The sequence below is a fragment of the Vreelandella olivaria genome (assembly GCF_023507745.1).
Lineage (GTDB): Bacteria > Pseudomonadota > Gammaproteobacteria > Pseudomonadales > Halomonadaceae > Vreelandella > Vreelandella olivaria_A.
Map to the genome: position 1 here is coordinate 1 of NZ_JALPZO010000122.1, position 46096 is coordinate 46096.

46 protein-coding genes and 1 rRNA gene are annotated in these 46096 nt (G+C 53.1%); 21 read left to right on the forward strand and 26 right to left on the reverse strand.

What is annotated here, in order from left to right:
• The first annotated feature begins 461 nt into the window (after nucleotides 1-461).
• From HP566_RS12860 to putA, 3 genes are all read left to right on the forward strand, one after another.
• The gene (locus tag HP566_RS12860; RefSeq protein WP_249977664.1) at nucleotides 462-836 is read left to right on the forward strand and encodes a hypothetical protein; all 375 of its coding nucleotides are present in this window, start codon (nucleotides 462-464) and stop codon (nucleotides 834-836) included.
• 48 nt (nucleotides 837-884) lie between these two features.
• Nucleotides 885-1697, forward strand: a complete 813-nt coding sequence (locus HP566_RS12865) for an AraC family transcriptional regulator (RefSeq protein ID WP_249977665.1) — start codon at nucleotides 885-887, stop codon at nucleotides 1695-1697.
• A gap of 210 nt (nucleotides 1698-1907) precedes the next feature.
• Complete coding sequence (putA, locus tag HP566_RS12870) at nucleotides 1908-5099, forward strand: bifunctional proline dehydrogenase/L-glutamate gamma-semialdehyde dehydrogenase PutA (protein WP_249977666.1); 3192 nt, start codon at nucleotides 1908-1910, stop codon at nucleotides 5097-5099.
• 68 nt (nucleotides 5100-5167) lie between these two features.
• On the opposite strand, the gene HP566_RS12875 is transcribed toward putA, so the two are convergent.
• On the reverse strand, nucleotides 5168-5413 hold the full coding sequence (locus tag HP566_RS12875) for a hypothetical protein (RefSeq protein ID WP_249977667.1): 246 nt from the start codon (nucleotides 5411-5413) through the stop codon (nucleotides 5168-5170).
• A 35-nt stretch (nucleotides 5414-5448) separates the two neighbouring features.
• On the opposite strand from HP566_RS12875, the gene putP reads away from it, so the two are divergent.
• Together putP and HP566_RS12885 are read left to right on the forward strand one after the other, a co-directional pair.
• Nucleotides 5449-6939, forward strand: a complete 1491-nt coding sequence (gene putP, locus HP566_RS12880; RefSeq protein WP_249977668.1) for a sodium/proline symporter PutP — start codon at nucleotides 5449-5451, stop codon at nucleotides 6937-6939.
• A 200-nt stretch (nucleotides 6940-7139) separates the two neighbouring features.
• Nucleotides 7140-7790 (forward strand): OmpW/AlkL family protein, encoded by a 651-nt coding sequence (locus HP566_RS12885; RefSeq protein WP_249977669.1) that lies wholly within the window; start codon nucleotides 7140-7142, stop codon nucleotides 7788-7790.
• A 122-nt stretch (nucleotides 7791-7912) separates the two neighbouring features.
• Here HP566_RS12885 and HP566_RS12890 read toward each other — a convergent pair whose 3' ends face one another.
• Nucleotides 7913-8245: a YqcC family protein gene (locus tag HP566_RS12890; RefSeq protein ID WP_249977670.1), complete on the reverse strand. Its 333-nt coding sequence runs from the start codon at nucleotides 8243-8245 to the stop codon at nucleotides 7913-7915.
• A 285-nt stretch (nucleotides 8246-8530) separates the two neighbouring features.
• Between HP566_RS12890 and HP566_RS12895 the strand changes: the two genes are divergently transcribed.
• The 4 genes from HP566_RS12895 to HP566_RS12910 all read left to right on the forward strand — a co-directional run bounded on the left by HP566_RS12895 (nucleotide 8531) and on the right by HP566_RS12910 (nucleotide 11547).
• Nucleotides 8531-9577 (forward strand): DUF3549 family protein, encoded by a 1047-nt coding sequence (locus tag HP566_RS12895; RefSeq protein WP_249977671.1) that lies wholly within the window; start codon nucleotides 8531-8533, stop codon nucleotides 9575-9577.
• 43 nt (nucleotides 9578-9620) lie between these two features.
• Nucleotides 9621-10061 carry an ATP-dependent zinc protease family protein gene (locus HP566_RS12900; protein ID WP_249977672.1) on the forward strand — a complete coding sequence of 147 codons (441 nt, stop codon included), beginning with the start codon at nucleotides 9621-9623 and terminating at the stop codon, nucleotides 10059-10061.
• A gap of 42 nt (nucleotides 10062-10103) precedes the next feature.
• On the forward strand, nucleotides 10104-11012 hold the full coding sequence (gene rimK, locus HP566_RS12905; protein WP_249977673.1) for a 30S ribosomal protein S6--L-glutamate ligase: 909 nt from the start codon (nucleotides 10104-10106) through the stop codon (nucleotides 11010-11012).
• 88 nt (nucleotides 11013-11100) lie between these two features.
• The gene (locus HP566_RS12910; RefSeq protein WP_249977674.1) at nucleotides 11101-11547 is read left to right on the forward strand and encodes a hypothetical protein; all 447 of its coding nucleotides are present in this window, start codon (nucleotides 11101-11103) and stop codon (nucleotides 11545-11547) included.
• A 4-nt stretch (nucleotides 11548-11551) separates the two neighbouring features.
• Here the strand turns inward: HP566_RS12910 and HP566_RS12915 are convergent, their stop codons facing one another.
• The 11 genes from HP566_RS12915 to HP566_RS12965 form a co-directional block, all read right to left on the reverse strand.
• Complete coding sequence (locus HP566_RS12915) at nucleotides 11552-12325, reverse strand: SanA/YdcF family protein (protein ID WP_249977675.1); 774 nt, start codon at nucleotides 12323-12325, stop codon at nucleotides 11552-11554.
• A gap of 18 nt (nucleotides 12326-12343) precedes the next feature.
• A complete protein-coding gene (gene sufT / locus HP566_RS12920; RefSeq protein ID WP_249977676.1) occupies nucleotides 12344-12913 on the reverse strand; it encodes a putative Fe-S cluster assembly protein SufT in 570 nt (189 codons plus the stop codon).
• An 8-nt stretch (nucleotides 12914-12921) separates the two neighbouring features.
• Nucleotides 12922-14187, reverse strand: a complete 1266-nt coding sequence (locus HP566_RS12925) for a cysteine desulfurase (protein ID WP_249977677.1) — start codon at nucleotides 14185-14187, stop codon at nucleotides 12922-12924.
• A gap of 14 nt (nucleotides 14188-14201) precedes the next feature.
• Entirely contained in the window at nucleotides 14202-15542 is a 1341-nt protein-coding gene (gene sufD / locus HP566_RS12930) for a Fe-S cluster assembly protein SufD (RefSeq protein ID WP_249977678.1), read from the reverse strand.
• Nucleotides 15539-16288, reverse strand: a complete 750-nt coding sequence (sufC, locus tag HP566_RS12935; RefSeq protein WP_249977679.1) for a Fe-S cluster assembly ATPase SufC — start codon at nucleotides 16286-16288, stop codon at nucleotides 15539-15541. The genes sufD and sufC overlap by 4 nt, the downstream gene beginning before the upstream one ends.
• A gap of 74 nt (nucleotides 16289-16362) precedes the next feature.
• Complete coding sequence (sufB, locus tag HP566_RS12940; protein ID WP_249977680.1) at nucleotides 16363-17805, reverse strand: Fe-S cluster assembly protein SufB; 1443 nt, start codon at nucleotides 17803-17805, stop codon at nucleotides 16363-16365.
• A 76-nt stretch (nucleotides 17806-17881) separates the two neighbouring features.
• Nucleotides 17882-18346 carry an SUF system Fe-S cluster assembly regulator gene (locus HP566_RS12945; protein ID WP_249977681.1) on the reverse strand — a complete coding sequence of 155 codons (465 nt, stop codon included), beginning with the start codon at nucleotides 18344-18346 and terminating at the stop codon, nucleotides 17882-17884.
• A 233-nt stretch (nucleotides 18347-18579) separates the two neighbouring features.
• On the reverse strand, nucleotides 18580-18918 hold the full coding sequence (locus tag HP566_RS12950; protein ID WP_249977682.1) for a zinc ribbon domain-containing protein YjdM: 339 nt from the start codon (nucleotides 18916-18918) through the stop codon (nucleotides 18580-18582).
• A 75-nt stretch (nucleotides 18919-18993) separates the two neighbouring features.
• Nucleotides 18994-19470: a YbhB/YbcL family Raf kinase inhibitor-like protein gene (locus HP566_RS12955; protein ID WP_249977683.1), complete on the reverse strand. Its 477-nt coding sequence runs from the start codon at nucleotides 19468-19470 to the stop codon at nucleotides 18994-18996.
• Between the two features lie 82 nt (nucleotides 19471-19552).
• A complete protein-coding gene (locus tag HP566_RS12960) occupies nucleotides 19553-20113 on the reverse strand; it encodes a hypothetical protein (RefSeq protein WP_249977684.1) in 561 nt (186 codons plus the stop codon).
• 31 nt (nucleotides 20114-20144) lie between these two features.
• On the reverse strand, nucleotides 20145-20519 hold the full coding sequence (locus tag HP566_RS12965; protein WP_249977685.1) for a thiol-disulfide oxidoreductase DCC family protein: 375 nt from the start codon (nucleotides 20517-20519) through the stop codon (nucleotides 20145-20147).
• A gap of 80 nt (nucleotides 20520-20599) precedes the next feature.
• Between HP566_RS12965 and HP566_RS12970 the strand changes: the two genes are divergently transcribed.
• Nucleotides 20600-21061 (forward strand): flavodoxin family protein, encoded by a 462-nt coding sequence (locus HP566_RS12970; RefSeq protein ID WP_249977686.1) that lies wholly within the window; start codon nucleotides 20600-20602, stop codon nucleotides 21059-21061.
• Between the two features lie 282 nt (nucleotides 21062-21343).
• Here the strand turns inward: HP566_RS12970 and fadA are convergent, their stop codons facing one another.
• Nucleotides 21344-22522, reverse strand: coding sequence for an acetyl-CoA C-acyltransferase FadA (gene fadA, locus HP566_RS12975; protein WP_249977687.1), 1179 nt, complete (start codon nucleotides 22520-22522; stop codon nucleotides 21344-21346).
• Nucleotides 22523-22546: 24 nt separating this feature from the next.
• The gene (fadB, locus tag HP566_RS12980; protein ID WP_249977688.1) at nucleotides 22547-24733 is read right to left on the reverse strand and encodes a fatty acid oxidation complex subunit alpha FadB; all 2187 of its coding nucleotides are present in this window, start codon (nucleotides 24731-24733) and stop codon (nucleotides 22547-22549) included.
• A 263-nt stretch (nucleotides 24734-24996) separates the two neighbouring features.
• Between fadB and HP566_RS12985 the strand changes: the two genes are divergently transcribed.
• Together HP566_RS12985 and slyA are read left to right on the forward strand one after the other, a co-directional pair.
• A complete protein-coding gene (locus HP566_RS12985) occupies nucleotides 24997-26154 on the forward strand; it encodes a DUF5924 family protein (RefSeq protein ID WP_249977689.1) in 1158 nt (385 codons plus the stop codon).
• A 72-nt stretch (nucleotides 26155-26226) separates the two neighbouring features.
• Nucleotides 26227-26679 carry a transcriptional regulator SlyA gene (gene slyA / locus HP566_RS12990; RefSeq protein WP_249977690.1) on the forward strand — a complete coding sequence of 151 codons (453 nt, stop codon included), beginning with the start codon at nucleotides 26227-26229 and terminating at the stop codon, nucleotides 26677-26679.
• Between the two features lie 5 nt (nucleotides 26680-26684).
• Here slyA and HP566_RS12995 read toward each other — a convergent pair whose 3' ends face one another.
• Nucleotides 26685-27224: a preprotein translocase subunit YajC gene (locus HP566_RS12995; RefSeq protein WP_249977691.1), complete on the reverse strand. Its 540-nt coding sequence runs from the start codon at nucleotides 27222-27224 to the stop codon at nucleotides 26685-26687.
• A gap of 146 nt (nucleotides 27225-27370) precedes the next feature.
• On the opposite strand from HP566_RS12995, the gene HP566_RS13000 reads away from it, so the two are divergent.
• Entirely contained in the window at nucleotides 27371-27823 is a 453-nt protein-coding gene (locus HP566_RS13000) for a universal stress protein (RefSeq protein WP_249977692.1), read from the forward strand.
• An 83-nt stretch (nucleotides 27824-27906) separates the two neighbouring features.
• Here HP566_RS13000 and HP566_RS13005 read toward each other — a convergent pair whose 3' ends face one another.
• A complete protein-coding gene (locus HP566_RS13005; protein ID WP_249977693.1) occupies nucleotides 27907-29826 on the reverse strand; it encodes an ATP-binding cassette domain-containing protein in 1920 nt (639 codons plus the stop codon).
• A 144-nt stretch (nucleotides 29827-29970) separates the two neighbouring features.
• On the opposite strand from HP566_RS13005, the gene HP566_RS13010 reads away from it, so the two are divergent.
• Nucleotides 29971-30984 (forward strand): AraC family transcriptional regulator, encoded by a 1014-nt coding sequence (locus HP566_RS13010; RefSeq protein ID WP_249977694.1) that lies wholly within the window; start codon nucleotides 29971-29973, stop codon nucleotides 30982-30984.
• A gap of 3 nt (nucleotides 30985-30987) precedes the next feature.
• Here HP566_RS13010 and HP566_RS13015 read toward each other — a convergent pair whose 3' ends face one another.
• From HP566_RS13015 to HP566_RS13035, 5 genes are read right to left on the reverse strand one after another with little or no spacing between them, the layout of a single operon-like run.
• Complete coding sequence (locus HP566_RS13015; RefSeq protein WP_249977695.1) at nucleotides 30988-32640, reverse strand: fatty acid--CoA ligase; 1653 nt, start codon at nucleotides 32638-32640, stop codon at nucleotides 30988-30990.
• Between the two features lie 39 nt (nucleotides 32641-32679).
• Nucleotides 32680-33867: a beta-ketothiolase BktB gene (bktB, locus tag HP566_RS13020; RefSeq protein WP_249977696.1), complete on the reverse strand. Its 1188-nt coding sequence runs from the start codon at nucleotides 33865-33867 to the stop codon at nucleotides 32680-32682.
• 39 nt (nucleotides 33868-33906) lie between these two features.
• Nucleotides 33907-35049: an acyl-CoA dehydrogenase family protein gene (locus HP566_RS13025; RefSeq protein WP_249977697.1), complete on the reverse strand. Its 1143-nt coding sequence runs from the start codon at nucleotides 35047-35049 to the stop codon at nucleotides 33907-33909.
• Between the two features lie 2 nt (nucleotides 35050-35051).
• A complete protein-coding gene (locus HP566_RS13030) occupies nucleotides 35052-36611 on the reverse strand; it encodes a fatty acyl-CoA synthetase (RefSeq protein WP_249977698.1) in 1560 nt (519 codons plus the stop codon).
• 39 nt (nucleotides 36612-36650) lie between these two features.
• On the reverse strand, nucleotides 36651-37880 hold the full coding sequence (locus HP566_RS13035; RefSeq protein ID WP_249977699.1) for an ABC transporter substrate-binding protein: 1230 nt from the start codon (nucleotides 37878-37880) through the stop codon (nucleotides 36651-36653).
• A 239-nt stretch (nucleotides 37881-38119) separates the two neighbouring features.
• Between HP566_RS13035 and HP566_RS13040 the strand changes: the two genes are divergently transcribed.
• Together HP566_RS13040 and HP566_RS13045 are read left to right on the forward strand one after the other, a co-directional pair.
• A complete protein-coding gene (locus HP566_RS13040; RefSeq protein ID WP_249977700.1) occupies nucleotides 38120-38971 on the forward strand; it encodes a TatD family hydrolase in 852 nt (283 codons plus the stop codon).
• 13 nt (nucleotides 38972-38984) lie between these two features.
• Nucleotides 38985-39464 (forward strand): hypothetical protein, encoded by a 480-nt coding sequence (locus tag HP566_RS13045; protein WP_249977701.1) that lies wholly within the window; start codon nucleotides 38985-38987, stop codon nucleotides 39462-39464.
• Here HP566_RS13045 and HP566_RS13050 read toward each other — a convergent pair.
• The gene (locus HP566_RS13050) at nucleotides 39461-40045 is read right to left on the reverse strand and encodes an elongation factor P hydroxylase (RefSeq protein WP_249977702.1); all 585 of its coding nucleotides are present in this window, start codon (nucleotides 40043-40045) and stop codon (nucleotides 39461-39463) included. The genes HP566_RS13045 and HP566_RS13050 overlap by 4 nt on opposite strands.
• Nucleotides 40046-40181: 136 nt before the next feature.
• Here HP566_RS13050 and HP566_RS13055 point away from each other — a divergent pair, with 136 nt between their 5' ends.
• From HP566_RS13055 to HP566_RS13065, 3 genes are all read left to right on the forward strand, one after another.
• The gene (locus tag HP566_RS13055) at nucleotides 40182-41600 is read left to right on the forward strand and encodes an MATE family efflux transporter (protein ID WP_249977703.1); all 1419 of its coding nucleotides are present in this window, start codon (nucleotides 40182-40184) and stop codon (nucleotides 41598-41600) included.
• Nucleotides 41601-41606: 6 nt separating this feature from the next.
• Nucleotides 41607-42605 (forward strand): DUF3080 family protein, encoded by a 999-nt coding sequence (locus HP566_RS13060; protein ID WP_249977704.1) that lies wholly within the window; start codon nucleotides 41607-41609, stop codon nucleotides 42603-42605.
• Between the two features lie 112 nt (nucleotides 42606-42717).
• The gene (locus tag HP566_RS13065) at nucleotides 42718-43425 is read left to right on the forward strand and encodes a hypothetical protein (RefSeq protein WP_249977705.1); all 708 of its coding nucleotides are present in this window, start codon (nucleotides 42718-42720) and stop codon (nucleotides 43423-43425) included.
• 62 nt (nucleotides 43426-43487) lie between these two features.
• Here HP566_RS13065 and tusA read toward each other — a convergent pair whose 3' ends face one another.
• Complete coding sequence (gene tusA / locus HP566_RS13070; RefSeq protein ID WP_249977706.1) at nucleotides 43488-43739, reverse strand: sulfurtransferase TusA; 252 nt, start codon at nucleotides 43737-43739, stop codon at nucleotides 43488-43490.
• 27 nt (nucleotides 43740-43766) lie between these two features.
• Here tusA and HP566_RS13075 point away from each other — a divergent pair, with 27 nt between their 5' ends.
• On the forward strand, nucleotides 43767-44054 hold the full coding sequence (locus tag HP566_RS13075) for an antibiotic biosynthesis monooxygenase family protein (protein WP_249977707.1): 288 nt from the start codon (nucleotides 43767-43769) through the stop codon (nucleotides 44052-44054).
• 22 nt (nucleotides 44055-44076) lie between these two features.
• Here HP566_RS13075 and rlmM read toward each other — a convergent pair whose 3' ends face one another.
• Nucleotides 44077-45144 carry a 23S rRNA (cytidine(2498)-2'-O)-methyltransferase RlmM gene (gene rlmM, locus HP566_RS13080; protein WP_249977708.1) on the reverse strand — a complete coding sequence of 356 codons (1068 nt, stop codon included), beginning with the start codon at nucleotides 45142-45144 and terminating at the stop codon, nucleotides 44077-44079.
• A gap of 297 nt (nucleotides 45145-45441) precedes the next feature.
• On the opposite strand from rlmM, the gene rnk reads away from it, so the two are divergent.
• The gene (gene rnk / locus HP566_RS13085) at nucleotides 45442-45855 is read left to right on the forward strand and encodes a nucleoside diphosphate kinase regulator (protein WP_249977709.1); all 414 of its coding nucleotides are present in this window, start codon (nucleotides 45442-45444) and stop codon (nucleotides 45853-45855) included.
• 163 nt (nucleotides 45856-46018) lie between these two features.
• On the opposite strand, the gene rrf is transcribed toward rnk, so the two are convergent.
• Nucleotides 46019-46096, reverse strand: a 5S ribosomal RNA gene (gene rrf / locus HP566_RS21885); the annotation flags it as partial.

The following is a 46096-nucleotide window of genomic DNA, read 5'->3' on the forward strand; positions in this document are numbered from 1 at the left end:
CAATCCGGTGCGGCCCTCCCTTGCATTGACAGACAACCCTGTCACCCACTTTTACCAGATCCATGAGACTTCTCGCTAATATCCATGTGGCATGTCATCTGGTACCCGAGAATAGCGGTGATTTTTCGGGATGAAAACCCCTACAGAACAGAAGCGTATGGTGGCAGCTGCCATAAGCCCCAGTCTTTCTTACGTGCTTGTCTATACCCTTAACGCCAATCTTTGACGAATCATCGACATAGGGGCGCACCAAAAAAAACCGCTGCTTATAGAAGCAGCGGAAGCAAGGGATCGAAAACAATAGCCAGAACAACACTATTAGCGACTGCTATCGCGATGTTGCCTGTACACTCTCAGACACTCCGTTCAGGAAAAGTTCGCCAAACGGCAAAATTTTCGTCTTCTCTGGTACAGGCGTATACTAAAATCTTCATCATATCCGAGTTTTCAGGGAGCCAAGTATGGCACTCTATTTACTGGTACTGGGTGTCTGTCTACTGGTGATTGGCGCTGTTTTTCTGGCCCTAATAACAGCAAGGACACCCCGCTACCGTACCGAAGCGAATGATCTGGTTGCCCTATTTGACAAGGCTCTGGGCAGTAACGTCAGTGAAACGGAATGGAACACCATTATAGGCTACCCCATTCGTCATGATGAATATCTGGACAGCATACGCCGCCGGGCCTCGCATTTAATGGATCTTCACGGGCGGCGCTGGCAAATCGCCCATGGCAAGCCTTTGCTTAACCAGGAAGGCCATGCGGAACTAAAAATATTACGCGATCATTTAGCGGCACATACGGCACTAAGACAGCATAAGCAGGGTCAGCGCTAACCGTGGCTCGCGCTGTTAACAGCCTGCAACGCTGACGAGGAGACCATCATGCCCAGCAGCACTATTCGTCAAATACCCCTGGAAAGTGCCACGAAGCACCACTCCCATGACTTTCATCAAATAGTGATTACGCTCTGCGGCTCCTCTGAATTTGAAATTGAAGGGCTGGGTGGCCGGGTCAATGCCTTCTCAGGCTGCATTGTACCGGCCAATCATGAGCACTATTACTCGGGCAATGGACATAACCGCCAGTTGATCCTCGACTTACCTGAAGATGCACCTGCACTAACCGGTGAGCACCGGGAACTCGTTGCGCTGTTCGATGCACCGCGTTTTTTTGCGTTGGATAATCCGTTACGCCACTATTTGGCTTTCGTCGAAAGCGAGCTGAACCAAGGATTTGACACCTCAACGTCATCCTTTCAGCAGGACCGACTTGCAGCCACACTGCTTGGTTCCTTAAAAGCTCGTTTAGGCACCGTTTCCGTCTCCCCGCGCCGCCTTGATCTCGACCAGATTGACCGTTTTATCCGCCACCATCTGGCCGAAGAACTTCGCGTGGCTGACCTCGCCAAACTTGCCTGCCTTAGCGTCGCTCACTTTTCAGAACGCTTTCGCGCCCAGACAGGTCTTTCTCCATGGCAGTACGTCAAGCGCCAACGATTGAATGCCGCCAGACAGCTCATCTTACAAAGCCGACTTCCGTTAACCGATATCGCCATTCAAACGGGGTTTGCCAACCAAAGTGCTCTCTCTCACGCTTTTCGCCGCAGTTATGGTCTGTCGCCCCGCAAATTGCGCCAAGGGGTTAACACACCAATGGTTTCACAGAATATGCCACTTCGCTCTCCACACCGCTAACAGCACCCGCTCCACGCTAGGCAAGTAGCCGCTGGCGAGCCTTAATAAACTCTACTAAAGTCGTAAGACTTTCCATCTTGCCGTGAAATTGACACGTTTTGCCATGAAAACGACATACACCTAAGGGCGGAGCGTTCTACATTCGAGCGTTAGCTCGGGCACCACACGCCCTGCCATCTACTGTTCCAGTTCAGACTCACGGGGGCCTCAATGCTCAACGCCAAAAAAATGCGTGACCCTGCCACTTGGCAAACCGATCTTGATACGCTAATGCAGCGTGTTAGCGACCACTACATCGTGGATGAAAATGCCTACGTGGGCGAACTTATCAAGTTACTGGATGCCGACCAGGAAGCGTTCGCTCGCATTGAGGCCAGCACGGCAGCGCTGGTACGTGATGTTCGTGAAATGGATACCGCGGTCGATACCATTGATGAGTTATTGCAACAGTACAGCCTGGATACCCACGAAGGTCTGATGCTGATGTGTCTGGCGGAAGCCATGCTGCGGATACCCGACAAAGCCACCGCCGATGCATTGATTGAAGACAAACTCGGCCCGGCAGATTGGCAGTCCCATGTAGGTAAAAGCGAGTCATGGCTGGTTAACGCCTCTACCTGGGGTCTGCTGATGACTGGTCGCGTACTGAAGCTCGACCATCCCAAAGAGGGTCAACCTGCCCACTTCATTAACCGCATGGTTAATCGTATGGGCGAGCCGGTGATTCGTCGCGCCATGGTGGAAGCGATGAAAATCATGGGCAAACAGTTTGTCCTTGGGCGTGATATTAATGAAGCACTTAAACGCTCCAAGCCGCTATTTAATAAAGGCTATACCTACTCTTATGACATGCTGGGTGAAGCCGCCCGCACACGGGCGGATGCCAAGCGCTATTTTGATGATTATGCCAGGGCGATTGAACAAGTCGGCAAGGCCCGCAAAACGCTTGGCGACAAGACCCCTGCTCCTTCGATCTCCATTAAGCTTTCCGCACTACACCCACGCTATGAATTTGGCCGCCGTGAACAGGTGTTAGCAGAGTTGGTGGATACGGTTATCAAGTTGGTGACCACAGCTCGCGAACTGGATGTCGCTGTCACTATTGATGCTGAAGAAGTGGATCGTCTGGAGCTATCCCTGGAGGTGTTCCGGGCCATTTACTCAAGCAGTGCTGCCAAAGGATGGGGCCACTTTGGCCTGGTCGTGCAAGCGTACTCCAAGCGCGCTTTACCGGTATTGCACTACCTCAACCGTTTGGCAGAGCAGCAAGGCGATGAGATTCCATTGCGCCTGGTAAAAGGCGCCTACTGGGATAGCGAAATCAAAGAGTCGCAACAACTTGGTGTCGATGGCTACCCGGTCTATACCCGCAAAGCGTGTACTGATGTAGCGTATCTGGCCTGTGCCCACTTCCTGCTTTCCAATGACACTAAAGGGCGTATCTTTCCGCAATTTGCAACGCATAACGCCCATACGGTCACCACGATTCTTGAACTGGCACATCACGACAGCCGCCCCTTTGAGTTCCAGCGCCTGCACGGAATGGGTGAAGCGCTGTACGAAGCCGCCCTCGAACGTGCGCCGCAAGGAACCTACTGCCGTATTTATGCCCCGGTAGGTGCCCATAAAGACCTGCTGCCCTACCTGGTACGCCGCCTGCTGGAAAATGGAGCCAACTCATCCTTTGTCCACCAACTGGTGGACCCAGCAGTGCCCGTTGAGTGGCTATGCCAGCACCCTATCGAAATCCTGAGTCAGCAGAAGTCTTTCGCCAACACACGTATTCCGTTACCTAAAGATATCTATGGACCGAAACGCCGTAACTCACGTGGGGTAAACCTCAACATCCGTAGCCACTACGACCCATTGATGGAGAAAATGGCGGCGTTTATGGACACATCATATCAAGCCAGGCCCTTGCTGGCTTTTGACGTTGTCGAGGATGCAACCAATACTCACCCTGTCACTTCTCCCTATGATCGCCGCCAAACGGTGGGCAGCATTCAGTGGACCAGCAAGGAACAGGCCGCCCAAGCCCTTGATGCTGCCTGGGAGGCCTTTCCCCGTTGGGACGCCACCCCCGTTGCCGAGCGCGCCGCCATACTGCGCCGTCTGGCGGACCTGATGGAAGAGAATATGCCGGAGCTGATGACTCTCTGCTCCCGCGAAGGCGGTAAATTACTGACCGACGGTGTGGACGAAATTAAAGAGGCCGTTGATTTCTGCCGCTACTATGCCATGCGTGCCGAGGAGTCGTTCGGCGAGCCTATCGAGCTGCCTGGCCCCACGGGTGAATCCAATCGTTTAACCATGGGCGGAAAAGGTGTCTTTGCCGCTATCAGCCCATGGAACTTCCCGGTAGCCATCTTCTGCGGCCAAATTGTTGCCGCAGCTGTCGCAGGCAATACCGTACTCGCCAAACCCGCAGAACAAACGTCCATCGTTGCTCATCGCGTCATTGAGCTGCTTTACGAGGCGGGGATGCCACGGGACGTGGTTCAGCTACTGCCCGGCGACGGGCCGACCGTTGGCAGTGTACTGACCTCCGACCCACGCATTACAGGTGTCGTTTTCACCGGCGGCACAGACACTGCGCAAATTATTAACCGCGCCCTGGCCGCGCGGGAGAATGCACCACTGCCCACACTTATCGCCGAAACAGGTGGCATGAATGCCATGATCGTGGATTCTACCGCCCTGCCCGAGCAGGTAGTGGTGGATGTGATTCAATCAGCATTCCAGAGCGCTGGCCAACGCTGTTCCGCACTGCGGGTACTTTACCTGCAGGAAGACGTTGCCGACCGCGTGATTGAGATTCTTAAAGGTGCTATGAATGAGCTGCGTATCGGTGATCCACGCGATTTAGGTACCGACGTGGGCCCTGTCATTGACAAAGAGGCCCGCCAGGGGCTGCTGGCCCATATCAAGAAGCTGAAAGAAGAAAACCGCCTGGTGGCTGAAACCCCTATGGCAGCAGAACATACCCAACATGGCACCTTTGTGGCGCCCACCGCGTTTACCATCGACAGCATTGATGCCCTGACACGTGAGCAGTTTGGCCCGGTACTGCATATTGTCCGCTACAAAGCCAGCAAGCTTGATCAGGTCATCAATGATATCAACAACCGTGGTTATGGCCTGACGTTTGGGGTACATAGCCGTAACGAATCCTTTGCCGCTGAAATAGCGCAGAAAATTCGCGTTGGCAATGTGTATATCAACCGCAATATCATCGGTGCAGTTGTTGGTGTGCAGCCATTTGGCGGTCAAGGTCTGTCCGGCACTGGCCCTAAAGCAGGTGGACCACACTACCTACAGCGCTTTGTTACCGAAAAAACGATCACGAACAACACCGCCGCCCTGGGCGGCAATGCGTCGCTACTAGCACTAGGCGATGAGTGAACGCTCATCAACATAAACTAACCTGAACTCCTGATAAGGGATACGTCTCATGGTTGAAAATAATAGCGTCACTGCCTACGCAGCCACGGCTTCCCCAGGCCGTGCTCCAGGCACAGGGAACTCGACACCAATGTACCGCCATTATCTTTCCCGCCTCCTATGTGGTGCCTTACCCAGCGGTCAGCCGCTGGGGCGGGCATCGCACCAAGGGAGTTAACAAGAGTATCGCCGCGCCTTTGCCAGGTAAAGGCGCCAACGCTGTCGGAGCCAGGGGTGTACGAAAGATTGGCCACCATTCGCTCTCTTTCATACATGACCTGACTCCGTTCTGACGAACTGGAGAAGTATTATGGCTACTGGTGTTTGGATTAGTTTGATTGGATATTTTGCGCTCATGATCGCCATTGGCATTTATGCGATGCGCAAAGCAACGTCCTCCTCGGAGGATTATATGCTGGGGGGACGGACCCTTAGCCCCCAGGTCGCAGCGCTTTCTGCGGGTGCCTCGGACATGAGCGGCTGGCTACTACTGGGTTTGCCGGGTGCCATGTTTGTGTCCGGCCTTGGCTCTGCCTGGATCGGGATTGGTCTGTTGGTAGGTGCACTGCTCAACTGGATTTTGGTCGCGCCCCGCCTGCGCGAGCAGACAATCCACTACGGCAACGCCATTACCATCCCGGCCTTTCTGGCCAACCGATTCCCCACCCGCGCGCTCGCCCTGCGTACCGTGTCGGCCATTGTGATCGTGATCTTTTTCGCCGTGTATACCGCCTCAGGCCTGGTGGCGGGCGGCAAGCTGTTTGAGACGGCATTCACGGGTGTGTACAACTTCGGCGACATGAGCAACTACGCCATGGGCGTGGTGATCACCCTCGGCGTGGTTCTGATCTACACCGTGGTAGGCGGCTTCCTCGCCGTGAGCATGACCGACTTTGTGCAGGGCTGTATCATGATGCTGGCCCTGATCATCATGCCCGCCGTGGTGCTGTTCGGTGAAGGCGGTGGCGGCTTCTCCCAGGCTTCCGAAACGCTCAATAGCGTCGACCCCGCCCTGCTCTCCTGGACGACGGGGCTGACCTTTATCGGCTGGCTATCGGCGGTGACCTGGGGCCTTGGCTACTTTGGTCAGCCGCATATCATTGTGCGCTTCATGGCCATTCGCTCTCAGAAGGATGTCCCCATTGCGCGCAACATCGGCATGGGTTGGATGCTGGTCTCGCTGATTGGTGCTGTCTCCCTGGGCCTGGCAGGCCGCGCCTTCGCGGTACGCAATGGTCTTGATGTCCAGGACCCGGAAACCATCTTTATCATGCTGGCCAACCTGCTCTTCCACCCATTGATCACTGGCTTCCTTTATGCAGCGCTGCTGGCAGCCATTATGAGCACCATCTCCAGCCAGCTGCTGGTATCCTCCTCTTCACTGACCGAAGACTTCTATCGCCTGTTTCTACACAAGAACGCCACCGAACAGCAGTGTGTCGCAGTGGGTCGCGTCTGTGTGGTGCTGGTAGGTATCGTGGCAGCGATTATCGCTTCCGACGAAAACTCTCAGGTGCTGGGGCTGGTCAGTAACGCCTGGGCAGGCTTTGGCGCAGCCTTCGGCCCGTTGATCATTCTTTCGCTAATGTGGCCGCGCACCAACGGGGCAGGCGCACTGGCAGGCATGATTGTGGGTGCCGCCACCGTCATGATCTGGATTTCGCTGGGCTGGAACGGCGCCTTCATGGGCGGCCCCGGCGTCTACGAGATCATTCCAGGCTTCATTGCTTCCTTCATCGCTATCCTGGTGGTTAGCAGCATGACCGCCGATGCCAGTGAGTATCGACATATCGAGCGCTAATCGGCTCACCCTTCGGCCATCACAAGCTCTAAGAGGCTAACCATTTAAACCTGTAAAGGTTCAGTTTATTGGCCACCTTCAGGTGGCCTTTTTAATGGCTATTTGCCCTGGGTCAATAATTGTTCCCAAGCAACTCTATAAACTTTACCTCATGATTCACAATCACTTAATAAGTTACTTCCATCGCTAGGAGCAACGCTATGCGCCGCCATCAAACTGTCACGACCTTAATTGCCACCGGGGTGGCAGCTGTCACGCTGGGCGCCAGCAGCCAAGCCTTCGCCTATGGTGCTGGCGATTTCTTCACTCGTATTGGTGTGGCGCAGGTTAGTCCTACAAGCAGCAACGGAACCCTGAATACAGTCCTGGGGGATCTGGCTGTCGATGTTCAGGATAAAACCGATTTCGCCTTCACATTGGGGTATCGCTTCCATGACAAGGTGGGCATTGAGCTGCTCGCAGCCCTGCCGTTCAAGCACGATATTCACCTGAACGGTGACAACATCGCCTCCACCAAGCACCTGCCACCCACCCTGACACTGCAGTACTACCCATTAGGTGGCACAGAAGCACGTGTACAGCCCTATATCGGTGCGGGCATTAACTACACCCGCTTCTCAGATGAAAGTGTCAATGTTCCCGGCGTGGGAGAGGTTGACCTGGATCTGGATGACTCCTGGGGCTTTGCCGGGCAGTTAGGCATTGATCTGTTAATAGATGATAACTGGGCGCTTAACGCTGCTGCCTGGTATATCGATATCGATACTGATGCCACGGTTGCTGGCACCCCAGCAGGCACCGTAGAGATTGACCCCATCGTGGTCATGGCGGGTATCAGTTACCGCTTCTAGAGACAGCGGCTGCTGGTTTAAACCCTGCAATGTATTAAAAAGCGCCCAGCGACACTCGTCATAGAGAGCTGGGCGTTTTGCTGATAAGTGTTTGCCACCCAAACGTTTCTACAGACACTGATTCAATTATCGGTCACTAACTGGTCGACCTTTTCAACAGCGCGCACTACCAGAACCTGATCACTGGCACGCACTTTCTCCTGCTGCAGATAGGCCGCCATCGCTGGCGCTACATCGCATTTAGCTGGCAGGGGAGCCTTAGCATCAATCAACGCCTTCAAACGCGCAATAAAAACAAAGCGAACCCACTGGGGTAGCGACATGGTATCAATGCAGAACGGCTGCTGACTGGCAAATGCCTCAACCTCAGGAGTAGGCATACGCCATAAATTAGCGGCTTTCATAGAGGCTTCCAGCTCAAGCAGTGCAGTTTGAAGCTGTTGATGGACGCTCATAGTCACCTTAAAAGTCGATCGTGAATGCACCCGTATTATCCCTACTCTGTGGGTAAGTTACCACTCAGGTTCAGGTGCAATCAGTTTATTCACAGATTCACAGAAAACCTGCAAGAGACTGTGGATAAACTATGGAAAGATGCCCCAACCGCTACTCCCATGTGGCTTACGCAAAGTTGCTCAATTTTTAACCACTTACGAATAAAACCGTGATTTATCAGCCGTTACGGCTGACAGTGCCACAACAGCAAGGTAGAGTGCAGGCTTGTAATGCGGAAGGATGCCATGCAACCGATTCAGACCCTTGATGAGTTTTTTACACGCAGCGGTGCCGAGGTTTCCCTATACCATATGGGGAGACGCGTTACCCCATGCCGCCGCGAGACGTTACGTGCGTTTGAAAACGGAGAACTGGCCTGGCCAGAGCCCTGGCAAGGCCATGCGAAAGTGGCTATCGTATTTCGTTTAGGTGATATGCCGGAACCTGCCATTTGGTTTTTAGCACTACCCCTGGATGAACTCGGAATGCTGTCACCTGCCCAGCGGGACGGTTTTATCAATCGTCTGCTTGAAACCCTGGGCCGTAACGTCGCTAACCTGGGAACTAACGAACTGGGGCGTCAAGAAACCACAGACGTGGATCATCTAATGAAAGATAATCCCCTCGCGTTCACCCCGGACATCACCTTTCAGGCTATGCTAAACGCCCAGGCCACCCACGCGTTAGGCTTACCTGCCAGCCAGCACCTGGAACCGGTGGAAGCGTATCTGAGTGGTCAGCAGGTGATCGACTGGCAAGCGCTGGGACTGCAGGGTATCGCCGATTATACAGTGCGCCTTGATCAATCCGTGGCTGACACTCTTGCCCCGAGGATAAGCACCCTCCCCACTAGCGTTATTCACTCACTGTGCTACTGCCTGGAGCATCAGCCACTGGCTGAGCCCGTACTAAGTGCTATCCGTGAACGCGGTGAGCAGGCGGCAAGCGCTGGTGATTTGGAAACGTTATGTGCCTGTATTCGCGCCGTTGGGAGCACGCTAACGCCAGAGGTGGGTGACTGGTACACCAGCCTGCTAAAGGATAGTGCCGCCTGTGGCCCTGATGTCCTGGCAGCCATCGCTGGCCGTGGCTGGTCACTGTTGGAAGATGCGGAGCGCTTACCACTTTTTCTGCAACGCCTGGCAGAAGATAAACGCACCCAATTCACTGCCGTCATACGAGATATCGCCTTAATACCTCGTTTACGCTTACCTGTCATGATAGCTCTGCGCGATGCGCCAGCTGGGTCGGCCATTCAACAACGTATGGCCAACGTAATGGCCCATCGTTAACCGGTGGGCAAGTGTTTATTGCATTATGAGCAAGGAGTGAGCCGTGAAGGAATTACCCTATCAGGCCAAAGCAGTCATCGGCCGCCGCGAGATGGTGACGTTACCTGAACTGAGACTTCACCTCTGCTGCAAGGCCGATACCGGTGCTCGTACGTCTGCGCTGCATGCTGAAGAGATTGAGACCCATGAAGATGACCAAGGCCAATTATGGGTAAGCTTTATTACTCACAGTGGGGGGCCTGATACGCCTGCACACCGTTACAGGCTTCATTTACACGACCGGCGCAGGGTCACAAGTTCCAATGGCCACAGCGAATGGCGTTATGTGATCCGCACACACATGCAACTGGGCGCTTTAAACTTTCCGGTTGAACTAACGCTGACAGACCGTAGCAATATGCGCCACCCCATGCTGCTGGGCAGGCGGGCCATGCGCCGCTTACTCGTTGCCCCTGGCGCTGCATTTTTACACGGCGAACCTTAAAACTAATGATCAACGGCTTACCCTTTTGGCCCGGAGTCCTGCATGCATATTGCCCTGCTTTCGCGTAATCGCAACCTGTACTCTACCCAACGCCTGATCGAGGCTGCCGAGCAACGAGGACACACTGCTCGCGTTGTGGATACGCTGCGCTGCTATATGAGCATCACGTCGCACCACCCTTCCATTCACTATAAGGGTGCTGAGATTGAACCATTTGATGCGGTGATTCCCCGTATCGGTGCCTCCATTACCTTTTACGGTTGTGCAGTACTGCGCCAGTTCGAAATGATGGGTACCTATGTCATCAATGACTCAGTAGCCATCACCCGCTCTCGGGATAAGCTGCGCTCACTTCAGTTGCTTTCCCGTAAAGGGCTTGGCTTGCCGATTACTGGTTTTGCCCACTCTCCAGACGATATCCCCGACCTGATCACCATGGTGAAAGGGGCGCCTTTGGTGATTAAACTGCTTGAAGGCACCCAGGGGATAGGGGTAGTACTGGCTGAAACCAACCAGGCGGCTGAATCGGTTGTTCAAGCTTTTATGGGCATGAAAGCTAATATTATGGTTCAGGAATATATAAAAGAGGCGCGCGGCGCCGATATTCGCTGCTTTGTGATTGGCGACAAAGTTGTCGCCTCCATGAAGCGCCAGGCGGCCGAGGGTGAGTTCCGCTCAAACCTGCACCGTGGTGGTACGGCCAGCGTCATTCGCATTACCCCGGAGGAGCGTTCAACCGCCATTCGTGCGGCCAAGGCAATGGGATTACGTGTAGCAGGTGTGGATTTGCTACGCTCAAACCACGGCCCGGTGATTATGGAGGTTAACTCGTCGCCAGGTTTGCATGGCATTGAGAGCGCCACAGGCAAAGATATTGCGGGCATGATCATTGAGCATATTGAAAAAAACGCAACCCCTGTACGTAAAACACCACCCAAGCCTAAAGGCTAAGGGATAAATGCAAAAATAATCCGCATTAGGGGTGGCAAATCAGTGCTGCCACCCCCACAATCTGCGTCACCGAAGGAGGTAGACGCTCATGTTTCTCGACAATCGCCAAGTGGCGATGGACAGTGTGCTGGAAGCGCTGGCCGATAGTATTGATTATTTCCAGGATAATATTGAACGCCTGCGCCCCTCGCTGCGCGATGCACTGAAGCCACACTATACCGAACGGCTGAAGCAGATGCGCATGTTGCAGGAACTGGCCCGGACGCATCTGAAAATGCTGCCACGGGATGCAGACGTTGAGCGTGATGACTTTTTGTGGTTATGGAGCCGTTTGAAAAGCTTTGTCGGCAATGATAGCCAGGTATTACTCAATGAGCTGTTGGAGCAAGAGCGTGTCTTGATGCAAGCACTATCGACGCTCTTCACTCATCCGCTGCCTGATCCCATTGAGCCAGTGGTAGACGAGTGCATGCAGGGGTGCCGCAAGCTGATTCGCGAGCTTTACAGCTTACAAAAACGCAAAACGCGCCGCTAACTCTCTACTGCGCTTCCTCATCGACGACGGGTTGCACCAACTGCGCAGCCCGATAGTCTACCTTGACGCCCAGGGCTGATATGCTCGGCGCTTCAGTTTCATCGGCTGTACTGCCGTCCAGGTCTATAGGCTCTGCCGGACCTAAAAAGTAAGGCTCCCTACCCCATACATAAAGATCCCCCAAAGTGGCTATACGCGCCGCCCACTCACGCATTCTCAAACGCCACTCCCCAGCTGCGGGTTCCTCTTCGGCAACACAACCAGTCACATCCATCCCCAGGGCACGGCCTATAAAAATTGCCCGAGGCAAGTGCCAGCTTTGAGTAACCAGCAGCGCCTCTTCAAGCTGAAACACATCCCGGGCACGGGCAAGCGTGTCATAGGTGCTAAAACCCGCAAAGTCCATGGTCATCTGCTGGGAGGGAACGCCACGCCGATAAAGATCACGCCACATGGCTCGTGGCTCATTGTAGGCTTGGGTACGATTGTCGCCTGAGAGCAGTAAATGGCTAACGCGCTGGTCAGCGATCAGGCGTGCTGACGTGCGCATGCGGGCGTGGAAATGCGGATTGCGTAAGCCACTGCGTGTCCAGTGCGAAGTACCAAACACAATCGCCACATCATGCGGGCGACACTCATTCAAATGAGTGTCAATGTAGCGCGCAGTGCTGGCAAGTACCCAAAAATTACCGGCCATAAACAGCAATGCCGCCAGCAGCAGCAAGGCTCCTAGCGACATTAGCAAACGTTTAATGAAACTTAATAGAACGCTGTGCATCCAGCTCCCCAGCCGGGGTTAGAACATGCCGAGCTCAAGCTTGGCCTCGTCGCTCATCATGTCACGGCTCCAGGGCGGACTAAAGACAATCTCGGTGTGCACCTTATTGATTTGCGGCGCGCCTAAAATCTTATTGCGTGCATCAGCAGCAATCACATCCCCCATACCGCAACCTGGCGCAGTGAGCGTCATCCGAATGGTGACTATTCGCTCGCCGCTGATCAAGCGCTCAATACGGCATCCATATACCAGCCCAAGATCCACAATATTAACCGGTATCTCCGGATCGAAACAGGTGCGCAGCTGATCCCATACAAACTGCTCGATCTCTTCATCGCTGGCACTTTCCGGCAGCGTAGGACGCGGTAAAGGTTCAAGCCCCAGGGCATCCAGGTTGCGGCCCTCAATAAGGTAGAGACGCCCTTCAAAGCCAACACTTACCGAGCTGCCCTTGGCCTGCATGACACTCACTACACTATCTTCTGCCAAGGTTTCCGTTTTACCAAACGGAATGGCAATCGCCTCTACATCGCGCTGGAGCGGCAACTTCTGACCTCGCTCGAGGCTCGCGACTTGCTCGATATCCATAAGCTTCCTTAACGCACCATACCAATCACACGATTGAGCGCTGCGACAAACGCATCCACTTCTTCGAGGGTATTATACGCGGCAAACGAGGCACGGCACGTGGCATCCACACCAAAATGATGTAACAGCGGCTGTGCACAGTGATGTCCGGTACGGATAGCAACGCCCAGTTGGTCAATTAACAGGCCGATGTCCTGGGAGTGCGCCCCATCCACGATAAAGGAGAGCACACCCGCTTTATGCGGGGCAGTACCGAGAATACGCAGCCCTTCCACCTGGCTAACTGCCTGTGTGGCGTGCTCAAGCAATCGATGCTCCCAGGCACCGATGGACTCAACGCCGATACTTTCTACCCACTCAAGCGCCCTACCCAATGCGATCACTTCCGCGATGGCAGGCGTACCCGCCTCAAACTTATGCGGAATGTCAGCGAAGGTCGTGCCTGAATCAAAGGAAACGGCTTTAATCATCTCGCCGCCCCCCTGCCAGGGCGGCATCGCCTCTAACAAGGCTTGTTTTCCATACAGCACACCAACACCGGTAGGCCCATAAACTTTATGTCCAGAGAAGGCATAAAAATCGGCATCGATAGCCTGCACATCAACCAACTGATGAGGAGCTGCCTGAGCGCCATCCACCAGCATTAACGCGCCATGCTGATGGGCAAGTGCTGCCATCTCTTTCACCGGGTTGATGGTGCCGAAGGCATTGGACACATGGTTAACCGCCACCAGCCTGGTTCGCTCACCAAGCAGCTCACGATAGGCCACCATATCCAGAGCCCCCTGCTCATCGACAGGAATTACCTTGATGGTAAATCCGCGCTCAGCCGCCAGCAGCTGCCAGGGAACAATATTGGAGTGGTGCTCCAACATGGAAATCAAGACTTCATCGCCAGCCGCTAATTGACTCCTCCCCCAGCTCTGAACCACCAGATTGATGGCTTCCGTGGTGCCACGGGTAAAGATGACTTGACGTGCATCTTCCGCATTGAGAAACGCCTTAACCCGATGCCGTGTCCCTTCAAAAGCTGCCGTGGCTTCATCAGCCAGCGTATGCAGCCCACGGTGTATATTAGCGTTATAGCGAGAATAGTAGTCGCTAAATACCTCGATTACCTGGCGAGGCGTTTGGCTCGTCGCTGCATTATCCAGATAAATTAGCGGCTTACCATGCACTTCACGGCGCAACACCGGGAAGTCTTCGCGCACAGCGGCCACATCATAAGGGGCGCTGCTACGCGCCAAAGGCTTCTCAATCACGGTATGTGGCATTGATGACTCCTGAATTAATCGTTGAGCGCAACGGCTGCTTCCACCAATCCTGCCAGATTGAAGCGCTCAGGCAGTTTACCCGCCACCGCCAGTTCGACCCGCTCGGCAATCGCGTCAAGCGCCACTTGCTCCAGCACTTCCCCAGCAAACGCCAGGGTTAATAACCCGCGGGCGGTAGCCTCATCAATGCCACGGGTACGCAGCGCGTAGATGGCTTCTTCATCCAGTTGCCCCGTTGTAGTGCCGTGGGAACACTTAACATCGTCGGCGTAGATCTCAAGCTCTGGCTTGGCGTCAATGTGAGCACGGTCCGACAGGAGCAGGTTCTGATTACTCTGGAAACCTTCAATTTTCTGGCTGTCGCGCTTCACGTACACCTTGCCATTAAATACGCCGTGGGCGCGGTCATCCAGAATGCCCTTGTAGTTCTCGTTGGAGAACGTCAGCGGCGCATTGTGGTTTACCTTGGTGTGGTTATCCACATGCTGGCGCCCCTGTCCGAAGAACAATCCATAGAAATTGGTTTCGGCACCCTGCCCATTCAGGTCGCTGATCAGGTCGTTACGCACCAATGCCCCACCAAGATTCAGGTTATAGGAGCTATAGCGGCTGTCGCGACTCTGCTCGACATGGATGCTGGCCACGTGCATATCACCCAGTGGCGCTTCCTGAAGTTTGTAGTGATTCAGAATCGCACCACGATCCAACATCAACTCCGCCACAACATTGGTGAAATTAGCCGCATCGGCTTGCCCGGCGTAGTGCTCTATCAAGGTAGCTTCGCTGCGGCCGGCCACTTCCACCAAAATACGCGGATGACTCATCACCGGCGCACCTTCCCGAGAGAGAAACTGCAGCAGAATCGGTTTGTCCACCACAGTGCCCGGCGCGATACGAACCACTGCGCCCTCTTCCATAAACGCTGTGTTTAGGGCCGCAAACGTAGAGAAATCCACACCTGTCAAGCGGCCCAGTGGTCCGCCAACAGCTTCATGATTATCGGTAAGCGCCTTGGAGAGCGGCATTACCTGAACGCTATCGGGCAGGCCATCCAGGTTAGACAAAGCTGCCGAATAGACGCCATTCACAAAGGTCAGGCGATAGGCATCAAGGGGCAATGTCAGCGCTGCTGCGGACGCTTGCGAAAACTCCGCGTTATCAGCCAGAGCAAAGTTACCCTGGGCAATACTGCGCACGTCCGTATATTTCCACTCTTCATCACGACGTGTTGGAAAGCCCATTGCTTCAAAACGGGCGGCACCCGCCTGACGGCGCGCGGCAATCCAGGTAGGCTCAGCGCCGCGCTGTTGGCTACGCGCTTTCAGCGTGTCCAAAAACGTTTGCGTATCGCTCATGCCACGGACTCCTCGATACCTTCGTAACCGTTGGCTTCCAACTCTTTGGCAAGTTCGGCGTCACCGGTTTTCACGATGCGACCATCCACCAGAACATGGACTTTATCTGGCACGATGTAATCAAGCAGACGCTGGTAGTGAGTCACCAACAGGATGGCGCGTTCTTCAGCACGCAGGCTATTGACACCATCGGCGACCACCTTCATGGCGTCGATATCCAGCCCGGAATCGATTTCGTCGAGCATTGCCAGCTTCGGTTGAAGTACTAGCATTTGCAGGATTTCGTTACGCTTCTTTTCACCACCGGAGAAGCCTTCGTTCACCGCACGCTGCAGGAAACTGGCATCCATTTTCATAAAGCCAAGCTTCTCTTTCACCAGTTTCATAAACTCCGGCGCAGGCATTTCACCTTCACCACGAGCAGCGCGCTGGGCATTAAGTGCTGATTTCAGCAGGTAAATATTCTTTACCCCCGGAATCTCGACCGGATACTGAAAGCCAAGTAGCAAGCCCGCCTGGGCGCGCTCTTCGATTTCCATTTCCAGCACATTCTGACCTTCAAAAGTAATACTGCCCTGGGTGACTTCGTAACCATCTTTACCCGCAATAACTGCCGATAAGGTGGATTTACCCGCGCCGTTAGGACCCATGATGGCATGCACTTCACCTGCATTAATGGTGAGTGTCAGGCCTTTCAGAATCTCTTTGCCTTCGACGGTGACGTGTAAATCGTTAACTTGCAACATAGTGATAGCCTTTTAAATGCTTCGGGTCGCTGTCGCGACGCGCGTATAAAGTTGTCTGATAATTAAAGACTTTGTTAGCCTACGGCGCCTTCCAGCGTGACGTTCAGCAGCGCTTCGGCTTCAACAGCGAACTCCATCGGCAGCTCCTGGAACACATCCTTACAGAAACCATTAACAATCATGCTGACCGCATCCTCTTCAGAAATACCGCGGCTCTGGCAATAAAACAGCTGATCTTCGCCAATTTTGGATGTAGTGGCTTCGTGCTCGATGGTGGCCGTGCTATTGCCAATTTCCTGGTAGGGGAACGTATGGGCTCCGCACTTATCACCAATCAGCAGTGAATCGCATTGGGTGAAGTTACGTGCACCTTTGGCGCGAGGGCCAATTTTCACCAGGCCACGATAGGATTGGTCGCTTTTGCCCGCCGAAATACCTTTGGCAACGATATAGGAGCGTGTGCCTTCACCGATATGGATCATTTTGGTACCGGTATCGGCCTGCTGACGGCCATTCGTCACTGCCACGGAGTAGAACTCACCAATACTGTCTTTGCCGCGCAGTATGCAGGAGGGGTACTTCCAGGTAATGGCGGAGCCGGTTTCCACCTGGGTCCAGCTTATGCGTGCGCGCTCACCACGGCACTCACCCCGCTTGGTAACAAAGTTGTAGATACCGCCTTTGCCATCCTCATCCCCTGGGTACCAGTTCTGTACGGTGGAGTACTTGATATACGCATCATCCAACGCCACAAGTTCCACTACCGCTGCGTGAAGTTGGTTTTCATCACGCATCGGGGCAGTACAGCCTTCCAGATAAGAGACCTGAGCGCGGCTCTCACAGATAATCAGGGTACGCTCAAACTGACCGGTATTGGCGGCATTAATACGGAAATAGGTGGACAACTCCATGGGGCACGTCACGCCTTCGGGCACGAAAACGAACGAGCCATCGGTAAACACGGCGGAGTTGAGGGCAGCGAAATAGTTGTCAGCCACAGGGACCACGGTACCCAGGTACTGCTTGATCAGGTCGGGGTAGTCGCGGATCGCCTCTGAAATAGAGCAGAAAATGACGCCCGCTTCCGCAAGCTGCTTCTTAAACGTGGTGGCGACAGATACAGAGTCAAATACGGCATCCACTGCAACCCCTGCCAGAGCAGCACGTTCATGCAGTGGGATCCCCAGCTTTTCATAGGTTTCCAGCAGCTTGGGGTCCACTTCATCCAGGCTTTGCGGGCGGTCCTCTGGACGTTTGGGAGCGCTGAAGTAAGAGATTGCCTGATAATCAATCGGCGGGTAATCCAGGTGCGCCCAGGAAGGCTCCTGCATTTTCAGCCACTGACGGTAAGCGTCCAAACGCCACTCCAGCATCCATTCCGGCTCGCCTTTCTTGTTCGAAATAAAGGCAATGGTGTTTTCATCCAGGCCAGGTGGCAAGGTGTCGCTCTCGATATCTGTTACAAAGCCTTCTTTGTAATCGCGACGAACCAACTGTTCCATTTCTTCGCTTGCCATGGTGATACCCTCCGGGCAGTTGGGTGGCGAGGCTAGCTCGCCGTCAATTGGGATTAAAGCCTGATAATTGCGCTGATTAAGCAGACGCAGCCGACAGGCTGATAGTTTGAATCGGCAGTTGAACCGGCAGTTTGATCGGTGCGGTATCCGCCAGATGCGCCAGCGTGACACTTTCTAATAGCGTGCGGATGGCCAGCGACACGCGCTGCCAGTTATCCGCCACGCCACAGGTAGCCGCCAGCTCGCAATCGCCTTCGGCCTGGCTACACTCCGTCATCGCCACGGGTCCTTCAATTGCTGAAATAATGTCAGCTGCCGTAATTTGGGAAGCAGGCCGTGCCAAACGATAGCCCCCTTGAGCGCCACGCTGTGACTCCAGCAACCCTGCTCTCACCAGCATTTTGAGCGTTTTGCTTACCGTGGGGTGCGGTAGCTGCACCGCCTCAGCCAGCTCAGCTGCCGCATGCGATGCATGGGGATGGCGGGCAATTTGCGCCATTACCACTGCTGCATAGTCTGTCAGCCGGGAAAGCTTGAGCATGTGAACTCCATTGTGCGTTGCATTGGGCCTGACCGCTAATTGGGTACCATTTTAGTCCTGTATAAAATTGATGTGAAGCCCTTACGCAAAATCGTTATCAAATTGAGCATTTTCGTTGCACGTTCGCGACTGATGCCATCAAAAAATGCAATCATTATCATTTAGGATAACTATCGAAGACGAAGCACAAAAAAAGCCTGCGTGGGGTTCGCAGGCTTTTAGGCGGTAGGGCTTTACGCTTTTTTAACGAATTCAGATTTCAGCTTCATAGGGCCGATACCGTCTATTTTACAATCGATATCGTGATCGCCACTCACCAGGCGAATATTTTTAACTTTGGTGCCCACTTTTACCACTAGCGAGCTTCCTTTTACCTTCAAGTCCTTAATCACAGTCACCGTATCGCCATCGGCCAGCATATTGCCATTGGCATCGCGGATACCGGACTGCTCATCTGCCGTGCTCTCTTCTACTTTAGACCACTCATTACCGCACTCCGGGCAAACATATTGCAGGCCATCATCGTAGGTAAATTCCGAGGCGCAAGCGGGACAATTTGGCAGATCGCTCATCGAAGACTCCATCGCAGGCTAAGAAAACGATGGAGCCTACACGGGTTAAACAAAAAGTCCAGCCAAACGCTGAAATCAGTTACGTTGATAGGTGCCTACGAGGCGGTTCATGCCAAGCAGATGCGGCTCCACTTCCTTGAGCAGTTCAGGGAGTGTCAAGCCTGCAGGCAGTGCCGTTTGATGATCCAAAGCGAGTACCCAGAAGTAATATAAGTGTTTGCCATGGCCTTCTGGTGGCATGGGGCCACCGTAGCTCTGCTTGCCGAAATCATTTGTTCCCGCAGTCCCCACAGCCGTTTTTTCTGTTACCTCCCTTAACTCTCCGGGCAGGTTGTAAAGCACCCAATGGACAAAACCATAACTTCCCTCTTTTACCAATGGCGCATCCGGGTCGTGGCACACCACGGCGAATCCTTTGGTGCCCTCTGGCACATCCTGCCAGGCAAGTGCCGGGGATATATCCTCGCCCTCGCCTGTATACCTGGCCGGAATAGCGTCGTGGTTGCCAAACGCACTACTGGTGACTTGCAGTGAGGATAGTGCAAATGCCATATCGTTCTCCTAAGTTGCCAATACGTGACTTGCGAATATCGGTGCTTAAAGCCTCATTATCGACGGCACTTCCCACGCAGCGCTAATTCAGTAGCGCTGAGTGCTGCTGCCACCACTCCTGAGCAAGGCGCAGGTTTTCAGCGTTCGCGCCAGGATCCAGTACCGTGTTGAGCTGAATATAATCACCGCGGGTTTGCACCGTCAGCAGAGGATCCTGTGTTGCAAGCTGAAGTGCATAAAGTGCGAGCATCAACTCGTAGTCATCATGGGTGTTCAGGCGTGCAAACAGCAGTGGCACTGCCGGCATGCCTATTTGGCCCAGTCGCTCAGCGGCAATGTACCAGATACGCGGGTTATCACTGCCACCATAGCTTGATACAAAACGCCTGTCGGCGAGCCGACTGACATAATAAGCGGCTTTCTCTTCCGGGCTGGCAAACAGTGGAGGAACCCAGTCAGTTGCTGATGGACGACCTACCGGGCTGGGCTGGATGCCGGTTGCTGCCTGGGGTTCCACAGAGAGCGGCGTTTGCTGAGCGGACTCAGGTATGGAAGATGGCGCTGACTGACCCGCGCACCCCGCTAATGTTGCCGTTAACAAGCAAACACCCACGCGCCCCACCCATTTGGCCTGTTGCTTCATGCGATAAATTCCCTATCTTAGATATCCCAACTTATTCAGACCAACGCCCTTCCCGCTTCAAGCGCTGTTTAACCCAACAATCATAATACCAACGCAACCCGCTTTTAATCCCCGGTAAACCAATTATCCAGGCAACAGGTAGTAATACCGGAATACGCGCCATTAAAAGCCGGTACGCATCGATCCCTTCGATCATACGACCATCGGCTTTTTCGATGTGCAGTGAACGTAGCGCCGCTTCAGGGGCCACGCCTTTTTGGCGCAACAGCTGCTGATGCTCACTCACATCGCACCACTTTATCCCCTGTGCACGATGACCTGCCCAGCGCTCGAAGCGGCGGCGATCTTTACGACAGCCAGGGCAGACGGCATCGTAGAAAACATTGATAGAGGCATCATCCGGCATATAGGCTCTCATAGTGGTTCTGACTACCAGTGTGGCACTTCTCTCATTCGCTGCAACCGCCACTCATTAGGCTTTTGGAAATGAAACGTTTATTAATCGTCGCCCATGCTCCTTCAGCGAATACCCAAACACTCCGTGATGCGGCGCTGCGTGGTGCAGAAAATGATGCCATTGAGCAGGTAACGTGCGTGGTGAAGTCTCCACTGGAAGCCGGGACAGAGGATATTCTCACCTGCGATGGGATATTACTCGGCACCCCTGAAAACCTGGGCTATATGAGCGGTGCGCTTAAGGACTTCTTCGACCGCAGTTATTACCACGTACTGGAAAAAAAACAGGGACTGCCCTGCGCACTATATATTCGCGCGGGGTTGGATGGCACCGGTTCGCGACGGGCAGTGGAAAGCATTGTGACCGGGTTACGCTGGCGTTGGATACAACCGCCAGTAACCCTGCGTGGAGAATGGCGTGAGGAGTTTATTACCCAGGTGGAGGAGCTGGGTTTGTATATGGCAGCCGGGCTGGATAACGGGCTGTTTTAAACCCTCTTACATACGAAACGGCACCACGTAGGTGCCGCGGATTGAAGACAAACCCTTTTCCCTGCTTCTTGGCATAGTATCGAGTAACTCGTAGCGGGGGTCTTTCGCCAGGGCCGGAAGATAGTTCCCGGCATTTCCGCCATCCATGGCGGTCAGATGGCGAAAGTAGCGCCCACGGATGGGTTCGCAGCGCCCCCGCATAGGGTTACTCGAAACCACTTATCTACTTTGTCAGCAGTCTCAGGACCATGTAGGTGCCGTTTTTTTGCGTCAGTGTAGTGCTTATTTCAGTCGCTCAAATACGGTCGCCACCCCTTGCCCCATGCCGATACACATGGTGGCAAGGCCGAGAGTGGTATCGCGCTGCTGCATAACATTAAGCAGCGTGGTGCAAATTCGCGACCCTGAGCAACCCAGCGGGTGCCCCAGGGCGATAGCGCCACCATTAAGATTGACTTTTTCTTCCATGGCATCCAGAAGGCCGAGATCTTTCAAGACAGGTAAGCCTTGGGCTGCAAACGCCTCATTCAGCTCAACAGTTTGAATATCCGCTGCGGACAACCCAGCCGCTTTGAGCGCTTTTTTGGAGGCGGGTACCGGGCCGTAGCCCATGATAGAGGCATCACAGCCCGCCACACCGGTTGAGAGCACTTTGGCTATCGGCTCAAGCCCCAGCGCCTGGGCACGTTCATAGCTCATCACCGCCATGGCGGAGGCGCCCACCGACAGTGCCGAGGAGGTACCTGCGGTAACGGTGCCATTGCGTGGGTCAAATACCGGCTTCAGGTTCGCCATGGATTCCAGGCTGGCATCAGCACGAATGACCTCGTCATTTTTCACCATGACCTTAAAGCCGCGCTGATCGTGCCCTTCAACGCCAATAATTTCGTTGTCAAAATAGCCCTTCTCCATCGCTGCCTGAGCGCGCTGATGAGAACGTACGCCAAACTTGTCCTGATCTTCGCGGGAAATGCCGTGCATTTTACCCAGTAGCTCAGCAGTCAGCCCCATCATCATGGCTGCCTTGGCGGCATACTTGCTGGCAGAGGGGTTTACATCCACCCCATGAGCCATGGGCACATGCTCCATGTGCTCTACCCCGCCGATAACAAAGAAATCCCCCATGCCAGCTTTAATATTTGCAGCAGCAATGTGCAGCGCTGTCATGGAGGAGCCACATAGGCGGTTAACTGTCTGCGCAGGCACTGAACGCGGAATGCCGGTCATGATGGCAGCGTTTCGGGCAATGTTCATCGACTGCTCAAGTGTCTGGTTGACACACCCCCAGATCACATCGTCAACTTCTGACGGGTCCAGATTAGCGTTACGGTCAAACAGCGCCTGCATGACCGCCGCGGATAAGTTTTCGGCGCGCACATTACGAAACGCACCATTTTTGGCTTTTGCCATGGCGGTACGTACACCGTCGACCACCACGATATCTCTCGGATTCAAACTCATCATATTTCTCCTATGCGTGGTGACTCAGGCCTGATTGCCTGCCGTGGTATTCGCGTAAAAATGCTCGTTATTCTGAGCCATTTGACGCAACTTGTCGGTCGGCGCATACAGCGGCCCTAACTCCTCTGCCAGGCGGTCAGCCAGCGCTACAAACTCAGCAGCCCCCATGGCATCAATGTAGCGCAACGCACCACCACGGAACGGAGGGAAGCCGATACCATAAATCAGCGCCATATCGGCTTCGGCAGGAGTATCCACGATGCCGTCTTCCAGGCAGCGAACGGTTTCCAGGCACAGCGGCACCATCATGCGGGCAATGATGTCTTCATCGGAGAACTCTTGCTGCTCCTTAACTACCTCTTTCACCAGCGCATAGGCTTGCTCATCACTGACTTTCTTGGGCTTACCCTTTTTATCTTCTTCGTAGGCGTAGAAGCCTTTGTCACTCTTCTGGCCCAGGCGCTTGTTATCGTACATCACCTGAATAGCGGTTTTGCCATCGCGGGCCATTCGGTCAGGGAAGCCCTCAGCCATGACGTCATTGGCATGTACCGCCGTGTCCATACCGACTACATCCAGTAAATAGGCAGGCCCCATTGGCCAACCAAATTTTTCCATCACCTTATCTACGCGCTGGAAATCAGCCCCCTGTTCCACCAGGAAACTGAAACCACCGAAATAGGGGAACAGCACGCGGTTCACCAGGAAGCCTGGGCAGTCATTGACCACAATGGGGGTTTTACCCATGGCACGGGCATAAGCCACGGTCGCCGCTACGGCCGCATCCGAGCTTTTCTCACCGCGAATAACTTCCACCAGTGGCATGCGATGCACTGGATTAAAGAAGTGCATGCCGCAGAAGTTTTCGGGGCGCTTGAGGTTCTTGGCCAGACGATTAATTGAGATCGTTGACGTATTAGAGGTGAGGATGGTGTTTTCACTTACCATGCCCTCTACTTCAGTGAGTACCGCATCTTTAACACTGGGATTCTCTACGACAGCTTCAACGACCAAATCAACATTGCCAAAATCACCGTAAGAGAGCGTGGGGCGAATATTGGTCAGTTTTTCCGTCATCTGCTCGGTCGTCAGCTTTTTACGCTCTACCTGCTTGGTAAATAATTTGCGGGCTTCTTTTAACCCCAGTTCAATCGCTTCATCTTTGATATCTTTCATCAGGATGGGGGTGCCTTTTGAGGCACTCTGGTAGGCAATACCACCACCCATGATACCGGCCCCCAGCACGGCGGTCTGATTAACCGGCTGTGCCTGTTTTTCGTATTTACTACCTTTTTTCTTAACAACCTGATCATTAAGGAACAATCCGACCAGATTAAACGCAACGCTACTAAGCGCCAGCTTGGCAAACGCCTTGGCTTCAATGGCTTGAGCACGTCCTCGGGTTTCGCCAGCACCTTTCTGAATTACTTTGATTGCTTCAACCGGAGCAGGATAGTGAGGGCCAGCTTTACCTGCCACATAGCCTTTGGCAGTTTCGAACGCCATCATTTGCTCAATCGCGTTCAGCTTCAGAGGGGATTTCTTTTCTTCGCGGCGAATATGATAGTCAAGCTCACCTGCGTTAGCGCGATCCAGGATGTCGAGAGCCGCTTCTTCAAGCTGTTCATGAGTGACAACCGCATCCACCGCCCCGACCTTCAGCGCTGCACCGGCACGGTTTTCGGTTCCCCCGGCAATCCACTCAATGGCATTATCAGCACCAATCAACCGGGGTAAACGTACGCAGCCCCCCCACCCAGGCAGGATGCCCAGCTTGGTTTCGGGCAAGCCAATTTTGGCTTTTTCACTCATAACCCGAAAGTCAGTGGTTAGCAGCACCTCACAACCGCCACCCAACGCCAAACCGTTAATCGCTGTCACCGTTGGGAAAGGCAGGTCTTCAATGGCATTGAAGATATCGTGTACCTTCAGATTCATCTCAACCAGGTACTCTTCACCTTTATCAAACAGGCCATGGAACTCAGTGATATCGGCACCCACAATAAAGGCATCTTTACCGCTGCCGATGGCCAATCCTTGCAGACCACTTTCTGCCTGAAGTGCATTGACTGCTTCCCCCAGCTCTGCCACTACATCACTGGAAAGTTTATTGACAGACTCACCTTTCAAATCAAAAGTGAGCACTGCGATGTCATTACCACCCTGGGTGTCACGACGCTCCACCGTGATGGCGTTGCCTTGATAGATCATTCGCGCTCTCTCCACAAGTTCGGGCCGGCACTACATGAAGGGCCTGCCACGCATTTCATACGGTCGTTTGATTGCGTAAGCTTGGTTGAGTTACTCCACTACGTCAAGCCCTGACTTTCGGCTAACATGCCTGACCGCTATGACTAACCCTCTGAATCTACGTTCAGTACCAACGTCTGGATATTGGCCTTAATTGCGGCTGCTCATCGACTTTGGACCCAAACCCAACGATCATGTTTTTTTAGATGATGAGTTATTATGCTATGGACTCCTTGCTTACCCCTTCGCGCATTGCATCACTACAGCAGCGAGTTGAGCGCTTAGTCGAGCGCTTAAAGCCCTGGAGTTGGATGTGGCCACCCATGGCATTCGCCGCAGGCCTGGGTAGTTTTTTTCTGGTTGATCGTCAGCAATGGCTGGGTGTGGTGTTAGCGCTTGGGCTGCTCTTCGCATGGTTGCTGCTGCTATCTGAAAGCCTGATTGGCCGCTGGCTTGCAAGACGCGGGCACCCTACGCTGCCACGGGGTGTAACGACATTCATTGCACAAATGATCCATCAGGAAACGCTTTTCTTTACCCTGCCGTTCATTTTGGTTACCACCGTGTGGAACAGCGGCCAAACACTGTTTGCCTTGCTGGTAGTGGGTATGGCGGCACTTTCGATTATTGATCCGCTTTACTTCAAGCTCGCAGGCCACTGGCGCAGCCTTTACTTTATGTTCCACGCTCAGTGCGTTTTTTTAGTGCTGTTGGTGATCCTACCGATCATGCTTCATCTGACGACAGGACAAAGCCTGCTCTTAGCACTGATCTTAACCATACTGGTGGCTTTACCCAGCTTCTGGCATTTACTGAAAAAACGGTCGCTGAAGCGTTGGTGTGCCTTTTTTGGGCTAACGGTTGTACTGGCTTATATTGCATGGCTTGGCCGGATTTGGGTGCCGCCAGCAAGCTTATGGATGACCAGCAGTGCACTCTCACCGTCATTCGATATTCAGCAACGCGAACCACAAGGGTCGATTGCCCTAACCCCAGAGGCACTTCGGGCCAATGGTTTGTATGTTTACACCGCCATACGTGCGCCACGTGGTTTAAGCGAAACGGTTTATCATGCCTGGCATTATAACGGTACACCCATGGATACCGTGGAACTGACCATTAATGGTGGGCGTGAACAGGGCTACCGGGCCTGGAGCTATAAACAGAATTTTCCAGCGAATCCTGCTGGTGACTGGCGTATCGATATCATGACCGATAGCGGCCAACGAGTGGGACTGATCCGCTTCACGGTATCTGATGACCCACAGCTGGCATCGCGGGCTGATGGCGAGATCCAGCCGAGCGGCTTAAGCGGACTCAACCTACGCCGATTTATTCCAGGGGGAAGCGGCACCTCCGATGAACCAGAACCTAGCGAATAAACGAACACCTTGCATTCATCGGTCCAGCTCATGACAATTCGACCATTAACTCTTACTGGTAGCAATCTGCTTATGGCTTCATCAATTGGATTTCGAATTGCACGCTTGCCACATTTGTGGCGCTCAATTCTCGACCGGAGGCTCGCCCCGCTGGGGTTAACACAAACCAGATGGGTCACGCTCTACCATCTATGGAAACTTGGTGAGGGCAACCCCCAATGCGATCTCGCTCGGGCGATTGGTGTCGAGGCTCCTTCGTTAGTACGCACTCTTGGGCAGCTTGAGGAGCAGGGCCTGGTAGAACGCAGGGCCTGCGATAATGACCGTCGCAGTAAACGCATTTATCTGACACCTGCCGCCATGCCGCTGCTTGAACAAATTGATAATATCGTTCAGCAGGCCCGCAAAGAGATACTGGAAGGACTAAGTGAACATGACCTTCAGCAACTTGATCAGTGGCTTTCGTTGATCGAAACCAACGGTTTAGCCATCCAGGCGCGGGATCAGGACAACCCCGGTATGTGACACTGTTAACTGCGTCTCGCCATATTAGGTAGAGACATCGGCTTGCCAACTGGCTGGTCAGATAAACCGCTGAGCGCTCCTTTTAGTTGCTGAAAGTCACCCAGGTAAGTGGTAAAGCGCTCGGCGGTTTGTGATTCCCACCACCATAGTGTTAACGAGTAGGGAGTGGATTCAATCACCACCGCATCTTGCGGCAGGCGCTCCAAAAGTGCCTTGAAAGGAGCCGTTGCTTCCCTGGGCAACGGTCGTAAAGGTGCAATACGCCACCGCCATCCTGCATGGTAGGGTTCCAGTGCCGCGCTGGCATTTCCTTCCCTCAACAGCACGAACGTTGGGCCTGGCGCTTCCTGGGGATAGTTCCAACGATAAGCAGGCATGGTGCCGCGAAAATTATGCAACGGTGGTTTTTCCATTTTAACGGTAACCCCTTGTTTTCGTGCACTCTCACGCAGGGACATATGGCGCTTTTGTTGAGGGCTTGGCTTGAGCCACATCACCGGTGCAATAACAAACATTAAAATAAAAACAATAATTAACCATTCCATCGTGATGGCACCCTATTTCGGACAAACCTCGTTAACAACCTGAAGAAACCATGATATAGATCGTTGTTAAGATTACGCGTGCAGCCTAAAGTAAAAGTCATCTAACAAAGTTTTTCTTTGTTAATTATCGCTAAGGAGATAAGGCCATGAGCTATCACCATATTCTGGTAGCCGTTGACTTAACCAAAGACTCACATAAGATTCTGGAACGTGCTATCGCAGTTGCAGAACGTAACGACAGCGCCAAAATCTCTATTATGCATACCCTTGAGCCACTAGGATTCGCTTACGGCGGCGATATCCCTATGGATCTCACCAGCATCCAGGATCAGCTGGATGACCACGCTAAAAAACGCCTTGCCGAAATTGCGGCTCCCCATGTCCCAGAAGCCGACCAGCATGTTGTAGTAGGCATGCCGGATACTGAAATCCATCGGTTTGCAGATGAGCACAACGTTGATCTCATCGTTGTCGGCTCCCATGGACGGCATGGCTTTGCGCTTCTGCTTGGCTCTACATCGACTGGCGTGCTCCATGGTGCACAGTGCGATGTTCTGGCAGTCCGCGTTGGTAAGAAAGGCGAAAAAAGCGACGAGTGATTCGGCTCCCTGTCGTTCGTTACTACACCCACGTTCGTTACACCCCAAGGGCGTCCATGCGGACGCCCTTGCCTTACCCGGTGCTACTCACCATTTGCCATTGCTTCCAATTCCATCCAACGCTCCATTGCTTCGTCCAGCGTCTTTTGAACCTTTTCCAACGCTTGCAACCTGGAAGTGACAACACCGGCCTCCTGCTGGTAAAACGCGGGGTCACCCATCTCTTGCTCTAACGTTTCAACTTCACTTTCCAGCCGCTCAATCTCAGCAGGCAGTGCATCCAATTCCCGCTGCAGTTTATACGAAAGCTTAACAGCTTTTTTAGTGGGTTCGGCAGGAGCGCTTTCCGGAGATTTTTCCGCAGGAGCACTGGTTGGCTCAGTTTGCTGGCGTGCGGCACCTTCCCATGGTGCAGGCGGTAGTTTACCACCCTGGCGAATCCAGTCAGTATAGCCCCCAACGTACTCACGCACACAGCCTTGCCCTTCAAACGCCAGCATGCTGGTGACCACGTTATCCATAAAGGTCCGGTCGTGGGAGACCAGCAGCAAAGTGCCGTCAAAGTCCAGCAACAACTCTTCAAGCAGCTCCAGGGTTTCCATGTCCAGGTCGTTGGTTGGCTCATCCAGCACCAGCACATTAGCAGGTTGCGTAAATAGCTTGGCTAACAACAAGCGGTTCGATTCGCCCCCTGAGAGTGCCTTCACCGGCTGGCGGACACGATCCGGTGTGAACAGAAAGTCTTGAAGATAGCTCATAACATGGCGGTCTCTGCCACCAACGCTTACACGGTCACTGCCCTGTGCCACGTTGTCATAGACCGTTTTTTCTGGTTCCAGCCCGGCTCGCAGTTGGTCGAAGTAAGCCACTTTCAAGTTGGTGCCCAACTGAACACTGCCTTCTGTCGGCGTCAGTTCACCCAACAGAATTTTCAGCAGTGTTGTTTTACCCGCCCCGTTACGACCCAGGAAACCAATGCGGTCACCGCGCATTACTTCAAGATTGACATTGCGCAGAATCACCTCATCACCAAAGCGCTGGGTCACTCCTTTTAGCTCGACCACCCGCTTACCGGTTCGTTCGCCGCTATCCACCGTCAGATTAGCGGTGCCTTGGCGCTCACGCCGCTGGCTGCGCTCGTTGCGCATCGCTTCCAAAGCACGCACCCGGCCTTCATTACGGGTACGTCGTGCTTTAATACCCTGGCGTATCCAGGTTTCTTCCTGGGCGAGCTTTTTATCAAATTCCGCGTTTTCCCGCGCTTCCACTTCCAACTCATGCTGCTTACGGGCCTGGTACTCGGCATAGTTACCGGGGTAACGGCCAAGCTTGCCCCGGTCAAGCTCAAGGATGTTGGTGGCCAGCTTCGACAGGAACGCCCGGTCGTGAGTAATCAGCAGCACCGCGCCATTAAACGCCAGAAGCTGCTCTTCCAACCATGCGATCGTGTCCAGATCCAAATGGTTGGTCGGCTCATCAAGAAGCAGCAAATCAGGCTTAGAGACCAGCGCCCGTGCCAGCGCAACACGGCGACGCCAGCCACCTGAAAGCGAGCTCATTTCAGTCTCAGGCGGCAATCCCAAACGGGTCAGCACAACGTCAATCCGTTGGTGAAACGACCAGCCATCAATAGCTTCGATACGGGTCTGCAACGTCGCCATACACTGCATATTGGGGTTGGGGTCGTTGATTAAGTGCTGATACTCAGAAAGTAACTCTCCTGCCTCTGGTAATCCCTGCGCGACCATATCAAAAATGGTCATCCCTGAGGATTCGGGTAGTTCCTGAGCTAACACGCCGATTTTTAAGCCTGGAGCACGCCAAATCGAACCATCGTCGGCTTGTATGTCGCCTGCCACCAGCTTTAGCAGGGTCGATTTACCGGTGCCGTTGCGCCCGACCAGCGCCAGCCGTTCGCCTTTTTCAACCGTGAGGTCGGCGCGGTTCAGCAGTACTTGGGTGCCGTAGGCGAGTTGCAACTGTTCGAGTCGTAACAAGGTCACGCAGTATCCTCCTTCGTCGTGAGGCGCACAGTGTAACGCATGGACTGCCGTAGAGGGGGAACCTTGTAGAGGCCAACCTCACTTCGTGCTAACGTCATCAGATAATTCAACAACAATACACGACGTCTTTCGGGTAGGTGCTCTGTGAGCGTGACTGTTTCGATGCACTTCGTTAAGGAACTATTTTGCGGATTACCGGGCACCTCGCCGTCACATATCCGCTATCTGGAACTGGCGGGGATTTCACCCTTTTTGCTGAGTGCTCCCAATGGCCGGGTGACAGTTGAGCAGTTTGCCGAACTCTACCGCCTGATAGCACAAGACTTAGACGATGAGACACCGCGCTTTTTTTCCCGACCGTTGCGCTGCGGTACGTTAAAACTGCTCTGTTTGAGTTTGCTGGAAGCCCCCACTCTACATATCGCCCTACACCGCTATACACAGTTCTTCCGTATTCTGTTGGATGATTTTGGCTACACGTTTTCCATTAACAATGGCTTGGCTCGTATGGCACTTGTCGAACATGCATCATTACAAGGTAGCCGGGTACTGATCCATGAGTTGATGTTAAAACTATTTCACGGCATAGCTTCATGGATGATTGCGCGCAAAATTCCTCCACTGCTGATGGAGTGCAGCTATGCGCCGCCGCCATACAACGCCGATTATCTATATTTCCACCCTGGTAAAGTACGTTTCAACCAACCTCAAACGGCGATGTCATTTGACCCATCACTCTTGAAGCATCCTATCCGTCAAACCAAACAACACCTGAGTGCATTTTTGCAACGGGCCCCCGCCGACTGGTTTTATGTCTCTTTTGAAGAGCAGTTGCTATCCCATCGAGTACGCGAGCACTTAAAGCGACATTTGCCGGCATCAGGAACAGTGGCTCATGTGGCAGACGCCATGCATATGTCCGTACGCACATTATCCCGGCGGCTACATCAGGAAGGCACGCACTTTCAAGCCGTAAAGGATGAGTTTCGGCGCGATTATGCTGTTCAGGCATTAACCCACGGTTCACGGCCATTAACCATGATTGCCGACACACTGGGCTTTGAAGATTTGGCCTGTTTCAGCCGGGCCTTTAAGCAGTGGACAGGAAACTCACCCGCCGCATACCGCAAAGCACGGACGACGGGCATACAACGCTAACGGTTAGATTTCCGTCCGGATGCGCTTTTTATCCAATTTGCCAACACTGGTTTTGGGAATTTCATCAACCATCCGGATAAGCGAGGGAATACCCCATCGATTAATACGTCCTTGCACAACAAACTGCTCCATAAACTCTTGGACAGTGTCAGCCGTAGGCGGATTGTTTGGATCCTCGGGCACCACCAACGCTGCTGGCCGCTCCCCCCACTTCTCATCCGCCACACCGATTACCGCCACCTCAGCGACCCCTGGGCATTGGCTGATATAGCTTTCCAACTCCAGCGAGGAGAGCCACTCACCTCCGGTTTTGATGACATCTTTGATTCGATCGCTAATAGCCAGAAAACCATGTTCATCCAATGAGCCTACATCACCGGTATGTAGCCACCCCTCACGCCATAACGCTTCACTGCGCTGCTCTTCTTTGTAATAGGCTTGTGTTAGCCAGGGAGCCTGAGCGCGCACTTCACCAATGCTTTTACCATCATGTGGCAATGGCTGGCCATCGGTATCCACTACTTGCAATTTTACCAACGGCACAGGCAATCCGGCCTTGCATCGCCATGGTAGCTGCGTTTCAAAATCCGCCTCAGCGATAGCCTGTGGCAGAATATCAGCCGTGAGCAGCGGACAGGTTTCCGACATGCCATACGCGCTGCGCGTATCAATACCCAGCGCCCATGCCCGACTTGCCAGCGCCTGGGTGAGAGCACTGCCACCTACCAACACCTTCCAACCGCTTAAATCGACTTTTCTGGAGGCGATCGCGTCAGCGCTGACCACCATATTTAACAACGTGGGCACACAGTGGGAAAAATCGACCTTCTCATCGACCAGTAGCTTAACCAGCATCTCGGGTTCATAGCGGCCAGGGTACACTTGAGTCGCTCCCAATAACGTAGCCGTGTAAGGCACTCCCCAGGCATGAACATGAAACATCGGCGTGATCGGCATATACACTTTGTCGCGATTGAGCAATGCAAAGCCAGGTGCCTGAAACGTACTGGCCTCGCCTAAGGTGTGCAGCACAAGTTGGCGATGGGTAAAAAATACACCTTTCGGATTACCGGTTGTACCCGTCGTGTAAAACAGCGTTGCCACCGCGTTTTCGTCGAAAGTAGGGAAAGCATAGTGAATGGGCTGCTCCCCTAATAGCGCCTCATACTCCCCTACTATTGGTAGCGAGGTATTGAACCGATTGGTGGCCTCCTGGCAAAGAATATAGCCGCGAATATTCGGCAACTGGCTGGCTAGCGGCTCCAATAGCGGAACGAAATCTTCATGCACCAGCACAAATACATCTTCAGCATGCTCCATGGTGTACAGAATTTGCTCAGGGGCCAGGCGTACGTTCACCGTATGGAGAACGGCACCCAACATCGGAATGGCAAAGAAGCACTCTAAATAACGGTGGCTGTCCCAATCCAACACCGCCACTACATCGCCAGCCTGCACCCCTTGCGCTGTCAGGGTATGAGCCAGTTGGTGTACGCGTTCGCGAAAACGGTGGTAGTCATGCCTGCACTGGTCACGATAAACAATCTGATTATTGCCTGCCATGCGTATACCAGAATCCAACAAATCGCCAATAAGCAGCGGAGGATTGGTGGCCGAGGGGGTTGAAGGTAAGATTTTTGGCGTTATCGTCGACATAAATACACCTTTTCAATTGTTATTAGTAAAGCGACTCCATTACGCGCGCTCAATTAGCAGCGCAATCCCTTGTCCTCCGCCAATACACAGCGTAATCAAGCCAAAGCGTCCTTGGATACGCTCTAATTCATACAAGGCTTTAAGGATCAGTATTGCTCCAGTGGCACCAACCGGATGGCCTAACGCCACCGCACCTCCGTTCGGGTTTAACTTTTCCAACGGAAAACCCAGCGTGTCTGCCACGGCCATCGCCTGGGCCGCGAAGGCCTCGTTCGATTCAATGACATCAATATCGTTCATATGAAGCCCTGCCTGCTGGAGGCAGCGCTTTACCGCCGGGATTGGCCCAAGCCCCATCAGTGAAGGGTCGACACCCGCTGTTGTGGCAACCCGTAGCCGTGCCCTGGCGGTTAATCCACGCTGCCTGGCCTCATCCTCATGGGCTAACACAAGTGTCGCTGCACCGTCATTAATACCGGAGGCATTGCCCGCCGTGACAACGCCCTCTTTCATGAACGCGGGCTTTAGGCATGCCAGGTCGCTAAGTTCAACTCCCTGACGCACATGCTCATCGGTAGAGAAGACACTGGTCTGTTTTCCCTGAACCACATCGACCGGCACAATTTGCTCATCAAAACGCCCTTCTGCCATTGCTCTTGCCGCTTTGCGGTGGCTCTCCACGGCAAACTGGTCTAACTGTTCACGGCTTAAGCCATACTGCGTGGCAATATTTTCTGCCGTAATGCCCATATGCCCGCTACCAAAGGGGTCACTTAATACCCCCAGGGTAAGGTCCTGAATATGGGTATTTCCCATGCGTATCCCGTTACGCGCCTGGGGCGGTAACAGATAGGCACCACGAGACATGGACTCAGCCCCACCCGCCAATGCCAACCGGCTATCGCCCAAAGTGATTTGCTGGGCAGCAGATACTACTGCCTGTACGCCAGAGCCACATAACCGGTTAACATTGAAAGCACCAGACTCCTTAGGTACTCCCGACGCTAACGCAATATGCCGGGCCAGATAGGCATCCTGTGGCCCTGTGGTAATGATGTGCCCGTAGACAGAGTGGTCGATATTGGTGGCAGAAAGTCCCGCTCGACGCAGTGCTTCTTTGGCCGTAATAGTCCCTAACTCATGGGGTGCCATGGATGAAAGCGATCCACCAAAACCACCTATAGCTGTCCGTGCACCGCCCACAATGACAACGCGATCCAATTGCATGTTATCTCCTTAGTGATGGCACAAAGCTGAAACAGGTCGTTACACCACTTTGCCTAACAGCGAACGTGCAACGACTTCTTTCATAATTTCAGAGCTTCCTGCGTAGATGGTTTGAACGCGGGCATCTAAATAGAACCTGGAAATAGGGTATTCGTGGGTATAGCCATATCCGCCAAACAACTGCAAACAGCGGTCAACAGCGCGACACTGCAGTTCACTAAGCTGTAATTTTAGAATGGCGGCATCGGTGCTGCTCATTGAGCCGTGGCGATACCTGTTTACGCACTGGTCAAAGTATGCTCGCGCCACATCCAGTTGTGCTTTGATTTCCGCCAGGGTAAAGCGGGTATTTTGAAAATCAGCGACGCGCTGACCAAATGCGTGGCGCTGGGCAACATAGTCAAGGGTTAAGGCCAGCGCACCCTCCACCGCGCCAAGTGCCTGGGCACCAACTCCTAAACGTTCTCGGGGCAGCTCCTGCATCAGGTAATTAAAGCCCGCACCTTGTTCACCCAATAGCGCGTCTTGCGGCAAGAGAAGCTGGTCAAACAGCAGCTCTGCTGTGTCACTGGCATGTTGCCCAATCTTTCTGATGGGCTTGCCGCGCGAAAACCCAGGCAGTGAAGTATCGACCAAAAAGAGTGATACGCCTTTGGCACCTGCTTGCGGTTCAGTTTTTGCACATACAATCACTAGATCGGCCAATTGACCATTGGTAATAAACAGCTTGCTGCCGTTAAGTACCCACCCCTGCGAAGTTTTGGTGGCACGGGTTTTCATCGCAGCCAAATCACTGCCAGCATGTGATTCACTCATGGCGATGGCCCCCAGGCACTCGCCCCGTGCCATGGCAGGCAACCAGGTCTTGCACTGTGCATCTGTCCCTATACGCTGAATATAGGGCATTACAATATTGGCGTGGATATTGTAGGCGCTGGCAAGCCCCCCAAACCCTTGCCGAGAGATCTCCTCAATCGCTAACTGGGTAATGGCGATATCACCACCAGCACCACCATAGATTTCATCTACATCGACCCCTAATAAACCAGCGGCTCCCAGGGTTTTCCATAGGGAGCGCGGAATTTCACCTGCGTTTTCCCATTGCGGATAAAAAGGCGCTACTTCCTGCGACAGGCAGCGGGAGATCATGGCGTGAAATAGCGCACTTGTTGGCTCATCCATAATCACCCCTTCAAGTCCTGGCGCAGATGGCGCTTGAGAATTTTACCTGCGGTACTCTTGGGTAGCGCTTCGGTAAACACTACCCGCTTGGGGACTTTGTAAGGAGCTATTAGGCTTTTTGCGTGATGGATAAGCTCACCTTCGCCCACAGTCTGGCCTTCTTTTACGACCACGACTGCGGTTATCGCCTCAATCCACTTTTCGTCGGGAAGGCCCACGACAGCCACTTCCGAAATAGCACTGTGCTTGAACAATGCCTCTTCAACCTCACGGCTAGCGACCAAAACACCACCAGTATTAATGACGTCCTTGATCCGGTCGACAACGTATAGGTAACCCTCTTCATCGAAATAGCCCACATCCCCCGAGTGAAACCAACCATTCTGAAAAGATTCGGCGGACATATCAGGTTTATCCCAGTAGCCCACCATCAACTGAGGCGAACGGTGCACAATTTCACCATGCTCCCCAGGGGCAACATCGTTCATGTCCAGATCGACAATACGGGTTTCAACCGTCAGGATTGGTCGCCCAGCCGACGCGGGGCGATCAGTGTGCTCTTCCGGGCGCAATACGGTTGCAAGTGGTGCAATTTCGCTCTGGCCATAGCAGTTATAGAGCCCAACGCCTGGAAACCGTTGCTGCATCTCTTCAAGTACCGGCACCGGCATAATGGAAGCGCCGTAATACGCTTTTTTAAGACTGGTTAAGTCGAACTTATCAAAGTCAGCATGCCGTAACAGGCTTATCCAAACCGTAGGTGGCGCAAAGAATGAAGCAATGCGTTGTTCAGCCACAGTGGCAAGACAGCACTCAGGCAGCGGCGCTTCCAGTAGGTAAACGGGCGCCCCCAGTAATAAAGCAGGCATTAAAAAGACATGCATCTGTGCTGAATGATAGAGAGGAAGTGCGGCCAACATGGCGTCTCGACCGTTTATATCCAGCTCTACCATACATGCCATATATTCGGCCATTAGCGCTTGATGGCTCATCATGGCTGCTTTGGGGGCCGCTGTTGTTCCCGAGGTGTAGAGCAATTGAGCAAGACTGCCACCCTCTAACACCACATCCGGCTCACTGTGCGAATGGAATGAACATGCATAGTCCAGAACGTCAAAAGCAGGGGCATCTGAAGCGTACTGGGCAGCGGCATGCAGCGTACCCTTCATTGTTAAAGCAAGCCCTTGCGTTGCGTCATTCACTTTATCGGCCAGCACGGTATCGCTTAGCAACCCTTTCGCTCCAGATTGCTCCAGGATATAGCGCAACTCTTCGCTACTTAATGCAAAGTTGATAGGCACATGCACCAAGCCCGCTTTGGTAGCTGCCAGCCACGCAATCACGTAAGCATCCGAGTTCTTTCCAAATACCGCTAATCGATCCCCAGGAGAAAGGCCCGCAGCGAGCAAGCCATTCGCAACCCGGTTGGCAGCCTGATTGAGTAATTGGTAGCTCCACGTGCGATCGTTAAACGTAAGGGCTGTGTCATGTGAATACTTTCGGGCACTTCGGTTTAGTGCAGCGCCTATGGTGTTGCGATGAATCAAATGAGCGTTAGACATGCCAAGTACTTCCTGTTTTTGTGATTAATTGTCAGGACGTCAGCCATTCACTAGTGGGCATACGCTTTCCGAAAGTGGCCGAAATGCCTCTTCCGCAGGAATCGTGCGTACCACCCTGAAAAGATCATCCTCATCAACAGACTCTTGCGGTGTTTTTACCTCAACCAGATACATGTCGTGCACCATGCGTCCGTCTTCACGGATATAGCCATTGGTGGCAAAAATGTCATTAATCGGCGTATCCGCCATCTGTTGGCGAACGGTTTGGGTATCGTCGGTCCCCGTAGCCTCAATGGCTTCAAGATAGTGGCGGGTACTTGAGTAGAGGCCAGCATGCACCATGGTTGGCATGCTGCCGGTACGCTCCCGGAAACGCTCCGCCCATGCACGGGTTTCATCGTTCAAGTCGTAATACCAGGCCTTGGTAAACTGCAGCCCTTGCGCGTTTTCCAAACCAATGCTGCGCACATCGGTACTAAACAGCACCATGCCAGCCAGGATCTGCCCAGCTTGGGTGATGCCAAACTCACCCGCTGTTTGCACGGCATTGATAGTGTCACCTCCGGCATTATTGAGTGCGATCACATCAGCTCCTGATGCCTGTGCCTGCAACATAAAGGAGGAGAAGTCACTATTCGGGAATGGATGCCGGGCGCCACCCACAATGGTGCCACCGTTTTCAGTTACCACCCGCTCTACATCCGCCTCAAGGGCATGCCCAAACGAGTAGTCGGCACTCAGCAGATACCAGTTTTGATACCCCTCCTGTGTAATTGCTTTAGCAGTACCATTCGACATTGCCCAGGTGTCATAGACCCAATGAATATGATTGGGTGAGCAGTGTTCATTGGTAACGCCAGAGGAAACCGCGCCGTTCACCAGGCCCAGTTTATCGGCTTCTTCCAGTAACCCAACAGCTGCCAAGGTAACCGATGAAGCCACCAGCCCCGTCACCATATCGACGTTACGCTCATCGATCCATTCACGTACAACACTTGATCCCACATCAGGGCTATTGCGGTCATCTGCACTGAAGAGCACTACGTTGGCGCCGTGTACGCTGCCCCCTATATCCTCAATGGCCATTTCGATGGCATCCTGCCCTAATGGGCCGATTGGATCACGGTAAATGCCTGACATATCAGCCAAATAACCGATGCGTATTTCGTTATCCGAAATGCCCTCCTGGGCAGCAACACTGGAGATATAGCTAGCACTCAGAATAGCTGCGGATAGGGCAGATAATGTGAGATGTCTTGATAGTTGCATAAATTTAACCTGTCTATTGTTGTTATTGGATAGGCCCTCATGGCGCTTCAGGCCATAGCTCCACTGCATATTACGAGTAACGTCAGGTTATCTGTTTACCTATCAAGCCAGATTTTTTGCAATTCATGCCATTCCATCCGTCTATTCACGTGAGCGAGGGCGTTAGTCGATGCCAGGCACAGGCGTTACAATGACACGCGGTAATGGATGTTATTGATAACTGACGACGGGAGCTGAGTTTGGCAACTGACAATGCGGATGACGTCTTACCTGAGGCGCTACGGTTTCGCCCCACAGCACCACTGGTTGATATTGGCGCAAACCTGACCCATGAGAGTTTTCAGCGCGACCTGGACAGTGTCATTACCCGGGCACGGGCCGCGAACGTTACCACAATGATCGTAACGGGCACTGACGTAGCCCATGCTCAACAAGCTGTTGCAATGGCCAAGCGCTACCCAGGGCTGTACGCCACTGCGGGCATTCATCCCCATGATGCCAGCGGCTGGAATGACGCAGTGGCAGCTCAGATGAGAGCGCTCCACAAGCAGCCTGAAGTCGTGGCCGTGGGTGAATGCGGGCTCGATTTTAATCGCAACTTTTCAACACCCCAGGCGCAAGAGCACGCCTTTGAAGCACAGTTGGCACTGGCGGCTGAGAGCGGTTTACCGCTTTTCCTGCATGAACGAGATGCCGGGCAGCGAATGCGCGAAATACTGCACACATGGCGGGACGATATCAGCCAGGCGGTTGTGCATTGTTTTACCGCCGATCAAGAGACGCTGCATGGTTATCTGGATCTTGACCTGCATATCGGTTTAACGGGCTGGATTTGCGACGAGCGCCGGGGACACCATTTACGCTCTCTGGTAAAGGATATTCCACTGGAACGCTTAATGGTGGAAACAGACTGCCCCTACCTGCTCCCCCGCAACTTACCGGCTAAACTGAAAGGGCGCCGACACGAACCAGCCCTGCTACCATGGATTGTAAGGGAAATTGCCCTTTGGCATAACCTGAGCGAAGCTGAATTGGGTGCTGCAACCACCCGCACCGCCCAGCATTTTTTCCGGATTAATGCGGAATTTTAAGAGGAGTAACTGTGTGGCTGATTATCCAGGGTTTATTGCCATTGAGACGGGCGAAGATGATGGTTTGCCGCTGGCTATTGCCTGGTCACTGCCTGATGGCCGTGTTAAACAGACGTTAATTCAGCCGGACGATAGCTGGATCAAAGAAGACACCAACGCTATGGGCGCTTACAGCATGGAGGAGCTGGAGAGTCTTGGGGTAAGCCCGCTTGAAGTGATCCGTGAGCTTGAGAACGATCACTTCTCCGCCACGTTATATACCAGCGACAACGGAGATGACGAGGCAGCCTTGGCACGCCTGTTTGATACCTATGGGCTAGACCCGTTTGTTGAGCTGGCCCCCGCATCAGTTCTCTACCCTTCAATTACCAGCAGCGAATGGCATCGCCAACGTCGCGAAACATTCAGCGAGTTGGGGTTGGAACCGATGCGCCCAGAACATGAACTGGAAGTTATGCTGTCGATGCATCAACGGCTAACAGAAGATGATTAAGCGGGTTCCGGCAAGGACGTCTCAAGCGCCCCTAATCCAAGCTGGATAGCCTCCGCCAAAGGTACCTGAGTCTGGTAGTAACGCGTCAACGCCATATGGAATGCGTTGGCACGCAGCGGTAACCCCTCCTGCTGGTAGCGTAGCGCGCGTGCAGCCACCTTTGCAGCAAACCCCTCGCGGTCCACCTCCACATTGCCAGCCAAATTATCAACACTGACATGAAAGGAACGCCCACACGCCTGAGTAAGCAGTAACTCCAAGGCTTGAGGAGCAATTTCGGCGTTTTCGAATGCTTGCTGCTGCTGTGCATCTCTCCCATCTGGCAAGTACCAGTAGCCATAATCTTCCTGCTGGCGCCGCTGAGCACCCGCGATACACCAGTGGCTGATTTCGTGTAATGCACTGGCAAAATAGCCCCGCGCAAAAATCACCTGATGGTAAGGGGTTCCGGTATCAGCAGGACGGTAGAGAGGCTCATCTCCGCCTTTAATCAACCGGGTCTGGTAGCGCTTAGCAAAGACACCATCAAACAGCGCCATAATATCCTCAAGCGTCCAACGTTCCTGTTCCTGAATGGCCATGCGCTCACTTTATCTACAGATTTTGTGCAGTATACCTTTGCATGTCGCATAGGCTAAAGGGCAGACAGAAAAGCTCAGAATTTCCTGCTAATCTATCGGTCTTTAATAGGCCACTTTGCTAATCAGGAGCCTAATCTTGGGCGGCTTCGCTAATCATATTAAAACGATTTATTGGCCAGAAACACGCATGCTCATCACCCTGGCACTCCCTATTTGTGGTGCACAACTTGCCCAGGCGGGCATGAGTGTCGCGGATGTCATGATGACTGGGCGCCAAAATGCCACTTCACTGGCAGCCGTATCGGTTGGTTCCAGCCTTTGGGTACCGCTAATGCTCTTTATGACCGGTACACTCATGGGGCTGACGCCGATAGTGGCGCATCTTCTAGGTGGCCAGCGTAATGATGACATCCGGCCCGCCGTCCACCAGGCATTGTGGGTTGCATTAGCGTTGGGAACTCTGGCAGCGGTATTACTCTGGACAGCGGTCATGCCGATCTTCGAGCTGATGGAGGTGCCTCCTGCGGTCGCCAGGGAATCAGCAGCATACCTCTCTGCTGTCGCATATGGAATGCCGGGGATTGCGCTATTCCAGGCGCTTAGAGCCTTCTCTGATGGTATGAACCATACCCGACCGGCACTATGGATCAGCCTGATAGGTCTTGCCGTTAATATTCCCAGCAACTACATCCTAATCTATGGTGGGGATGGGTTGGTTAATCTATTTGGCAACTGGATACCCAACACCATCCAGCAGTTACCTGCATTGGGTGCCTTTGGTTGTGGAATCGCCACGGCTCTCTCCATGTGGACAATGGCATTGACCATGGCCTACTACACCCGACGCGGGCATATCTATCGAAGCGTTTCCTTGTGGCAGAAGCTGACACTGCCGCAGCCTACCGGGATACGTGAATTAGTGGTTGTTGGTATGCCCATTGGTGTCGCTATTTTTGTGGAAGTAACGCTTTTTACACTGATTGCTCTTTTTATTGCCAGCTTTGGTGAAGTAACCGTGGGTGCTCACCAAATTGCGCTTAGCTTCACCTCTATTCTCTTTATGCTGCCTCTCTCATTAAGTATGGCGCTTACCGTGCGGGTGGGTAACACCCTTGGTCAACGACGCCTAACACTGGCACGTCAGGTTGCCTGGAATGGCGTTGTGATCAGTGTGATCGTTGCGGCCATCAACAGCACGTTGCTATGGATAACAGCTGCTCCTGTGATTTCGCTGTATACCTCCAACCCCGACGTACAAGCGCTTACGCTGACGATTATTGCCCTGGCAGTTATTTTTCAACTATCTGACTCGCTGCAAGTGAATCTGGCAGGAGCATTAAGAGGGTATAAGGATACGCGTATCGTAATGATTATTACGGTACTTTCCTATTGGATCGTAGGCTTGGGGGGTGGGCATTGGCTGGGAACCCATGGTATGAGTGGAATATCTGAACCTATGGGGGTACACGGTTATTGGATAGGCTTAATTGCAGGACTTAGTGCAGCCGCCCTGCTGCTAGGATGGCGGTTGAGGTGTATCAGCCGACAGGAGTGACACGCGATGCCCTGCCTGCGCCAAAGACGGCTTCTGCTCGCATTACCCATCGTATTTATATTGATGGGCTGTGGTGACAATACAGCTGAGCAACGGTGGCTCGATTATCATCAACAACTAGCAAATGATCTTGATATTTCAGCAATTGAACGTGCGCGCCCTCGAAATATAGGTGCTTTCCCTGAGCGTCAAAGCAGGCTTGTTGACGTACCGGAAATACGTGAAAGCATACTCAATGTGTATGCGCTGCGAGAGTGCCAAATTACCTCACTCATTGCCGCACGCAATAACCAACTGGGCCGTGTTGCTCCTCCTAGCCAACAGTGGCTTTATGAACGCACTCTTTGGCAGCGGTTAAGCAGTTGCTGGAACAGTGAGGTACCTGACGCACTAAGCCTTGAGAACAGGGCACGCCTGGAACAGCTAACCCTGCAAAAGACCGCCCAACTACCCGCGGTAGGCTGGAATGCCATTTTTGACTCAGAAGAGTGGGTAAAAAGCTTTTCAAGAGCCAGCCAACCATTGGGGCCTGGAGAGATTGAGACAATTTCACCGCAACTTGTTGCCCTGGATTACCTCTATCAAATGGTTATTCATCAATTTGATCTTAAATGGCAGGCTACCTCTGCCACGCTTGAAAGCCATCTTAAAACACTCCAAGAGCGGCCACTGACAGCAGAAATACTGCGTGCCCTGATACTCGCCACACAGCGCCTGGATGAGGCCAATCAAGCACTTTCCACATTCACCTCATCACCTGACCGCTGCTTACACCCCTGGGAAGCCAGCTGGCTCAGCGCTTTTGAGCAACACGCACACCAATGGCTGATGGCTGTTAATCAACTCATAGATGCCCACCTGCTCACACCACCGGAAGCCGTTTTAGACTACCAGGAGAACTGGCTTTCTATGCGTACCCCGACAGCGCCCTGGCAGCAGTTTCAAATTGCCAAAAAGTCTCACGAGCAGCTAAGAAGTCATTTTCCTGCATGTCCAATTTCGTAAAAAACAGTCTCCCCTCTTAACCTTATGGGAAACCTGTGCTATTGGTGATGTAAGTGGTAGGCATCAAGGCTGCCTACCAATGTCGTGACCACGCAGCACAAGGAGGGACATTATGGGCTCACCCCTGTCACCCCGCTCTGCCCAGGTCATCGACCTGGCAACCGTGCGTCAGCGTCAGCAGGCGCAGAAATGTTTAATCCGTCTAGCACCGGAGCTGGATGGATTAGAGATGGTCTACCAGCTCGCTGCGAGTCCCGACACCTACTATGGCCTGCCTATTCTGGCATGGGGGCTAAGGGAAGATGGTAATGTCGTTGGACTAGTGCCCTGGATGGAAGCGCTGGCCGCTTGTCATGAGCTTGATGACCATGAGAACGGTTTGTTTATTGGCTATCGTGATCCTGAAACAGAAGAGATCTTCGAACTCCCCCCTGATCATAAATACTATGAGCTGACAGCAGCGGCGGATTACTTTGAGTATGAAGCTTCTGGAGAAATAACGCTTATCCAACAGCTACCGGATACGCTGGGCACACATGCTCTGTGCATGAACCGCCCTGATGCGCCCTGGCATATGAAGCCGGTTTATGGCTGGAGACTCTATAGCGATGGTAGCGTGGAAGCGTTACTTGCCGATGAGCAAAAGGCGACAATGACTCCCATTCTGCTGGGGGATAAATGCCTTTATGAAGCCCGCTCACGCCATCAAACAGTTTACTTTTTCCAACGACATATCGCTAACCGGATCTTGGAAGAGGACCCTGCCACCCTGGAAGCATTAGCCATGATGGTTGTCCCCAGCACCGACGCAGACTACTAAACCAATACCCCGCGAGGCCATCCGCCATTAGTCGGCTCTGGCCTCATACAGACTGCACAAGTTTATGCTAAGCGGATAAAGTATAAATAGTCGCCGCTGGACTCTGTCTGGGTCAGTAATTCGTGCCCCAAAAACTGACAAAATTTCGGTACGTCGCGAGTGGTAGCTGGATCGGTGGCTATCACTTTCAGCACCTGACCTGACACCATGTCGCGCACTTTGTTATGCATCAACATAATGGGCTCGGGGCAATATAGCCCTGTTGTGTCCAGTACCGCGTCAAAGGGTTGCGCGTCATTGGTATGATCAGTCATTTATATTCTCGGTTAGGAACACACAGTATGATTAAAGTCATCATTGAACGGCGCATTATGCCCGGCCTTGAGGAAGAGTATGAACAAGCCGCACGCGAAGCCATGCGCGTTTCCCTTGGCGTCAGAGGGTTCGTCGGCGGTGAAACACTGGTTGAAATTGGCCATACTGATCGGCGCCTGATGATTACCAAATGGCGCAACCTACGCTTCTGGAAAGAGTGGCATACAAGTGACGCCCGTGCGATAGCGATGCAACGTATTCTACCGCTCTTGACGGAAGATGAAACAATCCGCATCTACGAGCCTGGGTACTAGAACCCAGGCCTGCCCGATTCCCTCAATGGGGGAGTCGCACGTGAACCGTTACCTCTTCCCGGTCATGGTAGAGGTGACGGCATGAGATTCGAGCGCGAACACCTGCTGATGCTAACGCCTCCTCCAGTGTTGTTAAACACCGAGAGACTTCATTCCAGCGCTTTTTCATCGGTAGCTTTAGGTTAAATATTGCTTCACGGCACCATTTGCGGGTAAGCCACCGTTCCACCATCGCCAATACCCGTACAGGCTTATCAACAATATCGCACACCAACCAGTCTAACCTTTGGGGCGGTTCCCAGGTAAACCCATCTTCCTGCAGGTGATCGATTTGCCCGGTCGCCATCAGCTGTTTATCCATTGGTCCATTATCGATGGCATATACATACATACCACGCTGTACCAACTGCCATGTCCATCCACCGGGTGCAGCGCCTAAATCCGCCGCCTGCATATGGGCGGAGAGCCTGTCATCCCACTCATCGCGAGGAATAAACTCATGCCACGCTTCTTCTAGCTTAAGGGTTGAACGGCTGGGAGCCCGGGAGGGAAAACGCAAACGGCGAATACCATTAATTAGCTCGCTGCGATTATCAGGAAAGCTCATACCCAACTGAACACGGTCACCATCTGTCCAGAAGATATGCAAGCGTCGTGCCCCAGCTTTACCACGCAACGCACCGCGCTTTTTCAGCATGCTTTGCAGGGGCTTGGTCAGTGCCTTAATCAGCCCTGCCAACGCTTTACCATCATTGGTATCAGGTGTTTCATGCCAGATCTCTTCAAAGCTCCAACGGCTCGCTTTCACCTGATCCAATATCGCGGTGAGGCGGTCCTCACGAGAAAGGGACAATACAGGTAGCGCGGCCAGGCTTTGGCGGGCAAAAATAAGCCGTTTAAATCCAGCCTGCCGGTGCAGGTCGTTAATCGGCTCTCCATCCAGACGCGTTAAGCTTGCCCACCCCTCGCCCTGTGCAGGCTCACAGGGAACACCCTGCTGCTTTGCATGATGCTGCATTTCTGCCAGAGCGTCATTTTCAAAACCGGGGCGGCAGTAGACCAACCACGACGTGGGTACCGTTTCACTCACCCTTTCACCTATAGCGTAATGTGTAACCTATTAGTGGCGCATTGGAAACTGGGCTCCCTCCACCACTTATCGCCGTGCATCATAGCACTTTCTATTAGCCGCTCTCTAAGCAACCCCGTCAAATTAACACCGGCATGCTATAAAGCGCGTCGTCTTTTCTTCTGAAGTGGCGTACACTTATGACAGTAGTCCTTTCTTATTTTTTAGAGGGGGCTTTTTTTATGTCACTACATTTTGAGCTATGTAGCTAAGCGAAGCATTCACAACGTGTGAGTGCATATTGCCAAGGAGAGCAACATGGGGCAGCGTCCTCCCCTTTTGATAAACCGTCTTGATGCAGAGCGTTTACAACGCCTGATTGATGCCGCCGCCGACAAAGACCAAATGGTGGCCGAGTTATTACAAGACGAGCTCAGTCGCGGGGAAATTGTTGATCCAGAAGATATTCCCGACAACGTTGTCAGTATGAACAGCCAGATCCAATTCACTGATCTGACACGTAACCGTCAAATGGTTCGTACGCTTGTCTACCCGCACGCCTTAAGCACAACCGAGGATGGCATTTCGGTCATGGCTCCCATTGGAGCAAGCCTGCTAGGTTTGAAAGTTGGCGACACAATCGACTGGCCACTACCCAACCAGCAAGAGACTCGCTTGCGTGTGGATGCAATCATTTGGCAACCAGAGCGTGAAAAGCAGTACCACCGCTAGAAACACGTTCTTATTGTCTTGCTAGCCGCCTGAAAAGGCGGCTTTTTGCTACGGTAGTGCCATCAAAAATCCCAGTAGCACGCTCTCGGGACATGCTTTATAGCTTTTATTGACCAACAAAAAGCCCCGAACACACTGTGCTCGGGGCTTCTCTTCAATAAGTGCCTGACGATGACCTACTCTCACATGGGGAGACCCCACACTACCATCGGCGCTAAGCGGTTTCACTGCTGAGTTCGGC

Coding starts and splice junctions, on each gene's coding strand:
- sufT (WP_249977676.1), bottom strand. CDS start 12,913: ATGGATATCGAGCAAGTCGCGAGCCTCGAGCGAGGTCAGAAGTTGCCG.
- HP566_RS12965 (WP_249977685.1), bottom strand. CDS start 20,519: ATGCCGGATGATGCCTCTATCAATGTTTTCTACGATGCCGTCTGCCCT.
- HP566_RS13025 (WP_249977697.1), bottom strand. CDS start 35,049: ATGGATGAGCCAACAAGTGCGCTATTTCACGCCATGATCTCCCGCTGC.
- HP566_RS13035 (WP_249977699.1), bottom strand. CDS start 37,880: ATGCAACTATCAAGACATCTCACATTATCTGCCCTATCCGCAGCTATT.
- putA (WP_249977666.1), top strand. CDS start 1,908: ATGCTCAACGCCAAAAAAATGCGTGACCCTGCCACTTGGCAAACCGAT.
- putP (WP_249977668.1), top strand. CDS start 5,449: ATGGCTACTGGTGTTTGGATTAGTTTGATTGGATATTTTGCGCTCATG.
- HP566_RS12970 (WP_249977686.1), top strand. CDS start 20,600: ATGAAACGTTTATTAATCGTCGCCCATGCTCCTTCAGCGAATACCCAA.
- HP566_RS12885 (WP_249977669.1), top strand. CDS start 7,140: ATGCGCCGCCATCAAACTGTCACGACCTTAATTGCCACCGGGGTGGCA.
- HP566_RS12865 (WP_249977665.1), top strand. CDS start 885: ATGCCCAGCAGCACTATTCGTCAAATACCCCTGGAAAGTGCCACGAAG.
- HP566_RS12915 (WP_249977675.1), bottom strand. CDS start 12,325: ATGCACAGCGTTCTATTAAGTTTCATTAAACGTTTGCTAATGTCGCTA.
- rnk (WP_249977709.1), top strand. CDS start 45,442: ATGGGGCAGCGTCCTCCCCTTTTGATAAACCGTCTTGATGCAGAGCGT.
- HP566_RS13060 (WP_249977704.1), top strand. CDS start 41,607: ATGCCCTGCCTGCGCCAAAGACGGCTTCTGCTCGCATTACCCATCGTA.
- HP566_RS13000 (WP_249977692.1), top strand. CDS start 27,371: ATGAGCTATCACCATATTCTGGTAGCCGTTGACTTAACCAAAGACTCA.
- HP566_RS12895 (WP_249977671.1), top strand. CDS start 8,531: ATGCAACCGATTCAGACCCTTGATGAGTTTTTTACACGCAGCGGTGCC.
- HP566_RS12945 (WP_249977681.1), bottom strand. CDS start 18,346: ATGCTCAAGCTTTCCCGGCTGACAGACTATGCAGCAGTGGTAATGGCG.
- fadB (WP_249977688.1), bottom strand. CDS start 24,733: ATGATCTATCAAGGCAACGCCATCACGGTGGAGCGTCGTGACACCCAG.
- HP566_RS12860 (WP_249977664.1), top strand. CDS start 462: ATGGCACTCTATTTACTGGTACTGGGTGTCTGTCTACTGGTGATTGGC.
- HP566_RS13015 (WP_249977695.1), bottom strand. CDS start 32,640: ATGTCGACGATAACGCCAAAAATCTTACCTTCAACCCCCTCGGCCACC.
- slyA (WP_249977690.1), top strand. CDS start 26,227: ATGGCTTCATCAATTGGATTTCGAATTGCACGCTTGCCACATTTGTGG.
- HP566_RS13050 (WP_249977702.1), bottom strand. CDS start 40,045: ATGGCCATTCAGGAACAGGAACGTTGGACGCTTGAGGATATTATGGCG.
- fadA (WP_249977687.1), bottom strand. CDS start 22,522: ATGAGTTTGAATCCGAGAGATATCGTGGTGGTCGACGGTGTACGTACC.
- HP566_RS12890 (WP_249977670.1), bottom strand. CDS start 8,245: ATGAGCGTCCATCAACAGCTTCAAACTGCACTGCTTGAGCTGGAAGCC.
- sufC (WP_249977679.1), bottom strand. CDS start 16,288: ATGTTGCAAGTTAACGATTTACACGTCACCGTCGAAGGCAAAGAGATT.
- HP566_RS13030 (WP_249977698.1), bottom strand. CDS start 36,611: ATGTCTAACGCTCATTTGATTCATCGCAACACCATAGGCGCTGCACTA.
- sufD (WP_249977678.1), bottom strand. CDS start 15,542: ATGAGCGATACGCAAACGTTTTTGGACACGCTGAAAGCGCGTAGCCAA.
- HP566_RS13065 (WP_249977705.1), top strand. CDS start 42,718: ATGGGCTCACCCCTGTCACCCCGCTCTGCCCAGGTCATCGACCTGGCA.
- tusA (WP_249977706.1), bottom strand. CDS start 43,739: ATGACTGATCATACCAATGACGCGCAACCCTTTGACGCGGTACTGGAC.
- HP566_RS12995 (WP_249977691.1), bottom strand. CDS start 27,224: ATGGAATGGTTAATTATTGTTTTTATTTTAATGTTTGTTATTGCACCG.
- HP566_RS13075 (WP_249977707.1), top strand. CDS start 43,767: ATGATTAAAGTCATCATTGAACGGCGCATTATGCCCGGCCTTGAGGAA.
- bktB (WP_249977696.1), bottom strand. CDS start 33,867: ATGCAATTGGATCGCGTTGTCATTGTGGGCGGTGCACGGACAGCTATA.
- HP566_RS12875 (WP_249977667.1), bottom strand. CDS start 5,413: ATGTATGAAAGAGAGCGAATGGTGGCCAATCTTTCGTACACCCCTGGC.
- HP566_RS12910 (WP_249977674.1), top strand. CDS start 11,101: ATGTTTCTCGACAATCGCCAAGTGGCGATGGACAGTGTGCTGGAAGCG.
- HP566_RS12925 (WP_249977677.1), bottom strand. CDS start 14,187: ATGCCACATACCGTGATTGAGAAGCCTTTGGCGCGTAGCAGCGCCCCT.
- rimK (WP_249977673.1), top strand. CDS start 10,104: ATGCATATTGCCCTGCTTTCGCGTAATCGCAACCTGTACTCTACCCAA.
- HP566_RS12960 (WP_249977684.1), bottom strand. CDS start 20,113: ATGAAGCAACAGGCCAAATGGGTGGGGCGCGTGGGTGTTTGCTTGTTA.
- sufB (WP_249977680.1), bottom strand. CDS start 17,805: ATGGCAAGCGAAGAAATGGAACAGTTGGTTCGTCGCGATTACAAAGAA.
- HP566_RS12955 (WP_249977683.1), bottom strand. CDS start 19,470: ATGGCATTTGCACTATCCTCACTGCAAGTCACCAGTAGTGCGTTTGGC.
- HP566_RS12950 (WP_249977682.1), bottom strand. CDS start 18,918: ATGAGCGATCTGCCAAATTGTCCCGCTTGCGCCTCGGAATTTACCTAC.
- HP566_RS12985 (WP_249977689.1), top strand. CDS start 24,997: ATGGACTCCTTGCTTACCCCTTCGCGCATTGCATCACTACAGCAGCGA.